A 57,137-nucleotide genomic window follows, 5' to 3' on the forward strand; every position below is an offset into this window, starting at 1 on the left:
TAACTGATCGGCATTAGCCTTTGGCTCCTTTTTTATTCTTAATCCGTTTGTTAGGGTCCAGCCAACTAGCTTCAGCCTATTTGCTGTGATAAATATTCTTCAGTACTTCATCTTTATCTCGCCAAATATCCCCCAGCCATTGCTGAAACTGCCTCTTATAAGGCTTGTCGTTAAAGTAGTCGCCTTTCACCTCTTCTGTCATCGGTATCAAACGAATACGCACCTCAATTCGCTTCATTTTTCCCATTAGCATGTCTTTAAACGGGGTATCTACATTGTCTGGGTACGCCAATGTGACATCAATAATATGATCAAATTGTTCGCCCATCGCCGCTAGGGTATAAGCAATCCCCCCCGATTTTGGGGACAATAAATGCTGATAAGGCGCGCTGGATTTTTTCTGCTTTTCAGAAGTATAACGCGTGCCTTCGACATAATTGACAACTGTGGTGGGCAGGTGTCTGAATTTTTCGCATGAGCGGCGCGTAGTCGCCAAGTCCTGTCCACGCTTTTCAGGGTGCCTAATTAAGTACTCCCTTGAATAACGACGCATAAATGGCATATCCAGCGCCCAACAAGCCATACCAACGAAAGGGACGTATAAAAGTTGCTGTTTTAGAAAAAATTTAGGCATGGGTATGCGGTCTTTAAAAACAGAACAAAGAACGACGATATCTGTCCAGCTGAGATGATTGCTAATCATCAAGTACCAACCCTCTTTTTTTAACCCTTCTCCGCCATCAATACGCCACTCTATTCGGTTAGAGATAACCAAAATGAGCCCATTAAGGGTGGCCCAAAGCCACATAAAAAAGTTAGCACCACGAGTAACCTGCGTTTTTAGTTTTTGTCCCGGAACGAGAAACTTGACCAATGCGAGTAAGACGATTGGAATGGAGCACAAAGCAGAAGTCAGGATGACGAGTGTGACGTTGAGAATAAGAAGAAAATAACCAAACATAGCGTTATAAGTATTGAAGATAAGCCCACGTTAAAAATGGTGCATTATTGTACTGCGCTGTCATCTTAATGTAATCCATTTATTTAATGGTCTGATTTGTCGAGTTTTTCGTACAACGCCATGGATTAGTGGATTAAGTACCACTTAATATGACATTCTGTACTCTCGCTCAAAATCAGTATTCGGATAAAGGGATTATCATGGAACGAAAATCGTTAAGTGTTTTACTGTCTGCTTTGGTTGCTTCCTATGGTGCTCAGGCAGAGCTCAGCGATAAGAATGGATTCAGTGGCGAAGTCGCTATCAATGTTGGCTATACCAGCCAAACATCAAATATGAATACAGAAGCCAGCGCTCAGCGTACAAAGGGCGAAACCCCAACTGAAAGTGACGTCTTAATTGCACCGTTAGGTAACCTGCAATACACGTTCGGCTCAAATAAACAGCATCAAATATTTTTTGGTACGTCTCGCGCCGATATTGCCATCGGTACCTTAGCGCTTGAGTTAGGCTACAAAAACGAGCTGTCTTCTGGTATGACATGGAGCCTCGCGGCACTGCCGAGTGTCCTTCAATCCGAGGTATGGCAAGACCCTTATCAGCTCAATGGTAACCGTGCAGAAACCAAAGAGTTTGGTACGGCTTACCGCCTTCAATTGGAAAAGACGCCTTTGTTCGGTCTCAACTTTGATCTCGCCTATGGGCAAATTAATATTGATAAAGAAACATCGGGATCAGAATTGGCGTCGGGTGCCGATAAACTGAATCGAAATGGCAAGGTACTCTATTCCAAAGTTGAGAAGTTTGTACCATTAAGCCGAACCACCTTTTTGCTGCCTTCTCTCAAATACATCCAACGCGACGCCGATGGTTCTGCTATGCAAAACACGGGAATCGGCGCAGACTTAACCGCGATCATGGTTCGCGGTCAGCATCAATTCGTCACCACTGTTTCTTATCTCAACCGCAGCTTTGACGACACGAACCCTGTCTTCGATAAAACCCGAGATGATAATCAGCTCAAGCTGTTCTTAGCTTATGAATACGTCAACTTCATGGGTTGGGAAAACACGTCTTTAGTTGCTTTTGGTGGTTACGACTCCGTTACTTCAAACATTGATTTCTACGACAGCAGTAACTGGATTGTTGCTACTGGCTTGAACTACAGTTTTTAAACAGCGTAAGCAACCCAATAACGTATCGCTCATCAATGCCAGCTCTTCGCTGGCATTTTTTATACCGCCTGCGCGATAAGCTGCTTCATGAGCCTATCCATGGCACGATATCCCAAGGCTTCGGCAATATGAGGGCGCTCTATATTCCGGCTCCCCGACAAATCGGCAATGGTACGAGCCACTTTGATAATCCGATGGTACGCTCGAATAGATAAACCAAGCTGGTGAAGCGCATTTTCAAGAAACTCTGCATCTTGTTTTTGCAATGGGCAATATTTATCGATTTCACGCGTCCCTAGCAATGCGTTTACTTTCCCATTGCGCGATTGCATCCTCTCACGCGCAAAATTCACTCTTTGTTTTACTACCTGAGTAGGTTCGCCACGATCACCACCTTCAGAAAGCGTACCTTTTGGCAGCGCAGGAATTTCTAAAGACATATCGAACCTATCGAGCAATGGACCAGATAGACGGCCTAAATACCGGAGTATGGCTTGAGGGTTCGCTCTCGCTTGATTCCCTTCGTAATACCCTGTTGGGCTCGGATTAAGCGCTCCAACTAGCTGGAAGCGAGCTGGAAAGCGCGTTTTACCCGCTGCACGCGAGATAATGATTTCTCCTGACTCTAGAGGTTCGCGTAATGAATCCAGCACCTTTCGTTCAAATTCTGGCATTTCATCAAGAAATAGGAGCCCATTATGCGCTAATGAGATCTCACCTGGTCTAGGAATCGAGCCTCCGCCAACCAGAGCCGCCATAGAACTGGAATGGTGAGGAGAACGAAAAGGTCGTTTCCTCCAGTTATATTGATTGATTTCCTGCTGAGTAAGTGAGGCAACTGACGCCGTTTCCATCGCTTCTTGCTCATCCATATCGGGTAACAAATCACGCAATCGAGACGCCAGCATGGTTTTTCCCGTTCCCGGAGGACCAAGGAACAAAAGGTTATGATTACCTGCAGCGGCGATCTCTAGCGCACGTTTACCTTGCTGTTGCCCAATAATGTCTTGCAAACAACGAGATGACTCTTGAGTAACCGTGAGTTCGGGGGTCTGGAATAAAGAAAGGGATTTTTGACCACATAAATCGGCGCATACGTCCAGCAAGTTGGCTGCCGATTTATGTGTATTTGCCCCAACCAATGCGGCTTGATCACCATTGGTATCGGGTACGACTAAACAACGGTTACTCTTATTAGCCGCTAGCGCAGCTGGTAACACGCCTTTGACTGCTCTCAATTCACCAGACAGAGCAAGTTCGCCAATAAACTCTATTTGCCCCAGCTTAGTGATGGCGATTTGTTCTGATGCTGCCAATATCCCGAGCGCAATAGGCAAGTCAAAGCGACCACCTTCTTTTGGCAAATCAGCTGGGGCCAAGTTTACCGTTATACGCTTTGCTGGAAATTCGAAGCCAGAGTTAATAATGGCGCTGCGCACTCTATCACGCGACTCTTTCACCGTTGTTTCAGGCAAGCCCACCAAAGTAAAACCAGGCATACCATTGCTGATGTGCACCTCAACCGTCACCTCTGGAGCTTCCACTCCTACACACGCGCGGCTGTGAATAATTGCTAAAGCCATGTTGCATCCTTGCCTATTATTTATACACAGTGATAAATTTATAACTATCTAATTTTTAAATAATTATTCACTTTATAGCTTTTTTCTGTACGCGATAAATGTGAAAAAAGTCTTACTTTTCCCTTGTCATGTAACCAAAGAGTGTGTTACCATTAGAAACGCAAACAATTTCACAACTTTTGAATAATTAGAATTAATGAATTTAACTACTCGCATTAACGCACTCGTTGCCCTGATTATCGTGGTCATTATTAGGACCGCGCGGGGGATTGTGGGTAGGAAATAACCACAGAATAGCAAAAACCCCCGCGCTGAGAAGCTCGGGGGTTTTTTTATAACTTAAGACATGATTAACCGAATACAATTAGGTTAATACAGGAAGAAATGGGAGCACACGATGTGCAATGGCAATAAAGGGATGAAGCCGTTTCATCCCTCGCAAATCGCAGGAGAACAACTATGACAGGTGCTGAATTAGTTGTTGCGGCTTTGCAGCAAGAAGGTATTAAGACAATATTTGGCTACCCTGGTGGGGCAATCATGCCAATATATGATGCGTTGTATGATGGTGGTGTGGAGCACATCCTATGCCGCCATGAACAAGGCGCAGCTATGGCAGCCATTGGTATGGCTCGTTCAACTCAAGATGTCGCTGTCTGTATGGCCACATCAGGACCAGGTGCAACCAACCTAGTCACAGGACTCGCAGATGCATTTCTAGATTCAGTTCCATTGGTTGCCATCACAGGTCAGGTTGCCAGCTCTCACATCGGCACTGATGCCTTCCAAGAAATGGACGTCATTGGTATGTCTTTAGCGTGTACTAAGCACAGCTACCTCGTTACTGACATCAACGATCTCGCTCCCACTCTTGCTGAGGCTTTTGAAGTTGCGAAAAGTGGCCGTCCAGGTCCAGTCATTGTCGACATAGCTAAAGATGTGCAGTTAGCTCAAGCACCAACTGAAATACTGCCTCATTTTGAACCACCAGCCATTCCAGTTGCCAGCACAGATGCCATATCACAATCTCAAGCATTGCTTTCACAGGCAACGCGCCCAGTTTTGTATGTGGGTGGTGGTGTTCAACTTGCCAATGCGACCGAGTCGGTACGTGAGTTTTTAAGAATTAACCCAATGCCTTCTGTAAGCACACTGAAAGGTTTGGGTACCATCGAGCGACATGACCCTCATTACCTAGGTATGCTAGGGATGCACGGTACGAAAGCGGCGAATTTAGTGGTTCAAGAATCTGACCTACTGATCGTTGTAGGTGCTCGCTTTGATGACCGTGTGACGGGAAAACTCGATACATTTGCCCCGCACGCCAAAGTTATTCACATTGACATCGATGCCGCTGAGTTCAATAAACTAAGAACGGCAAACGCCTCAATACGCGGCGACATCAACGTGATACTTCCTCAGTTAGAGCTTTCACAGGATATTTCCCCTTGGGTTCATCACAGCGAAAGCCTAAGAAGTGGCTTCAAGTGGCGTTACGATCATCCGGGTGACCCTATTTTTGCGCCGCTATTGCTAAAGCAACTGTCTGACATGATGCCGGATTCATCAATTGTTTCTACGGATGTCGGTCAGCACCAAATGTGGGCAGCGCAGCACATTCAACCTCGTGAACCTCAGAACTTCATCAGTTCTGCTGGTCTGGGCACCATGGGCTTTGGTTTACCTGCGGCAATGGGCGCAGCGGTTGCACGTCCTAACGACCAATCTATCCTTATATCAGGAGATGGTTCGTTCATGATGAATGTACAGGAACTGGGGACACTAAAGCGCCGCCAGATTCCAGTTAAAATGGTTCTGCTCGACAACCAGCGTTTGGGCATGGTTCGCCAATGGCAGTCTTTGTTCTTTGACGGCAGACACAGTGAAACCATTTTAGATGACAACCCAGATTTCATTATGCTGGCACAAGCGTTTGGTATTCCGGGTAAACAAATCACGCGCAAGGAAGAGGTTGAGCCTGCGCTGAAAGAAATGCTAGAGAGCAAAACGTCGTACCTGCTTCATGTATTGATTGATGAAGAGCAAAACGTGTGGCCATTAGTACCACCAGGTGCTTCGAACAATGACATGCTGGAGAACACCTAATGCAACGCTATTTATTAGATATCAAAGCCGACGATAAACCAGTGTTGCTGGAACGTGTTCTTCGCGTTGTACGCCATCGTGGTTTCATTATTCGCCAAGTCGCCGCCACTCAAAACCATGAGAGTAAAGTGGCCAGCGTTGAGATCATCGTTGACAGTGATCGCCCCATTTCTATGTTGGTCAGCCAGATAGAAAAACTGTGGGACATTCGCTCTGTTGATGTTAACGAGATCGAAACGAACGAACTCCCCAATAATAACTTACAACAAAAAGTGTGTGCATAAGGAAGGAACGCGAACATGACAGCAAGAACAGCCGATTACATCTGGTTTAATGGTGAAATGGTTCCATGGGGTGAAGCGAACGTTCACGTTTTGACCCACGCTATGCACTACGGTACGTCAGTATTTGAAGGGGTACGTTGCTACAACACCCCGAAAGGTCCTATCGTCTTCCGTCACTTAGAGCACGCTAAACGCTTAAAAGATTCTGCCAAAATCTATCGTTTCCCGATTCCATATACTGTCGAAGAAATCATGGAAGCCACCCGTGAGACATTACGTCAAAACAAATTGGACAACGCGTATATCCGCCCATTAGGTTTTGTTGGAAATGTCGGTTTAGGGGTATGTCCGCCTGAAGGGACAGAAATGGAAGTGATCATCGCGGCATTCCCTTGGGGTTCGTACTTAGGTGAAGAAGCGTTAGAAAGTGGCGTTGATGCAATGATTTCAAGCTGGAATCGTGCTGCACCAAACACAATTCCGACAGCGGCTAAAGCTGGGGGCAACTATTTATCTTCTCTCCTCGTTGGCGGAGAAGCTCGTCGCCACGGTTACGACGAAGGTATTGCTCTAAGCGTTGACGGGTATCTATCGGAAGGTGCTGGTGAAAATATCTTTGTCATTAAAGACGGTGTTCTAATGACTCCACCAGCCACTAGCGCCATTCTACCGGGTATCACTCGCGACTCTATCATGACTCTAGCCAGAGACAGAGGCTACGAAGTACGCGAAACCAATATTGCCCGTGAAGCCTTGTATCTAGCCGATGAAGTTTTCATGACAGGCACAGCAGCAGAAATCGTTCCTGTTGCAACCATTGATAAAATTGAAGTGGGCAACGGCAAACGCGGCCCTATCACAAAAGTACTGCAAGACGCCTATTTTGGCTTGTTTAATGGCACCACAGAGGACAAGTGGGGCTGGTTAGATTACGTGTATCCTCAAGATGCCGAATCAACACAAAGTGCACCAGCGAAGTAAGGAATAAAACAATGCCAATATATAGATCAGCAACAACAACACACGGTAGAAACATGGCTGGTGCTCGCGCTTTATGGCGTGCAACAGGTGTAAAAGAAGAAGATTTCGGTAAGCCAATCATTGCTGTAGTGAACTCATTCACACAGTTTGTACCTGGACACGTTCACCTAAAAGACATGGGTCAATTGGTGGCTGGAGAAATCGAAAAAGCAGGCGGAATCGCCAAGGAATTTAATACCATCGCTGTTGATGATGGTATCGCAATGGGTCACGGCGGCATGCTCTATTCACTGCCTTCCCGTGAACTGATTGCCGACTCTGTTGAGTACATGGTAAACGCGCACTGTGCAGATGCGATGGTATGTATCTCGAACTGTGACAAAATCACACCGGGAATGTTAATGGCGTCCATGCGTTTAAACATTCCAGTGATCTTTGTTTCTGGTGGACCAATGGAAGCAGGTAAAACCAAGCTTTCAGATCAGTTGATCAAACTCGACCTAGTTGATGCGATGATCCAAGGTGCCGATCCAACGGTATCCGATGAACAAAGCCAGCAAGTAGAGCGTTCTGCGTGCCCAACTTGCGGTTCATGTTCCGGTATGTTCACCGCGAACTCGATGAACTGTCTAACAGAAGCACTAGGTCTTTCTCAACCAGGTAATGGTTCCATGCTAGCTACTCACGCCGATCGTGAGGAACTGTTCATCAATGCCGGTAAGCGAGTGGTTGAGCTTACTCGTCGCTACTACGAAAAAGACGACGAGACGGCGCTTCCGAGAAACATCGCAAACCGCGCCGCGTTTGAAAATGCCATGGCACTGGATATTGCGATGGGTGGTTCAAGTAACACTGTATTGCACCTATTGGCCGCGGCTCAAGAAGGCGAAATTGATTTTGACATGAAAGACATTGATGAAATGTCTCGACGTGTCCCACATCTATGTAAAGTGGCACCATCCACGCCAAAATATCACATGGAAGATGTTCACCGCGCTGGTGGTGTAATGGCCATTCTTGGTGAACTCGATCGCGCAGGATTGCTAAACAGCGATACTCGTACCGTTCTGGGTTTATCTATGCAAGAACAGCTTGCAGAATACGACATCATCCAAACAGAAAATGAAGATGTTCTAAAATTCTTCCGTGCCGGACCTGCTGGTATTCGTACGACAAAAGCGTTTTCTCAAGATTGTCGTTGGGATCGCTTGGATGATGACCGTGAAAACGGCTGTATCCGCACCAAAGAAAATGCCTTTAGCCAAGAAGGTGGTTTAGCGGTACTTTCGGGCAATATCGCTGAAGATGGCTGTATAGTCAAAACAGCGGGCGTTGACGAAGATAACCTGAAATTCCAAGGACCAGCTATCGTATTTGAAAGCCAAGACACCGCTGTAGAAGGTATTTTGGGTGGAAAAGTAAAAGCAGGTGAAGTCGTGGTTATTCGTTATGAAGGACCAAAAGGCGGACCAGGTATGCAGGAAATGCTTTACCCAACGACCTACTTGAAGTCGATGGGCTTAGGCAAATCTTGTGCACTTTTAACGGATGGTCGCTTCTCTGGTGGTACGTCTGGTTTATCCATCGGCCACACATCACCAGAAGCAGCCAGTGGCGGCACCATTGGTTTGGTACAAAATGGCGACATCATTACCATTGATATCCCAAGCCGCTCTATCACCTTAGACGTATCTGAAGACGAGTTGGCTACTCGCCGTGCGAAACAAGATGAACTGGGTTGGAAGCCGGCGAATCGTCAACGTGAAGTATCTTTCGCTCTTAAAGCATACGGCAGCATGGCGACCAGTGCAGACAAAGGTGCAGTCCGTGACAAATCGTTGTTAGAGGACTAGCCGATGACACTGACCACTCAAACCGGCGCAGAGTATCTGCGCCAAATCTTGCGCGCTCCTGTTTATGAAGTGGCAATGGTGTCTCCCTTTCAAGAGATGCCTCGGCTCTCTGCGCGCATTGGTAATCAAATTCAAATAAAGCGAGAGGATCGCCAGCCTGTTCATTCATTTAAGCTACGTGGCGCTTACAACATGGTCGCGAGCCTGACTGATCAGCAAAAAGCATCAGGCGTCATTGCGGCTTCTGCCGGTAATCACGCTCAAGGCATGGCGCTGTCGGGTTCCAAATTAGGCATTCAAACTACCATTGTTATGCCCAAAACCACACCAGACATCAAAGTCGATGCGGTTCGAGGGTTTGGTGGAAATGTGGTACTTCACGGCAATAACTTTGATGAAGCCAAAGCCGAAGCGGAAAGATTGTCTGCTGAACATGGTTACACTTTTGTGCCCCCCTTTGATCACCCGATGGTGATTGCAGGTCAAGGCACAATTGGTATGGAGATGCTGCAGCAAAATGGCCACTTAGATTACATCTTTGTGCCTGTTGGCGGAGGCGGTTTAGCTGCGGGCGTAGCGGTATTGGTCAAACAATTGATGCCAGAAATCAAAGTCATCGCTGTCGAGCCTGAAGAATCTGCGTGCCTAAAAGCAGCATTGGATGCGGGTGAGCCTGTGGTTCTGGATCAAGTGAGTATGTTTGCAGATGGTGTTGCAGTGAAGCGTATCGGCGAGGAAACGTTCCGACTTTGCCAACAATACATCGACGGTCACATCAGTGTTTCCAGTGACGAAATCTGTTCTGCTGTGAAAGACATTTTTGAAGATACTCGTGCTATCGCCGAACCCTCAGGCGCTTTAGCTCTGGCGGGTTTGAAAAAGTTTGCCGAACAACATGAGTTGAAAGATAAACAGCTGGGTACAGTGTTATCTGGCGCAAACACCAACTTTCATGGTTTGCGTTATGTCTCTGAGCGTTGCGAACTTGGTGAAAAGCGCGAGGGTTTACTCGCGGTGACAATACCTGAGCGCCAAGGTGCTTTCTTCGAGTTTTGTAACTTGATTGGCGGCAGAGCCGTGACCGAATTTAATTACCGTTACAACGATGATCAGCTAGCCAATATCTTTGTCGGTTTGCGCTTACAAGATGGTCAGCAAGAGTTGGATAGCGTCATACAAGATTTACGCGACGGCGGATACCCTGTTGTCGATTTATCTGATGATGAAATGGCGAAATTGCACGTCCGCTATATGATTGGTGGCAAGCCGTCAAAGCCATTGAAAGAGCGATTGTACAGTTTTGAATTCCCAGAATATCCGGGTGCACTTGTGAAATTCTTAAGTACGCTTGGCACCCACTGGAACATCAGCCTATTCAATTACCGAAACCAAGGCGCGGATTACGGTCGCGTGCTTTGTGGGTTTGAATTGGAGGAATCTGATCTGACTCGTTTCTCTGCTCACCTTCGAGAATTGGGTTATCAGTGTAAGGATGAGTCGGATAATCCATCGTATCAGTTCTTTTTATCGTAATTCAAACGGGGCGAAAGCCCCGTTTCTTTAGCCGCTTGCAATCCAGTCTTGGTGCAGTTTTTCTGAAGCACCTAGATAATTAATCATCCAGTCACGTAATCGGTGATCTTCACCCTGACGCCAAACCATACAACAAGCACTCATTGGTCTGTGTTCTACTGTCAGTAGTTCTCTTGAGTAAAGCTCCCCGCGCTCCAAGTACCCTTGTGCGATGTGTTTAGGCATATACCCTACCCCAACACCATTTTTTAAACACTCTATGGCGCTGAACCAATTAGGCAGCAATATGCGCCGTTGCTCTTTGTAATGCCAGTTGTGCCGCTTAGGTAGCGTTATGGACGTATCATCGAGACAAATCGCAGGGTATGGACTTACGGTATCTTCATTTAGGACGGGTTCTAAAACGCAAGGGTGCGCTGGCGACATAACGAAGACCCACTCTAAATCCCCCATAGAACGAATACCAAAATCGCCTCCAACAGGCACCGCAGCCGTAGCACCAAGTACGATATCTGTCCGCTCTTGCGAAATCGCTTCCCAAGATCCGTTAAACACTTCCATGTTGATTTGTAATTCAGCAAAATCGAATGTCTGATAAAAGTCTTCAATCATCGGCTTTAATTTGTCGAGTTTGACCACGTTATCGAAGGTAACTTTCAATGTTTGATGCCACCCCAATGCCGCACGACGCGTTTGGGCTCGGACCTCTTCCATTTCTCGTAGCATCTGCCTTGCGTGCTGAATAAACGTTTCCCCTGCTGGGGTCAGTTCTACTTTTCTGGGCAATCGACGAAACAACAACACGCCCAAATCTTGCTCGATTTGCCTGACACCATAACTCACCGCAGACGGCACTTTATGTAGACGCGCTGCGGCGGCGGTAAAGCTGCCCATTCTTGCAACCGTATCCAACATTTCTAAAGATTGTTTCGAGAACATTTGCTTTCAAAATTTTTGATTGATAACTACAAAATATAGCGCTTATCGTTTCCTATATCCAAAAATAGAATGATTTCATCAAAGAAAGCGACCAGTGGATCGCTTTTAAACCATCAAAAATTTTAAACGGAAAATTGATGAATATATCTAAATACAAACTCTTTTATCTTGCGTGCTTATCGATGCTCGGTTTTATTGCTACCGATATGTACCTGCCCGCATTCAAGGCAATGGAGCAAGATCTAACAACAGGTCCCGAATCCATCGCTCTTTCTTTATCTATATTCCTAGGTGGTCTGGCTGTCGGTCAGCTAGTTTGGGGATTAGCCAGCGATAAATTTGGCCACAAGAAAACACTGGTTGTCGGGCTACTGATTTTTTCTGCCGCGTCGATGGGGCTCGTTTTTACTAAAGAAATTTGGCAATTGCTAAGCCTTAGATTTATTCAAGCGATTGGAGTTTGTGCGCCAGCGGTCATTTGGCAAGCCATGGTCATTAGTCAAAATTCAAAGAAAGTAAGCCAGCAAATTTTTTCAACCATTATGCCCTTAGTCGCGCTATCACCAGCTTTAGCACCACAGCTTGGTGTCTTGCTACTGAATAACATAGGATGGCGCAGTATCTTTATTGCACTAACGCTAATGGGTGCCGCATTAGCATTCATGACACTCGCACAAAAAGAGTCTAACGCCCCACATAAGTCCACCAGCGTAAAAGCCGACATTTCTGCTCTCATGCACTCTCGGGTTTACCTAGGTAATGTGATGATGTTTGCCACTGCTTCAGCGGCTTTTTTTGCCTACCTAACGGGCATGCCCGAAATAATGGCAAAACTTGGCTACGATGCGAAAGATATTGGCATGAGTTTCATCCCTCAAACCATCGCATTTATGTTGGGTGGGTATTTAGGGAAACGCTTTGTGAGTCTATATGGTGATGAGCGAGTGTTAAAACAGCTACTGGCTTTGTTCAGCGTATCCTCCATGCTGGTGTTTGCCGCAACACAATGGGCTCTGACGACCATCTACCCGCTACTGATTCCCTTTTGTTTTATCGCCGTAGCGAATGGCGCTCTTTACCCAATCGTTGTAAACCGAGCGTTATCAAGTGCGAAACAAAGCCCAGCAACCGCTGCGGGGTTACAAAATAGCTTACAAATTTGCATCAGTGGATTAGCCAGTGCCTTGGTTGCATGGCTTGCAAGCGATGCGTTAAAGGTTACGGGAATAGCCATCATCATTTGTTTGGCAGGACTTTGGTTGGGCTATTTTGTCTCGCATGAAAAAGCCGCTAGGCATTTCACACTGCCTGACAATTCGCGAGTTGCGAGAGAAGACTAAGGTAAAAAGAAAGGAGCATAGCGCTCCTTTCATTCCATTTTAATTATCGAGTTCGTCGATCAAAGGCTTTTCAGCCCCCATTTTTCAGCTGTTTGCTTAAAGAAGCCCTGAGTTTTCTTTAATTCTACCCAGTGATTCACATAGTTGATCCATACTTGGTCATCTTGCGGTAGCAACATAGAAATAGGGGTTGGACGGCGAGGTTTTTCAACGGGCACTATCGCAAGCTGCTTAAACTTCTCTACCAGGGTCGCCGCTTCTACATTTGACGTAACAGATACATCAGCACGGCGAGCCAGTAATTCTTGGAAATCACGAGCAGGCGCTTCGATGACAACATGCTTTGCATCAGGGAAGAAATCTTTCACCATCTTTTCCTGAACGGTACCTAGCGTCGCAGCAACTCGGATATCCGATTGATTGAAATCGCTCCAATCAGAAAATTTAGCTAAATCTTTTTTCTGAACCACAGGGACAAAAGCTAGATAAAAGTACGGTTGACTGTACCCAGCCACTTTAGCACGCGACATATTAAGTGACGCACTGCCTGTAATATCGTATTTATTCGCAGTTACACCATTAACCAATGTTTTCCAATCGGTTGCGACGTATTCCACTTTCACGCCCAGATCTTTCGCCAGTTCTGTAGTGACATCAATATCAAAGCCTCTGTAACTGTTATCTGCTGGATTTTTCATCGTCATGGGATTCCAATCTCCAGTCGTGCCCACACGAAGTACACCCGCATCCAATATTTCATGCAAGCGACTAGTCGCCTGAGCTTGCGCCAATCCCAACAGCAATACACTAAAACCAATTAACCACTTTTTCATTTTAATTCCTTTTTAATGTTCGAAAAAACAACGTTTTCTCACGACAACACTGATAACATAGCAATATCTTTAAACAAATTTTAGCGTTTGGTTATAAATATTGTGCGTTTGTCTTCGCTTTTTGTTGCTTTGTCTGTATTCCTCCTATCAGGGTGCAGTGATTATCAATGGGGTTGGTACGTATTAGATCCCACGACCGAACAGGGTCTTATCAATCTAAAATTCTTAATAGCTGGCTTTGAAGATACGATATACATATCTTTAATCAGCATGCTGCTCGCGATGTTATTGGGTTTAATCGTAGCGTTACCAGCTTTGAGTGAACGTAAATCGCTTCGAGCAGTGAATCGAATATACGTTGAAAGTATCCGTTCCATCCCAGTGTTAGTACTGTTGCTGTGGGTTTATTACGGCTTGCCGACACTTATGGATGTCTCGCTCGACTATTTTGCAGCAGGGGTGATAGCACTTACTATCGCTGAGAGTGCCTTTATGGCAGAGGTATTTCGAGGTGGTATTCAAGCCATTGCGCGAGGTCAGCATGAAGCAGCAGAATCACTGGGGCTAAATTACTGGCAGAAAATGAGATTGGTCATATTGCCACAAGCCTTGAGACAAATACTCCCTCCATTGGGTAACCAATTTGTCTATATTTTGAAAATGTCATCCTTGGTCAGTGTTATTGGTTTGAGTGATTTAACTCGTCGAGCCAACGAATTGGTCGTCAACGAATACTTACCACTCGAGATTTATACCTTTTTGGTACTCGAGTACTTAATACTGATCCTATTTGTTTCCCAATGCGTTAGGTGGCTAGAAAAACGTATTGCTATTCCAAGTAACTAGCTCTTTTAGGGCTGAATGCAGGTACAAAAAAGGCTGACATCACCGTCAGCCTTCTTAATGCTATCGAATTAAAACGCTATCACGCTTATTTGATTTTAACTGGTCGTTGCCAGTCAGCGATCTTGCGCTCTTTCGCGCGAGTGATCACTAACTCACCTTCATCGACATCTTTCGTTAATGTTGTTCCCGCACCAATCGTAGCACCATTCGCTACTGTTACAGGTGCGATAAGCTGGCTGTCTGACCCAACAAAAACGTCATCGCCAATGATGGTTTTGAATTTATTTGCACCGTCATAGTTACACGTAATCGCACCAGCACCAATATTGGTGCGTTGACCAATTTCAGCATCACCCAAATACGTAAGGTGATTTGCTTTAGAGCCTTCACCCAAGCGTGCATTTTTCACTTCAACAAAGTTGCCAACATGAGCGTCGTTACGAAGCTCAGCACCAGGTCGTAAGCGAGTAAATGGTCCGACAGTACACTCTTCACCCACAGTCGCACCCTCAATCACGCTGTAAGGGCGAACGGTGGTGTTGTCATCGATCTCGCAGTCTTTCAGCACACAACCTGTACCGATGACCACATTATCACCTAAGCTAACATTACCTTCGATGATGACGTTGGTATCAATCTCAACGTCCATTCCACACTGTAGCGTTCCACGAAGATCAAATCGCTCAGGGTCACGTAACATCACGCCTTGCTCAAGCAAAGTCTGCGCATTCATACGCTGGTATGCTCGTTCAAGCTTGGCTAATTGAGCGCGATCATTCACACCTTCAACTTCGATTGGATTCGCTGGATGAACCGCTTCTACTGCACGACCTTCGCTATGTGCTGCTGCAATAACGTCCGTCAGGTAATACTCGCCTTGCGCATTTTCGTTCTTAAGATTCGCTAACCAGCGCTTCAGATCACCGCCCGTCGCCACCATAACACCGGTATTGATTTCTTTGATCAGCTTTTGTTCTTCTGTCGCGTCCTTTTGCTCCACAATCGCCACAACAGGACCGTTTTTACGAACAATACGCCCGTAGCCCATCGGGTTGTCTAACACCACGGTTAACAAGGCAATACCACCGTGAGGCTGTGCTTCTAATAGGTTTTCAACCGTTTGAGAAGAAATAAGTGGAACGTCTCCGTACAGCACCAGTATTTTCTCATCATCAGCAAACTCAGATGATGCTTGATTGACCGCATGTCCTGTACCTAGTTGCTTGGCTTGTAGTACCCAATTGACAGGCTCTTGCGACAACGACGCTTTCATTTGATCACCACCATGCCCATAAACAAGGTGAATATTTTGAGCACCTAGTCCATTGCAGGTATCAATAACGTGTTTTGCCATTGGCTTGCCTGCAAGTGTATGTAGCACTTTAGGCTTATTAGAATACATGCGGGTGCCTTTACCCGCAGCGAGGATAACCGCGCTGAATTTCATAAATAGTGGTTCCTAAAAGACGTTGTCGTTTAAGTGATAGATTTTAGCTTGAATTAGCCGAAGAGTTAAAGATTGAGAGTGGTTTTCGTGCCAAATGATGACTTGGTTTAACAAAAGTAGGACAACAGGCTTAAGGTTGTATTGAAATAGGTTGGACTAATTAGGAATTAAAGCCTGAAAAAACAAAGGCGACCCTAAGGTCGCCTTAATCGCTGCGCTAATGATTAGCGTACTTTTTTGGTCAGTTCGATTACTCGAAGCTGAGCAATGGCTTTAGCCAGCTCACTGGCCGCTTGTGCAAAGTCCATGTCGCCATGCTGATTATGGATATTCTCCTCAGCCTTGCGTTTGGCTTCTTCTGCCTTAGCTGCGTCTAGATCTTCACCACGGATAGCTGTATCAGCCAATACAGTCGCTGTACCAGGCTGAACTTCCATCATGCCACCAGAGATGTAAATCACCTCTTCGTGACCGTGTTGCTTCACAATACGCACCATTCCAGGCGTAATAGCGGTCAGCAGCGGTGTATGCCCAGGATAAATTCCTAGCTCACCTTCGCTACCGGTCACCTGAAATGTTTCAACAAGTCCTGAGAAAAGTCTTTTCTCTGCACTTACAACATCCAAGTGAAAGGTCATTGCTGCCATATCGCCTCCTAAATAATAGCCTTATAGCTTCTTCGCATTCTCGATAGCATCATCGATAGTACCGCAGTACATGAACGATTGCTCTGGAATGTCATCGTATTCACCAGATAGCAGACCTTTGAAACCACGTAGGGTTTCTTTCAGAGGCACGTATACACCTGGGTCGCCTGTAAATACTTCAGCTACGTGGTAAGGCTGAGTTAGGAAACGCTCAATCTTACGCGCACGAGATACGATTTGCTTATCTTGTTCAGAAAGCTCATCCATACCTAGGATAGCGATGATGTCTTTCAGCTCTTTATAGCGCTGAAGTGTCGACTGAACGCCACGAGCAATGTCGTAGTGCTCTTGACCAACAACCAATGGATCAAGCTGACGTGATGTCGAATCCAATGGGTCGATCGCAGGGTATAGACCCATAGCTGCGATGTTACGGTTAAGTACAACCGTTGCATCCAAGTGAGCAAACGTTGTTGCTGGAGATGGGTCAGTCAAGTCATCCGCTGGTACGTATACCGCCTGAACAGAGGTGATAGAACCTGCTTTCGTTGACGTGATACGCTCCTGTAGAACACCCATTTCTTCTGCAAGTGTTGGCTGGTAACCTACCGCAGATGGCATACGACCTAGAAGTGCTGATACTTCAGTACCTGCTAGTGTATAACGGTAGATGTTATCAACGAACAACAGTACGTCACGACCTTCGTCACGGAAACGCTCTGCCATTGTCAGACCAGTCAGTGCAACACGTAGACGGTTACCTGGTGGCTCGTTCATCTGACCGTAAACCATTGCTACCTTAGATTCTTCAGGATTCTCAACGTTTACAACGCCCGCTTCCTGCATCTCGTGGTAGAAGTCGTTACCTTCACGAGTACGCTCACCTACACCAGCAAATACTGATAGACCAGAGTGTTGAAGTGCGATGTTGTTGATAAGTTCCATCATGTTAACGGTCTTACCTACACCTGCACCACCAAACAGACCGATTTTACCACCCTTAGCGAATGGACAAACCAAGTCGATTACTTTAACACCTGTCTCTAGTAGAGCAGTTTCGTTAGATTGCTCTTCGTAACTTGGTGCTTGGCGGTGAATTGCATAGTGCTCTTCTGCACCGATTTCACCACACTCATCAATCGCGTCACCTAGAACGTTCATGATACGACCAAGAGTCTTAGTACCTACTGGTACTGAGATTGGAGCGCCAGTGTTTTCCACTGTCAGTCCACGACGTAAACCATCAGAGCTACCCATAACGATTGCGCGAATTACGCCACCGCCTAGCTGCTGTTGAACTTCAAGAACGAGACGCTCTTTTGCTTCAACAACGTTCAGAGCGTCATATACACTTGGTACTTCGCTCTGTGGGAACTCTACGTCGACTACCGCACCGATGATCTGTACGATCTTACCTGTAGCCATCGTTAATCCTCTAACTTATTAGTTTTACCTATGCTTAAACCGCGGCAGCACCACCAACGATTTCCGACAGTTCTTGTGTGATAGCCGCTTGACGCGCCTTGTTGTACACAAGCTCTAGGTCTTCAATCAGGTTGGTTGCGTTGTCAGTTGCAGCTTTCATTGCGATCATTCGAGCCGCTTGCTCACAAGCAAGGTTCTCGACCACACCTTGGTACACTTGTGATTCAACGTAGCGAATCAATAGAGTATCTAGAAGTGGTTTTGGCTCAGGCTCATAAATGTAGTCCCAAGCATGTTCGCGCTGCATCTCTTCGCTGTCCGATTTTGGCAGAGGCAGTAATTGATCGATCGTTGGTTCTTGTACCATAGTGTTTACAAAGTGGTTGTACACTACATACAGACGATCCAACTCGCCTTCATCATACTTCTTCAACATCACGCTTACTGAACCGATCAAGTCTTCAAGACTTGGGCTATCGCCCAGACCAGAAACTTGAGCCGCTACTTTTGCGCCGCTGTTGTTAAAGAACGCAGTCGCTTTAGAACCAACAATCGCCAGTTCAACGTCTGCGCCTTTATCCGACCATTCTTTCATGTCTAATGTCGCTTTCTTGAACAAGTTAATGTTCAAACCACCACACAGACCACGGTCGGTAGAAACGATGATGTAACCAACACGTTTGGCTTCACGTTCCTCAAGATAAGGATGCTTATACTCAAGGCTACCGTTCGCCACATGACCGATCACTTTACGCATTGTTTCAGCATATGGACGAGAAGCTTGACGCGCGTCTTGTGAACGTCGCATCTTAGAAGCCGCTACCATTTCCATCGCTTTCGTAATTTTCTGCGTGCTTTTAACACTACCGATTTTATTACGTATCTCTTTTGCGCCGGCCATCGTATTACTCTCCGTTTATGGTAATAGGTGACCTTACGGTCACCGACCAATTACCAAGTCTGGGTTGCCTTGAAATCATCCGCTAACTTCTTAAGCTGCGCTTCGATGTCATTGTTGTAAGCACCCGTTGCATCGATCTCTTTTACAAGATCAGCGTATTGACTGCGAGCATACGACAGTAGAGCTGATTCGAAATCAGCCAGCTTATCAAGAGCGATATCTTCAAGATAACCGCGCTCTGCCGCGAAGATAACTAGTGCTTGGTCAAATACAGACATAGGAGCGTATTGCTTCTGCTTCATCAGTTCTGTTACTTTTTGACCGTGGTCTAGCTGCTTCTTAGTCGCATCATCAAGGTCAGACGAGAACTGAGCAAACGCTGCAAGTTCACGGTACTGTGCAAGAGCGGTACGAATACCACCAGACAGCTTCTTGATGATTTTAGTCTGCGCTGAACCACCTACACGAGATACTGAAATACCTGGGTCAACAGCTGGACGTACGCCCGCGTTGAACAGTTCAGTTTGTAGGAAGATCTGACCATCAGTAATCGAGATTACGTTCGTCGGTACGAAGGCAGATACGTCACCTGCTTGCGTTTCGATGATAGGTAGAGCAGTCAAAGAACCAGTCTTGCCTTTCACTTCACCGTTAGTGAACTTCTCTACGTACTCTTCGCTTACACGAGCTGCACGCTCTAGTAGACGTGAGTGAAGGTAGAAAACATCACCAGGGAACGCTTCACGACCAGGTGGACGCTTAAGCAATAGAGAGATTTGACGGTAAGCGACAGCTTGCTTAGATAGATCATCATAAACAATCAGTGCGTCTTCACCGCGATCGCGGAAGTATTCGCCCATCGCACAACCAGCGTATGGTGCTAGGTATTGTAGCGCCGCTGATTCAGAAGCTGATGCAACAACAACGATAGTGTTAGCTAGCGCGCCGTGCTCTTCCAGTTTGCGAACTACGTTAGCGATAGTCGATGCTTTCTGACCGATAGCTACGTAGATAGAGAAAATACCTGAATCTTTCTGGTTAATGATCGAGTCAATCGCCATCGCTGTTTTACCAGTCTGACGGTCGCCGATAACAAGCTCACGCTGACCACGACCGATTGGGATCATTGAGTCAACAGATTTGTAACCAGTTTGTACAGGTTGATCAACCGATTTACGATCGATTACGCCTGGTGCGATAACTTCTACAGGAGAAGATAGTTTCGCTTCAATTGGACCTTTGCCATCAATTGGCTCACCAAGTGTGTTTACAACACGACCTAGTAGTTCAGGACCAACTGGTACTTCAAGAATACGACCAGTACCTGTTACTTTCATGCCTTCCTTAAGGTCGGCATATGGGCCCATTACAACTGCACCAACCGAGTCACGCTCAAGGTTAAGTGCGAGTGCATAACGACCACCCGGTAATTCAATCATTTCACCTTGCATCACGTCCGCTAGGCCGTGAATGCGAATGATACCGTCGCTTACCGATACGATAGTACCTTCATTACGAGCTTCACTTACAACGTTGAAAGATTCAATACGCTGTTTGATCAGTTCGCTTATTTCCGTGGAATTAAGTTGCATGCTCCAATCCCCATCAAGACTGCAATGCATCGCTCAGGCGGTTCAAACGTCCACGCGCTGAGTTATCAATGACTAGGTCTCCGGCTCGAATTATAACCCCACCAAGTAGGGTCTCATCTATGCTGCAATTCAGCTTTACTTTGCGCTCTAGGCGTTTTTCAAGTTTGCTGCTGATATCTGCTTGTTGTTCTTCAGAAAGATCGGTTGCTGAAATAACATCAACTTCGATTTCTTTCTCATGCTCTCGTTTAAGAGCGAAGTAACCACTACAGACTTCAGGAAGGGCCTTTAAGCGACCATTCTGAGCCAATACCTTAATTAGGTTTTGGCCGTATTCATCAAACTGTTCGCCGCAAATCGCGATAAAAAGCTCAGAAAGCTTTTCAGCTGTCATTGACCCGTCTAGCAAGTCAGCAACATCATCATTTTTTGCGACTTCCGCTGCGAAAGTCAGCATCTGTCCCCATTGGTCCAGAGCGTCTTTCTCAACAGCAAAGTCAAAAGCTGCTTTAGCATAGGGGCGTGCGATTGTAGTCAAATCAGACATATGCTGCCCCTTGCATTAAAGTTTTGCAGTAATGTTGTCAAGAATATCTTTGTGCGCTGCATCATCGATAGAGCGCTCTAGGATTTTCTCAGCACCAGCTACAGCCAGAGTAGCAACTTGTTTGCGCAGGTCATCGCGCGCGCGGTTGCGTTCTGCTTCAACTTCTGCTTCTGCTTGAGTCAAGATTTTATGGCGTTCAGCCAAAGCATCTTCTCGAGCTTCATCCAGAATTTGAGACTTACGCTTGTTCGCTTGGTCGATGATCTCAGTTGCTGTGCGCTTAGCTTCTTTAAGTTGATCAGAAGCATTGGCTTGTGCTAGATCCAAGTCTTTAGCAGCACGTTCAGCCGCTTGTAGACCGTCAGCAATTTTCTTCTGACGCTCTTCAATCGCTTGCATAATTGGCGGCCATACATACTTCATGCAGAACCACACAAATAGTGCGAACGAGATTGCTTGACCTAGCAGAGTTGCGTTCATATTCACAACAGCTACCCCTCTTAATTAGACTTAGTGTTAATCAGTGACAAGCTAGTGCTTGCCGCTCAAAACCAATGATTAACCAGCTAATTGACCAACGAATGGGTTTGCGAAAGTGAATAGCAGCGCGATTACGATACCGATCATTGGAACCGCATCCAATAGACCAGCGATGATGAACATCTTAACTTGAAGCATTGGCGCCATTTCAGGTTGACGTGCTGCACCTTCAAGGAATTTACCACCCAGAATTGCGAAGCCAATTGCAGTACCAACTGCACATAGACCTACGATGATTGCTACTGCGATTGCTGAGAAGCTTAATACAGTTTCCATTACTATCTCCAATATATAGCGATTAACTAAAACTACTTAGAATAAAAAATTTTAATGATCATTGTCTTCGTGTGCCATGGACATGTAGACGATAGTCAACATCATGAACACGAATGCTTGAATCGTGATTACCAGAATATGGAAAATTGCCCACGGCAGTGAACCCATCCATTGAAGGAACCATGGTAGCATTGCTGCACAAAGAATGAATACAACCTCACCTGCAAACATGTTACCAAACAAACGCATACCAAGAGATAGAGGCTTCGCCAATAGCGATACCACTTCAATCAGTAGGTTAAATGGAATCATGCTCCAGTGATTAAATGGATGTAATGCCAATTCTTTAGCAAACCCACCTAGACCTTTCACTTTGATGCTGTAAAAAATCATCAAAGCAAATACGCCTATAGCCATCCCCATGGTGATGTTCGCATCAGCAGACGGTACTATCTTAAGGTAAGGAATACCTAGCCAATGCTCTGCTGGATATGGTAAGAAATCGATTGGAACTAAGTCCATCAAGTTCATTAAAAATACCCAACAAAAGATAGTCAGTGCGAGAGGGGCTATCAACGGGTTGCGTCCATGGAACGTATCTTTGACGTTTTCCGCGACAAATTCTACGATCATTTCAACAAAACATTGAAGCTTACCCGGCACACCTACTGTCGACTTCTTAGCTACTTTGTAAAATACTCCTAAGAATATCAAACCAGTGATCCAAGAAAACAACAGGCTATCGATGTGTATGTTCCAGAAACTCGTCTCTTCCGCCACTAACCCCAACTTGTAAGTTGAAAGGTGAGTAAGGTGGTGAGTGATGTAACCGGAAGCTGTTAGCGCTTCACCTGGCGCAGCCATAACTCATCCTATTTTTTGTTGTTAATGAATAGCGCTGGCGCAAAGATGTTAATCCCTAATACCAGCAAATAGGTTAGTTTCAGGGGAACGAGTTCCACCTGCATATACATGTAAGCAACAGAGAACAACACGACTGTAATGAGGATTTTCAGAGCTTCACCCGTGTAGAAGGAAGCGGCGACAAATTTAGCTGCTCGCGCTCCAACAAACAAGAATGCACACATTGCGAAAACGGCATTGGCAACAACAAAGATGCTACCACCTATCAGCGCTGATATTCCCCATTCAACATCTACAGCAATCGTTGTTCCTGCTGCGACAAACATAACCGCGCCAACCTGGATCAATAACAATTGCTTGGCAAGCTCTCGTCCTGGTCTAGCTAACGCCGCTATCATGTATTCGTACCTCTAAATAAACGCTCGCATCACTCTATACTGCGAGCGAAGAGAAATTGCCGAAAATTATACGGTGAGACGCTGTTAATGCAATTAAAACGCAGCAAAAACTTACATTTTTGTTTACAAACCGACAACTTTCGCTCAAAAAAACATTTTTTTATAATTGACCTAAATCAATTATCTCACTTAACCTTCCAATATTGCAACGAGTTGCTCCAATTTGTGAGGTTCATCAACACTTATGGTCAGTTTTGCCTTGCCATTCGAAGAACGAACAATTGACACTTGAGAGCCTAATTTTTCACTCAATCTTTCCGATAAAGCTTGCGCTTCAGGGTCATTTTTAGCTTTTTTGCTGTCAACTTGTGGTGAAAGGTGTTTTTTCACTAACTGCTCGGTTTGGCGAACATTAAGTTTCTTCGCAATAACCGTTTCAGCGATATCAAATTGGTCGTCTTGTTCAACCGAAAGCAGAGCACGTGCATGCCCCATTTCAAGCTTTCCAGTTTGAACAAATCGCTTCACATCCCCATTTAACTGGTTCAGCCTTAATAGGTTAGAAACGGTGGTGCGAGATTTACCAATAACCTCTGCGACCTGCTGGTGTGTGAGTTCAAATTCGTCTTGTAATCGCTCTAGAGCTTGAGCTTCTTCAATCGCATTCAAATCTTCACGTTGGATATTTTCAATCAGTGCCATGGCTACAGCTGCGCGATCTTGTACCTTTTTCACTAGGCAAGGTACTTGTTTCAGACCGGCTTGTTTCGCTGCTCGCCAGCGACGCTCACCCGCGATAATTTCGTATTGTTGCTCACCCACTTGTCTGACAACGATTGGTTGGATGATGCCTTGAGATTGGATGGATGCCGCCAGTTCGCTCAATGCTTCTGGTTCCATCTCTTTACGTGGCTGATATACGCCTGCCTGCAATTGTGCCACTGACAAATCTTTCAATTCCCCTTCGGAGGACAAAGACTGACTGTGGTTGATTGTCTGTTGCTTTTCTCTCGCCATTGAGCTGGTCGCAAGCAACGCATCGAGGCCTTTTCCTAAGCCGCGTTTGGACATGACACTTTCCTTCTAAATTGGATTATGCAGGCATTTCTTCACGACGAAGCATTTCGCCAGCCAAAGCAAGATAAGCTTTAGCTCCAGCGGAATATTTGTCGTAATACATTGCAGGTTTACCATGGCTTGGGGCTTCTGCCAATCGAACATTTCTAGGGATGACGGTTCTATATACTTTGTCACCAAAATGCTTTTTCAGTTGATCTGATACTTCATTTGACAAACGATTGCGTGGGTCGTACATCGTTCGGAGCAAACCTTCTATTTTCAAATCTTCGTTAACGACAGCTGCTAGCTTGCTAATGGTATCCATCAATGCTGTTAAGCCTTCCAATGCAAAATACTCACATTGCATCGGTACTAATACAGAATCAGAAGCCGCCATCGCATTGATTGTAAGGAGGTTTAATGAAGGTGGGCAATCGATAAAGATGAAATCATAGTTGTCACAGACCGTGGCCAACGCATTCTTTAAACGCATTTCACGAGCAAACACTTCCATCAGTTTAATTTCCGCGGCGGTAACATCACCGTTCGCAGCAATGAGATCAAAGCCACCAGACGTTTTACTGACCACCACGTCGTCAAAATGCGTATCTTCGACCAACAAATCATACGCGGAGGCGTCAACAGAGTATTTGTCTACACCGCTCGCCATGGTCGCATTGCCTTGTGGATCAAGATCAATTACCAGTACTTTTCGTTTTGTCGCTGCCATAGAAGCAGCCAAATTGACACACGTTGTGGTTTTGCCCACACCACCTTTCTGGTTGGCAATTGAAATGATTCTTCCCACGGATGACCTCGCTATTATCCCTTGCGCGATAAGATTACAAGATGTCGCTCACCTTCAAGCTCTGGAACATTCAAAGCTTTGATGTCGATCACAGAACACCAGTCCGGAAGCTGAGCAAGCTCTGATTCAGGTTTTACCCCTTTCAGTGCTAAAAATACGCCGGATTCTGGTTTTGGTAAATGTTGACACCACTCTACCATGTCTAAAACCGAAGCAAACGCACGACTTAGTACTCCATCGAAGCCAATTTCAGGCTGGAATTCTTCCACTCGACTTTGCACAGGGGTGACATTTTCGATTTTCAGCTCATGAAGAACCTGTTTTATAAACCTAATGCGCTTACCTAGGCTATCAAGCAGCGTAAAAGATTTTTCAGGATTCATGATGGCCAATGGAATGCCCGGTAAACCCGGTCCCGTGCCAACATCGATAAAACGCTCACCTTCAAGATGAGTGCTGACAACGATACTATCCATGATGTGTTTCACGATCATTTCTAGTGGATCTCGAACGGACGTCAAATTGTACGCTTTATTCCATTTGTCGAGCAGTGTGACATAACCAACCAACTGTGCTTTTTGTGTATCTGAAACGACCAATGAGGTTTCTTCTAACAACGCATCCAGTTTGATTCTTAACGCTTCCACTAGGCTGCTCCTTTCTTCAGTTGCCCACTTTTCTTTAGGTAAACCAGTAAGATCGAAATAGCGGCAGGGGTGATCCCTGAAATACGAGACGCGATCCCAATGGTCAATGGTTTAGCATCAGACAGTTTTGCGACCACTTCGTTAGAGAGACCTTTCACCGTTGAGTAATCAAAATCAGATGGGATCTCAGTATTTTCATGACGAAGTGATTTTTCAATCTCGTCTTTCTGGCGTTGAATATAGCCTTCGTATTTGACCTGAATTTCAACTTGTTCCGCAGCTTGAGAATCTTCTAACGCAGGAGAAAACGCATCCAACTGTGTTAATTGCTCGTAATTCAATTCCGGACGGCGAAGCAAATCTTCACCGCTGGCTTCACGCGACATAGGTGTTTTTAGCAGAGCATTAAGAGCATCAATTCCTGTGGACTTAGGATTCATCCACGTATCTTTTAAACGTTGACGCTCACGTTCCATGTTATCCACTTTCTCGTTGAAACGCGCCCAACGAGCATCGCAAACCAACCCTAACTCACGGCCTTTTTCGGTTAATCGAAGATCAGCATTGTCTTCACGAAGTAACAGTCGATATTCCGCGCGAGAGGTAAACATGCGGTAAGGTTCTTTAGTCCCCATAGTAGAAAGATCGTCGATCAACACGCCAACATACGCCTGATCACGACGAGGGTTCCAACCCTCTTTTCCTTGGGTTTGTAAGCTGGCATTCAATCCGGCCATTAGCCCTTGAGCTGCCGCTTCTTCGTAGCCTGTTGTGCCGTTAATTTGTCCGGCAAAGAACAAGCCATTAATAAATTTGGTTTCGTAGTTTGGCTTTAAGTCCCTTGGGTCAAAGAAATCGTACTCAATGGCATAACCAGGGCGGACAATATGTGCGTTCTCAAACCCTTTCATTGAATGAACAATCTCAACCTGAACGTCAAATGGCAAACTTGTAGAGATCCCATTAGGGTATAACTCGTGCGTGGTAAGACCTTCTGGCTCGATAAAGATCTGGTGGCTATTTTTGTCAGCAAACCGCATCACTTTATCTTCGATCGATGGACAGTATCGAGGACCGATCCCCTCAATAACACCAGCATACATTGGGCTGCGATCGAGATTCTGTCGGATCACGTCATGCGTTTTCTCATTGGTATGGGTGATAAAGCATGGAATCTGTGTTGGATGCTGCGATCGATTGCCCATGAATGAAAATACGGGGGTTGGATCATCACCATGCTGAACATCAAGCTCACTAAAATCGACCGTGCGAGCATCGATACGAGGAGGCGTTCCCGTTTTTAAGCGATCAACCCGGAAAGGCATTTCTCTCAAACGATCAGCCAATGCTATCGAAGGAGGATCGCCTGCACGACCTCCAGAGAAGTTTTCCATCCCAATATGTATCTTGCCCCCTAAAAACGTTCCTACGGTCAATACAACAGCATTAGCTTTGAATTTCAGCCCCATTTGAGTCACTACGCCAGTCACTCGATCATTTTCAACAATAATGTCATCCACCGATTGTTGAAAGAGCGTTAGGTTGGGTTGATTTTCAAGTGCGTGACGAACAAATGCTTTATACAGAGCACGATCCGCTTGCGCTCGAGTTGCCCGAACAGCAGGACCTTTTGACGCGTTTAGAGTACGAAATTGAATACCTGCATGATCAATGGCTTGTGCCATTAATCCACCCAGAGCATCCACTTCTTTTACCAAATGTCCTTTGCCTATTCCACCAATAGCGGGGTTGCAAGACATTTGCCCTAGGGTATCAATGTTGTGAGTGAGTAACAGGGTACGCTGACCCGTACGAGCTGATGCGAGTGCGGCTTCCGTTCCTGCATGTCCGCCACCAACAACAATGACGTCAAAAGTTTCGTGATAAAGCATGAACCGACCTCAGGTATTCAATGAGTTTAGAGAGCTTAGTAAAAAGGAGCGATATTCTACCCTCTTTAGGGCAAGGAGAGAAACGATTTTGGATCGAAGCAGAGGCTTTAATATATATAAGATCTTTATATAGATCTTTTATTAGATCTACTATTAAAGAAGCTCGATCTTGTGGATAAGTCAAAAATGATCAACAAGATCATGCTTTTTTATACGATCGTTTCTTGTGATCTACCTTTGATCTGATCGAGGATTAGCTGGGATCAAAATCGGTAGTTATACACAGGGGTATAAAAGGTATGATCTTATTCTTTGGATAACTATAGGTTAATAACGGGATAGATCACTATTTATCCACAGATGATTTGTTCAAAAAAGCATCACTTGAATCTAATAAAAGGTCTAAATGTTATTCACAGGGCGTAAATTTTTACGGAGAAGAAGGGAAAAAGGCGGGAATCCCGCCTTTTGACTAGAACTTTGTGATGTGTTCTTGCAGCCATTCTTCGGCTGCGTCTTCGGGAACAGGGTTTTCTAGAATATTGATCGTAAAGCAATCCGTTATCGGAGTGCCCCCGATGTCTTCGAGAAGTGCATAGGCATGTTTCCCTGCTGCACAGAAGGTATCGTAGCTAGAGTCTCCAATTGCAACCACCGCAAACTTAACCTCTGCCATTTTAGGTGGGGTGTTTTGAAGAGCTTCGATGAACGGTTGAATGTTATCTGGGTATTCACCAGCACCGTGAGTGGATGTAATCAGAAGCCAAGTCCCGTTAGCGGGGATCTCTTCGAGCTTAGGTTCATTATAAATGGTCGTTTCGTGACCTTTCTCTCTAAGTAGATCACTAAGGTGGTCACCAACATATTCAGCTCCACCGAGAGTACTGCCGGTCATAATGTGGATCATGGACGCATCCTTTTTCTTGTGAGGCACTCTGTGCCTCTTATTGGTTATTTGAAAGAAGCTAACGTGTAATTTCTGCTAATAAACAGAGGTATGGTATCGGATTCGATTGTGGATAAACAGATGACATAATGTGTGGTTAAACGAAATTGAGCGGTGCCTAGACCTTTTAAACCCTGGATCCACCCCCTTTATTACGTATTTATTGTTTTGTTCATTACATGTGTATGGATCGTATTGATAGTAGGATCCGACTAGAAAGAAAAATTGATCGGGACCGTTAAAGAGAGTTTAAGACCTGAAACCGAACTGGGTGGTTTGATCAACGGTTGGGCTCGAAATACAAGATCGATGGCTTCTTGATCCAGTGATTGGGTTCCTGAGCTTCTTATAAGGATGACATCTAACACGTTTCCTTCTCGATCCATTGTGAATCGGATCACTGGCATACCTTGTTTGCGTAAACGCTTGGCTTTCCTTGGGTATCGCTTTTCTCTTTCTAAGTGAGCGTGAAGCAACTGTTGCCACTGAAGCTTTGCAGCTTTCTCATGCTGGCTGGTTTTGCCTTGTTTTGGGGCGGAAGCATTTGCCGCTTTTATTGGCGCTTCGATGCTTGGTGTTGACGCCATTTGCGAAGGAGACGAAGTCTGTGGTTTCTCACTTTCTTCTTTATCTTTTTTTGGTATTGGTTTTGGTTGCTCAGCTTTTAGTGGCACTGGTTCTAAAGGCACTGTTTTGTCAGGCAACGCTGATTTTTGTGTTTCTAGTATCTTCTTGGGGTCTTTGGTTTCTTTGTATTCTGGTAAATCCGAAGGAGCAGGTGCTTTTTCTGCAATTAGAGGTGGCTTCGGTGCTATGGGCTTTGGAGCTTGCTGATTTGTTGTCGATTTTAAAGATTGCTCCGTTTTCTGGGCGCTGGCTTGCTGCGCATCATTATTTTGTTCTGCAGGGGCGGCGAGGGGCGCGACCAGAGAGACTGAAATGGGGGATGCAGCAGGTGGTGGAGTGAAGTCAAAACTCGGTGTCCATAAATAGGCTGTAGCGGCACTAAGATGAAGTGCGATACTTGCTATCACGCCACATACTAACCAAGAAGAACTGTGGCTGTTTGTCGTTTTGTCACCGGCTAGTAGGTTCACGGGTCGTCCCGTTTCGGTTGTTCTAGCCCCACTAAAGCAATTTGCGTATAGCCAGCCGCTGCCAGTTTGTTCATTACCTTAAGAAGATCTTGATACACAAGCGCTTTATCTGCTCTGAGATAAATCCTCTGCTCGTTGTCTGGCAGGCTTGTCTTTAAGGCCGTGGTTAGGTTCGCTAAATCCACGGTATTACTTTCACCGATCACGATCGTTAAATCTTTTTGAATCGTCAGGTAGACAGGATCGTCCTTCATTGGGGTTGGGCTGGCGGAAGAAGTGGGTAAGTCTACGGGAACATTCACGGTTGCCAGCGGCGCGGCAACCATCACAATGATGAGAAGCACCAACATCACATCAACAAAAGGCGTGACATTAATTTCGTGGTTTTCTGCCATGTCCTCGCCGGATTGACTGGTTTTAAATGCCATGACTTACACCGCCTCTTTGAGCGGTATTTTGGCGTCGGGTTGTTCAGTTTGTATTGTCCGGCGGTCAAGGTCGCGGCTGACTAATATCATTATGGCGACGGAAAGGTCAGCCAATTGATTCTTGTAGCATCCTATCTGCCGCGCGAAGTGATTGTAGAATATCACCGCAGGAATGGCGGCAACTAAGCCGATCGCTGTTGCCATTAACGCTTCTGCAATACCCGGTGCAACCACGGCTAGCGTGGTACTTTGTGATTTGGCAATACCAATGAAAGCATTCATTATTCCCCATACGGTTCCAAACAATCCAACAAAGGGACCGACTGATCCAACCGTGGCGAGAATTCCTGTGCCTTTTGTCATGTTCGAACTCATTGAGACCCCAACTCTTTCTAGGCGAAGTTGAACTCGTTCTTTTATACCGTCTTCGCTGGCCGATCCTTGGGCTGATAATTTCAGCTCATGCTGGGTGGCAGAAAGTAGTAATTGAGCCGGACCTTGTAAGTCTTCACACAATGTTTCTGCCTCAATTAGGTCATCGGATTGGGTTAAGGCATGAAGTTGGCGATGGGCTTTTTTGGAAGCCAATGAAAGTTGCCACTGCTTTGCAAACAATACGCCCCAAGTTAATACAGAAGCGATGACTAAACTGATCATCACCGCTTTTACAACCCAATCAGCAGCATGATACATACCCATAGGTGAGAGATCGTGCGCATTGAGTGGGTTCGTCGGTGGGGTTAACTGAGTATCTGATACTAGGGGGCTTGCCAGATCTTGAGCTGGCGCTTTTTCAGCAAAGGCGAGGGAAGGCATGAACAGAAAAAGGGTGATGATCATGCTCAGATAAAGTGATTTACTCATTCGATTGCTCTTAGTTGGGCGTTCTTGCGCGCTTTTATTGTCGAGTGTTTTTTCTTAATTCCTTATATGAATACCGAATGAGAGAGAAAAACCCGTAATAAAAACTGAATAAAAAACTGGATTTATATTTTTATTTATAATAATCAGTATCTTGTGATTTTATTTTTCTAAAATCTTTTTTCCAACTTGATACTGTATTCATTTTGACTGTAGCTGTATATCGCATCCAATGTGCTGTCGACTTTTTGGTATTGCCAAGTAAATGTTGGGGTGAGCCCCCAAAATTCTAGTGGTTTTGCGGTGATCAGTAAGGTGTGGTTTTGCTCTTTATCTTCTCTTTTTCCGTTGAGAATTTTGTTGAATCCGTCGTGCTTACGTTTTTTAACCGACGAAAATACGCTGATGTCCCAGCCGTCAAAGAAAGCTCGGTTTACACCCAATCGCCCACCTAGGGACTCATAGGCAAAGAGTTCTATTTCACTCTGTTTCTTGTTCCAGTCGATACCGCCAAACACGAGCCACCTTTCGGGTAACTGATACCAGTAAGTGCCAGAAGCCGTCCATAACCAGTTGCTGTTGTGGTCAAGATCCGGATCTTTGTAATCCTGATACTCGGCTTTCAGTTCTACTTTTGCGGCGCTTTTATTGTTGATGCTGTAAAAGCCATCCAGTTTTAGTCCAGGAGCGATGTAAAGCGTGCGATCGCCAGAGTTGTTGTATTCAGCTTGCGGACCAATAGAAAATTGAACTTTGGCACTTTGATAGCTGTAGCTAAGACCCGTAATGAGGGTATGTTTGTTGTACTTTCTTTTACCGTCATTCAGCATCCCATACGCTAACGTATTGAATTTCACTCCATGGTGGCCTGACAGCGAGAACCGTTTGTTCAGGCTAGCGTCGTAATCCATCCCAAAGCCAGATTCTTTGTCTGGTGTTGTCTGACTTATCCAGCATTGCCCATTAGGCAGTGTCGCTAGGCAGACCGTGCTTTCGGATGAGCTGTTCAGATTGTCATTGTATGAAGGACCAAAGCTAAAAGCCCCTTGCCAACTGTCACGAACTTTGAGTGCTTCGCTGAACGTATCAATCGTTCTGATAACCCCCGATGCTCGTGGATTGTCTTGTGGAATACTGTGTTTGATTTTTTTGAACAGATCCAGAGAGTCTCGGTTTTTTTGATTTTCGAACTGCACCCGAGCCAGCTCTAGCTTGGCTGGCATGAATTCCGGAGCTAGGGTAAGAAGAGACTGATATTCCGCTTCTGATTCTGCAAGCTTTCCTTCTACTCTGAAAAGTGCACCCTGAGCGTAGTGCACCAGCAAAGGATCGTATCCTTCCAGTGCTTTATAGCGGGTCAGAAAACCCTGAGCTTGTTCCCATTGCCTTGTTTTCACTGCGATATGCAGGGCAGGGGCGAGGTCATCTAATGTATCGCTCACTTCATAGGTGACGCCATCCACGGTTAACGATTGCTCTCTTTCCCGTTCTTCTTTCAACAGTTCCTGTTCCTTTTCTAGCGCAGAAAGGGCGTCCCGCTGCTGTAGACGCTGGTTTTTGTCTTGATCGGCTAACGTATGCGCACTGAATAGAAATGCGAGTGCTAAAGGAGAAAGAGTTAAAAGGGATTTAAGCAAGGGAATAACCAAATGGTAAAGAAAGAAAAACAGAAGCAGCGTAGGCTGCTTCTGTATGAGGGAGGTTCAACAATTAGTTTTTGCTGCCACCAAATGCCGTGTCTAGGTCTTTGTTAGTGAAGGTCGCAATACCTGCAAGAGCAGATGCGTTTGCCCCAAAGAAGTGACCTTGAGATGTACCGTTAGTGCTTGTACCACCAGCAATTGCAGTTGCGTTACCAGTAAACGCTGCAGTTGTTGCATTGATATTTGCGTCAACTGTAACAGTCAATGCTGAGTTGTTGATCGTACCTTCTAGTTTCTGACTACCAAAGTTAGCTGTAAAAGTGCCGCTAAGTTTGTTGGTACCATTGAACTTGTTTACGCCAGCTACGCTGTACGTTGCTGTACCTGTTGTCGGTACAGTTGTACCTGTGTTATCACCTACGTAAAATACCGCGCGGTTTGCGTAACCTGAGTCGCGGTTGCCTTCGTACCACTCACCAAACCAAACGTCCTGGTTTGCAACGCTGGCAAAGTTGTATTGAGAAGTTGTAGAGTGGCGACTTCCGCGAGAATGTACACCATCACGTGTTTCACCAAACGGCCATGAAGAGCGCTTCGCTAGATTTTTAAAATCAACACGTTCTTTACCTGTGGCGCCGATACCCGCGTAACCACTTTCATGGATGATCACTGTGCCAAAGAATAGTGACGCATCGACCTGAGATTCACCAACATGACGGTGAGTGTTGTCGCTGATTGCGCCGTTAAAACCTGCGTGAGCCATAGAGCTTAAGCCAAGTAGTGCAGCAGAAATAAGAGTCAGTTTTACTGGTTTCATGAATTATTCCTTTAAAGATTGAATTTATACTATTGAGAGAACCATTCAAGGCATTGGTGCGCACGACAACACCTTGATGTGGTTCTTATATGTATTACCGAATGAACTTTAAATACCCGTAAAATTAAAATTTAAATGATGATTTTTTATTTTATTTTCACTTCTTAATTACTGGTGAAAGTATATTTAGCGTCAAAGTGATAGGCATTGTGATATTCCGTGGCGCGTCCCATTATCCAGTTAAAGCTAAATATAGGCTGGCTTGCTTTTCCGCCAGTGGCAGGGGCGACCAAATTAAAAGATATGCTCTCACCTTTTTTTAAGGTGAATAATTGAGTTTGCTCTAATCCATCAAAATAAGGGGTGATGATATTGGCTCTGTCACTGGCAACCACGTCTCTTATGTATACATCGGCCTCTACGGCTTCAATACGGTAGCGATCAAGAACATAACTGGCTCGGTTATTCTGCGTTTCGTCTCTGATTTGGTCGGGTTGATGTGGCATATCGAGTGGAGCAGAACTATTGTCGCGGTAGATCCTCAATCCAGGAGTATCTGACCCAAGAAATTCAATTACATATTCATTAGGGTCACTGGATAATTCGCCATCATCAACTACCAGTTCATAGAAGTATAAACCGGGTACATCACCTAAAATGGTTGGTGTAGGTGAGTGTGGGTCATCAAAGGTCGCGTTAGAACCATTTGGTGGTGTCATTGTCCAGTGGAAGTTTAGCGGTTCGCCGTTCAAGTCGGAGCTCTTGGTGCCATCTAAAGTGATCGCTCTTCCAACATGACTGATCATTACATCGTGATTGAGGTTGGCGACTGGTTTGACGTTCTCATAGCGTATCTGCACTTTTGTAGTCGCAGATACGTGGTGAATACCATCAAATACGGTTACCTTTACGGTATAAAGTCCTTCAGTATCTGTCTTTAAGGAATTCCAACTGAATGAATTATATGACAAAGTTGGTGAGCTTCCTGCTGGGCTTTCGACTATTCCCCAAGTGTAAAATAATTCATCATTATCTATATTATCGTAGTCAGGGAATATGTTAGCGCCAAAGTGTAAAGTGCCATTAATGTTTTCCTCTAATTTGATAACCGGAGGGCTGTTCTCTCCTTTGATTACTGCAGTAATTTTAACGGTGTTAATACGACTATTTTCAATGCCATCATTGACCGTCAGGTCTACGTAGAACTCTCCCGCTTCATGGGCGGTGAACGACGGTTTAATTGAGTGTGGCTGAAAGAGTTCGGCGTTACGATCCAACTTTGTGTATTGATCAGGTCTCACTTTCCATTCAAATGTCAGCGGCTGAAGGTCTTTGTCGAAGCTTTTTTCCCCATTCAGTTGAGCGGGCTCGCCCACATAAACCAATTGATTGGTGCCCGCGATGGCAATAGGGGGGGTATTCGACTTGGTTGGTGCCAGATCGAGTGTCAGACTTTCATTACATCCGGCAATAATGACGACTGTAAAGACTAAGCTCAAGAATTGAGTCAACTTAATCATAAAATGAGTGTAATCATATTAGTTAATAATAAAGGGTGCACATGATGTGCACCCTAATTTCATTTACTCTGTAAACGCATAAATTTTGGAGAAGGAATGGGTATGTCTTCCAGAAAAATCGATGCCTATTTCTGTGAACTTATTTAATGGAACTGAAGCATCCATATAAACATCAAGAACTACCGATTCTCCCACTGAAATTAATTGATTCTTTTTGACTCCATCGAATTTAATTCCTGATACGGGTGGTGGAGTATTCACGGTTATAAAGTCAAAGACAAACACATCGGCTACAGTCGGTGTAATAGTAATGGTATCTACTTTAATATAATCAGTTGAAGCTCCGTTCTTGGAAACAGCAATGACTTTGAAACTTCCATACATTGGGTCTTCTACATTCTTAAATCTCGGGTCGCCTTCTGGAACATAACCATAAGATTTAAAATCATAAGTTGCTCCTGTAGAGTTTACCGCACTGATAAGAGCAGTCGCTGATGTTACAGCTTCCACTGCAGTGATACCCACGTGTTCAATTGAACGTTGCATATTGCCTTCACTCACCGTAACAGAAAAGACATAATCACCAGTTACATCTGGGGTAAATTCAGCAACTTGCGCCGAATCTAGTGTGATTATGCCTGAGCTTGCAGTAGGTTTAGAAATAACCGTCCATTGGTATTGGAAATTCGTACCGTCTTTATCTGTGTTTGAGCTGGCATCCAGTCTTACCTTCTTATTTAGCTCAAGCGTCGCAAAGTTCAGTTTATTGATTGGTTTTACATTTTCTTGGGTAAAGGCGTTGGTTCTTTCTAAATAAACCGATGTCTCAGACGTGTAAGGCACGACATTTTCATCAATCTTTACAGTAACTGCACGATTTACTGTCTCTTTTGAATCTGAAACCGCAATGCTTAACTCATACTCACCCGCAGCGTTGGCAGAGAATGAAGCATTTTCTGTCGTTTCATCGGTTAGCGTTACCGTTGCATTACTAGGCTTGTTTGCCACAGTCCACTGGTAAGTCAGATCGTTATTGTCTGGATCCACAGCGTTTGCTGACAGAGTGATATTCGTATCGATTCCCGTCATTACTGACTCGGTTGGGAAGACATTTGGTGCAGCGTTATCAGCGGCATCTGTCACTTGATAGTGTTTTTCTATCGTCGCTGCAGGATTCGTTGCGGTAAGCTGAATGGTGTATTCACCCGCCAGGTCTGGTTGGAACGACGTCACTAATGCATTGGCGTTTTTAATTGCACTGTTGCTGCCTGCAGGCTTTTTGCTAATTACCCAAGTGAATGGCTGAGCGTTTGCTGTATCAGCTACTGCCGAGCTCAGTGCTTTTTTCTGAGCTGTTTGAGCGGCACTTTTTGCGAAGATATCCAAACCATTTAAACGAACTGTGTCGTTCATCTTGGCGTTGATCTGTGGTTTTTTAGCTGGTGCAGGCGTAACGACAGGTGGTTTTACTGTGTTGTCGTTAGAGCTGTTTGAGCTAGAGCCGCCACCGCACGCGACCAGTGCTGGTAGGCTTAAAGCCAGAAGCGTCCATGTATATTTGTTGTTCATGATTCGTCCTAAATGGTGCTGTCAGCCAATATGAAGCCGACGAAATCTAAAAGGTCATCCTCTACACCGAGTAAAGAGTGAAAACCCGTAACGCTCTTGAAAATTTTTTGCGGAAAATTAGAACTTTCCTTTTAATTTGATGCTGAAGGTTCGCCCTGGTGCGGGGATGCCCGAAATCGAGCCCAATTCCAGATAGTACAAATCCAATAGATTTGTACCGACCAGCTCAAGATCGACCGATTCATTGATTTGATATTTGGCAAAGGCATCAAAAGTTAATGAGTGAGTACGTTCGATCAAATCCTCGTGATGGCTGCCAGATAAGTAGTTGCTACGAACTCCGGTTTCTAGGGTTTGATTTAGAAAACGAGAACCGACCAAAAGGTTTGCGGAATACTCTGGGTTGGCGTAGCTGCCAAGGTAGCTGATGTTAGAAAAGCCTCCACGAGTACAAAGATCGATGACTTCTTTGTTTTCATCTGCAATGCCACTAATGAACTTCTGGGATGCAGAGTTATCGTCACACACTTCGTTGTGATAGTTGTATGCTGCAGAAAATTCGCCAAAGTAAATTTCATCGTCATAGGAAGCTTGCAATTCAAGCCCTTTAGTATTTTGAAATTCGAGGTTACCAAAGGCGCGTGTGCGTATGTCTCTGTCTATGATGTCGGTGATTGTCTGATCGAAATGCACCAGTTTAATATTGGCATTGTCAAAATAGTGAACGTAACCTAACTCCCACAATGTGGCGCGTTCAGGTTGCAAAGGTGATGATGTTAAATGACTTGCCGAGAAACCACTGGTGCTTTCAAATAAGCTTGGAAAACGGAGTGTTTCTGCATAACGAACATAAGCTCGTTTGTTGTCTGAAATAAGCCAAGTCGCGGTGAGTGAAGGCATCCATCCACTGCCGCTATTTGCGTATTTAGACTTATAGCGCTGAATGTCTGGCAGCCGTGTGAACTTACAACTGTTCTTAACGTAATTTGGTCGGCTCATGGCAATGACACAAGCATTTCTTTTCATGCTTAACTTATTGTTACTGTCATTTCTCCATTCCCGTGTGTGAGTACGCAAGTAGTTTTTCTCATTCTCTACTTTGGCGACAGCCAATTTGATTTTTTGCTTAAGCAATGAATCGAAATTCGCCAAGCTGGCTTGTGCTGAGGCGAGTCTGGATTGATATTCTGCTATATGAGAGGGGTCCGTAGCTGTAGCGATCAAACCAGTCATGGTGGTGATTTCTTTGTCTAGGGCGTCACGTGTAAAGGTAATCCGAATATCGTGCTCGGCGTTTGCGACTCTCTGAGCAATTTCTTCAGGTTCGTACACTTCACGAGTTTGGTAACTAAGGAGATAGCCTTCCGTTATGTACTCGCCCAGTTTGCGTTTATCGTTTTTGTTTTCGATGCGGTATTTCAGGTAATGATCTTCGGATTCATATTTTCCGTATCTCAGCCCAGCATTAAAAATTAAGCTGTCGCTGGCTCGCCATTCAACCTTGGCTGCACCGTTAAACTCGGTTCTCTCTCCCGCTCGAACCGTTGCATTGTACTTATCGACCAGGAATTTCATGCCTTGCTTAGGTTCAACGGTATGGTGCTGGTAATGACCAGATACCGTCATATCCCAGTTGTCAGATAGCAGCATAGTGTTTTTGAAATTCGCACCGATACGACGTTCTTTATTATATGCAGTGGCGGTGTTGAAGATGATCCCGTTCCCTTCCGGCTCGGTCACAACGGTATTTGGAAAACCGCCCGCAGTGTTGGTAACGGTATCTGACAATGTTGTCCAGAGATCCGTACTCAAGTTAAGAAAACGAGACTTAGGGTTTACCCGGTATTTGACACTGTAAGCTTGAAGTTTGGCGCTGCCCAATGGCCATTGAGCCATGCCATAGTTGTTACGGTAGTCTGAGCGACTCGCCATAATTTCACCGTGCTTGCTGTCGGTGAAGCGGGCATTAAATTGCACTTTTTCAAAATCTGAAAACTTGTAGGTGGTTTTTAGAAGGTAGGAGTGCATTTCCGAAGAAGTATTAAACACTTCATGACCCGGCAGGTGGTTGAGCGCTGCATGTCTGGGTTGTAAGAACTCAATGCCAAGGGTATCTGGGTTGTAAGGCTGTTTATAGAAATCGGCTTTTTTAGTACCTGAATAATAATTGCCGCGTTTGCGATAAGCGATGGCACCTAACCACTCGAACTTATCACTAATCCCAGAAGCCGCAAATCGAAAAGCGACGTCTTCTCCGCCAAATGGGTTATCACTTTTGTTGTCTCGGGTTTCAAAACGAAGTTCTGGATCGTTATACCAATCTATTCCACCTTGTTCGTTATAGATCGGAACGTCTTGCCAGTGTTTGCCAGTGTGCATTCTTGCTTGGTTAGGTGCGATGGAATTACTGCTCCCTTCAACAACGACTTCCATGCCAAAGGTTTCACCTTCTGCGATGATGTCCTGAGGCTGAAGTGTGGTGACTTCTACCGCTCCACCCACTGACGTATTGATGTCTGAATTGAGCTGTGCGCCCTTGTGAACTTGTAAGCCACTGATCAAATTTGAGTCGATGTAGTTTCGGTTGGAAGCACCACGATATCCATTCCAAATGGTGATGCCTTGCTCTGTGCCATCAATCACGACGGGGACTCTTCCCTGACCTTGGACACCTCGGATATTGGCGTCGATGCTGCTGCCACCGTTACGTGCTTCACCGCTGAACGTATTGGCCATGCCAGTGAACAAGTCGGCACCACTGGCACCTTTGAAGCGTTCTATCTCTTCTTTACTGATATAGGCGGTGGATGTGTCGGCGTCGTAAACATCCAATTCACCAGTTTCATCCCGAGCAATTTCATCATCGAAATGGGTACGAACCTGAATGGCATCCAATGTCATGGCACTGTTGAGTGGCGTAAGAATAAAACTGCCATCTTCCTGTGGTTCGGCGACAAGCCCTGTGTTTTCTAGCAGTAAAGTCAACGCTTGCGCTGGGTCGAAATCCCCTTGTATTCCTTGGCTGTAAATATCTTCAGAAAGCGACGCATTCAGATAAAATTCGATATCTGCTTCCAAAGCGAATTGATTCAAAACCTGATCCAGCCTGCCTGCGGGGATTTGAAAGCTTTGTGCAGACCAAGCTATTGCTGGAACAAGAAGAGCGGTAAGACCCAGTTTGACACGTATTAATACGGCTTGACGTGTAAGCCTTGGCAGGAACGACACCTTGCTATCCTTTTCGTTGATTTACTCACTGGTAATTACACCGAGTGAGACGTCAAAATCCGTAAACATTCCTCAATGATTTTGTTTGGGGGTGATACTCACCCAAAGTGGGGTGCGGTAGCGGATCTCGATGGGGAGGACTTGGCTGACGTTGTACAAGGTTTTGTCTGTGTCTCTGGTGGAGAAAACACCAGTAAGTTTTAGATGATGAAGACTAGGGTCGACTTTGATCACTCCACGACGATATCGGGCGAGATCGTTAATGAAATCCGGCAGTGGTGTTGCTTGAGCTAGGATTTTTTGCTTTAGCCATAATGCATCAGTCGCTCGATTGGTGTATTTTTTATTGGTGCGATTAGCATTAAATACAATGCTCTCACCAGAAAGAATGTGGGTAGACTCAAAGCTCTGCTCTGGATAAACCGCCACTTCGCCTTCGTACACACTGACTTGAGTTTGCTCTGCTTGCTGGTGGACAGTATAACGAGTGCCAATCGGAACGATTCTCCCTTGACCTGTCATCACTTTGAACGGGGTTAAGTGATGACCGCTGGTGATCATTATTTCCCCTTGAACAAGGTGCAAGATTCTTTCTGATTGATTGAAGTCGACAAAAACGCGGGTGGCGGTGTTCATGATCAATTCTGTGCCATCAGACAGTGATAGTGAGCGCACTTCGCCTGTTGCTGTGGCGTATTCAGCGCCGGTTGGTTGGGTCTCTTGTGTAGACATCATCAGGGCCAACGTACTAACAGAGATACCTCCCCAAAGGAGAACTTGCCTGCGAGTGGCTCCACGACGATTGCGACCTAGTACTTTTCCACTGAGCTGTGGGTTTGGAACGGAGGCAAACTTTTTTTGCAGATTTTCCAATTGCTGCCAAGCAAATTCATTGTCTGGGTGAGCGGTACGCCAGGTGTTGAATGCTTTTTTATCTTGCTCTGTGACGTCGTCTGCCCATAAGCGAGCCATCCATAGAGATGCTTGCTCTATGGATTCTCGAGAAATTCTATCCATCGACAAATCAGACCTCGAGCATTGCCATCATGCAGCCTTGCAAGGCTTTGGCGACGTATTTTTCAACTGACGAGACCGATACATCCAATTCTTGGGCGATTTGTTTGTAGCTTTTGCCTTCAAGTTGGCGCATCAACAAGGCTTGTCTCGCTTTGTGTGGAAGTTTATTCAATAGGGTGTCAATTTCGACCAGTGCTTCCACCACCAAAGTATGGGATTCGGGTGAGGAGGACACATCAGCCGGCTCACTTTCTAATAGCTCAAGGTAGGCGGTTTCAATCCGACGTCTTCGGTAAAGATCGATAACCAAACCCTTGGCAATGGTTGTCAGATAGCGGCGCGAATCTTTTTGTTCGGGAAGTTTGCCTTTGGTTAACAACCTTAGGTACGTGTCCTGAACCAAATCAGCAGTAACTTCAGGGCAACCAAGGCGTCGTTGAACGAATACCGAGAGCCAGCTGCGGTGCTCTTGATACATGTTATCAATGCGTTGCATGTTAGCTGGGTCAATTGCCACCATCGCTTGTTACTCCTATCACCTAGATTCGGCTTGTTTAAATGATAATGGTTATCATTTATATTAATAACAGGCAACGAAATATAGCAGAATCTGGCGGTAGATCTAGATCAATAAATACTGAGAAAAGAAATAAATTGTGTAAATGAGAGATGTGGCAATTAAAAGTCGATTCTTTTTAATTGAAGATGAAAGGATCGGAAACTTAGCAACTTTTCGCGCCACTATACGGTATTTTGAAGGGTATTTACCCTCATTTCGTCCAAATTAAATGAGGGTAGTTGAATATGAAAAGTGTTATTTTCCTATACAAAATGAAGAAAAAATTCGACCGAGTAAGTCGTCAGAACTGAATTCACCTGTAATTTCATTGAGGTGTTGCTGAGAAATTCGAAGTTCTTCCGCCAGAATTTCGCCTGCCATGTAACCTTCGAGTTGCTGTTGACCTATATCCAAATGCTCTGCCGCACGTTCAAGCGCATCCAAATGACGGCGACGCGCCATAAATCCGCCCTCTTGATTGCCAGAAAACCCCATGATTTCTTTCAAATGATTACGCAATGCATCTACACCTTCCCCTGTTTTTGCTGATAGGCGGATAAGTGTTGGCGTGTTGACGTGGCAGATCCCAAGATCTTCACTGGTTTGATCGGCTTTGTTGCGGATCACTGTGATGCCGATTTTCTCAGGCAATCGATCCACAAAATCGGGCCAGATTTCACGGGGGTCAGTGGCATCAGTCGTGGTTCCGTCCACCATAAATAAAACTCGGTCGGCCTGCTCTATTTCTTCCCAAGCGCGCTCAATACCGATTTTTTCCACTTCATCAGACGCTTCACGTAAACCCGCGGTATCAATAATATGCAGCGGCATACCGTCAATATGAATGTGTTCACGCAGGACATCTCGTGTGGTACCTGCTATATCGGTAACAATGGCAGATTCTTTTCCTGAAAGTGCATTAAGTAAGCTGGACTTCCCTGCATTTGGCCGACCAGCAATGACCACCTTCATGCCTTCACGCATAATGGCACCTTGATTGGCTTCTTGGCGAACCGCGGCGAGATTATCGATGATGGTTTGCAGATCGGTGGCGACTTTGCCATCGGCAAGAAAATCGATTTCTTCTTCTGGGAAATCAATGGCGGCTTCAACATAAATGCGCAAGTGAATTAGAGACTCCACCAGCGTATGAATGCGTTTAGAAAATTCACCTTGTAGAGATTGCAGGGCGGATTTTGCTGCTTCTTCTGAGCTTGCATCGATTAAGTCAGCAATGGCTTCTGCTTGAGTTAAATCCATTTTGTCGTTTAGGAATGCACGCTCCGAAAACTCTCCAGGGCGCGCAGGGCGGACACCAGAGATGCTCAAAATACGTTTGATCAACATATCCATGACAACAGGGCCACCGTGCCCTTGAAGCTCTAACACATCCTCACCCGTGAATGAATGTGGGTTAGGGAAGTAAAGTGCTATGCCTTGATCCAGTTCTAAGCCCTCTTGGTTTTTGAACGGCAGGTATTCAGCATATCGAGGCTTCAATACTTTGCCTGTCACTTCTAAAGCAACTTGCGCTGCGAGTAGACCTGATACCCGAATTATACCTACACCGCCTCGTCCCGGAGCGGTAGCCTGAGCGACTATAGTGTCAGTTGTCATAGCATTTACCTGAAGGGGCATTTCGCCCATTACTGTGTTGAGTTCTTTGTGCGCAATTGTAATCAGCACTATTAAAAAAGGCGACCATTTGGTCGCCTTTCTTTCTATTATTTTGGCTGTCTTAGTCTTTATTTGGCTGTCTTAGTATGTAAGCCTTTCTTTTCCAACGCTCGGTAAATCAGAGTTTGCTGAATTACTGTCACGACGTTGGAAACCAACCAGTATAGAACCAAACCGGAAGGGAACCACAGGAAGAAGAACGTGAACATCAATGGCATGAAATTCATGATTTTCTGCTGCATCGGATCCGTAATGGTTGATGGGCTCATTCTCTGGATTAGGAACATACTTGCACCCATCAGAACTGGAAGGATGTAGTACGGGTCTTGTGCAGACAAGTCAGTAATCCAACCAAAGAACGGCGAGTGACGAAGTTCTACCGATTCCATCAGCGCCCAGTATAGTGCGATGAAGATAGGCATCTGAAGAAGGATAGGTAAACAACCGCCTAACGGGTTTACTTTCTCTTTCTTGTACAGTTCCATCATTTCTTGGCTCATGCGTTGGCGATCGTCGCCAATACGCTCACGCATCGCTTGCAGCTTAGGCTGTAGCATGCGCATTTTTGCCATGGAAGTGTATTGCGCTTTTGTTAGCGGGTACATCGCACCACGAACAATAAACGTCAGAACCATGATAGCTACACCCCAGTTAACTACAATGCCTTGAATGGCAGAGAGCAACCAGTGAAGAGGCTTCGCGATGAACCATAGCCATCCGTAATCCACTACCAAATCTAGGTGTGGCGCTACCGCAGCCATGTCTTCTTGAAGTTTTGGACCAACCCAAAGCGTAGATTCAACGGAGCCCGTTGCGCCATTAGCAATCGTGATGTCTGGAATACGAACACCGATGTCACCTTTGTTGCCGATAACACGCGTATACAGTCGAGTACCAGGTTGTTGCTCTGGAATCCACGCAGCTGCGAAGTAATGCTGGATCATAGCCGCCCAACCTTGACCTGTTGTCAGCTCAATAGCCAAGCTGCGGTCTTGCATATCGTCGAAGCTGTATTTTTTGTAGTTAACGTCTTGTGATGAGTATGCACCACCACGGTACGTTGGCATCGTAATGCTGCCGCCGTCGTCCATTAGGTCTTGGCGAAGGTGCGCGTACATACCGAAAGTTGCGTTGGTACCAGAGTTGTTCACAACATCGTATTTCACTTTAAGGTCGTAATGACCGCGCTTAAGTACAAACGTTTTCACGTACTGTAAGCCGTTCGCTTCAAACGTCATTGGAATGCTCAGTTCATCTTCACCATCAGCCAGCTCGAAGCTGTTTGATGCCACATGATAAACAGGGCGGCTCTTGCTGCTTAAGTCGACACCCTGAGGACCGACAAGACCACTTTGAGCGATAAATGTTTGACCTTGGCTATTTTTCAGCAGTTCAAATGGGTCTGCTGAGTCGAATTCTTTCGCGTATTGATTTAAATCTGCTTCAACCACATCACCACCGAACGTATCGATAGAGAGCGTCAAGACATCTGTTTTTACGGTTACGATTTGCGCTGAAGGCGCTGCTGCTTGAGGTGCAGGGTCGGCTAGAGGGTCCGCAAAGTCTGGGGCTGGAAGAGTACCGCTGTTTTGTGCCTGCTCAATCTGTTGCTGTGGCGCGGGATTCTTTTCTACTTGCCACTTTTGGTACAGCAAGAAAGAAACCAGTGCCAAAGCGAACAGTAGGATAGTACGTTGAGAATCCATCGTTATTTATCTCTGTCTTGTTTTTGGTGTGGTGGAACGGGGTCATATCCCCCATCGCTCAAAGGATGGCATTTTAATAGACGTTTGCCTGATAACCAACACCCTTTTACAAAACCGTGAGCTTTCAACGCTTCAATCGCATATTGAGAACAGGTTGGTGTAAAACGACAACGTGGTCCGATTAACGGACTAATCACCCATTGGTAGATTTTTATCAGACCAATGGCTAACCACGAGAGGGGCGAGAAAGGCGATGCCATAACTTATCGAAGAGCTTGAATATTTCCTCATTGCTTAAATCTTGAGCGCTTTTCTTCGCAATCACAACAAAATCTTTGCTTGGTAGCTGATGTTGTGACAGGCGGAAGCTTTCTCTAGCCAGACGTTTGAAACGATTACGACCGACGGCAGTTTTAATCTGCTTTTTAGGGACAGCTAAGCCTAAGCGAGGATGTGAAAGAGAATTCTTTCGGGCAATGATGGTGAAATGAGGTGAGCCTGCTCGATGAGCTTGCTGGAAGACATTTTGATAATGCTCGGGAGTTAACAAACGTAACTCCCGATTAAACGCGTACTTGCTCAAAATAATTAAATATTATTTTGAAAGGCGCGCACGGCCTTTTGCACGACGTGCATTAATTACTTTACGACCGTTCTTAGTTGCCATGCGAGCACGGAAACCGTGAGAACGCTTGCGCTTCAGAACTGAAGGTTGAAAAGTGCGTTTAGACATTGTTATTACCTTTACTGATCAGTAGTTTTTAGGTTTATGTTAAACCCGGCGTGGGACTTAACTTCACTCTGGCTCTTTATTAGAAAGCCTGAGCAAAATCCGACGCCTCTCAACAAAGAGGCGGAATTGTAATCACTGACTCATTAAGAGTCAATCATTGGTCTAACGAAAATTCCGGTCGACGAATTATACGGATTGTCAGTTAAATCTCAAGGATCCTTATTCGATCCCCACCTGGCGAAGAAATTTTTGCAGTTTTGGATCCTGTGGATTACCAAAAATATCTTGTGGAGAACCTTGTTCCACAATGTGTCCATCTGCCATGAAGATCACGCGGTCTGCGACTTCTCTGGCAAATTGCATCTCGTGTGTCACGACAAGCATGGTCTGTTTTTTCGCGGCGAGCGATTTCATTAAACTGAGCACTTCACCAACCCATTCAGGATCCAGTGCTGAGGTTGGCTCATCAAACAACAGGAGTTCTGGCTGAAATGCCATTGCGCGACCAATGCCCACTCGTTGCTGCTGACCGCCTGAAAGCGCGGCAGGGTAGCTATCCCCTCTATCACCCAAGCCAATGTCGTCTAGAATCGCTTGAGCGCGCTCTAATGCCTGATCTTTCTTCCAACCACGGACAGTGATCAAGCCTTCAGCAATATTTTGCCGTGCTGTCATATGAGCAAAGAGTGCATAGCTTTGAAAAACAAAACCGGTTTTGCGACGCAGCGCCAGAACATCCGATTTGGTGTGCTTTTCTGCATCGACAGTAATGTCATCAATGGAGATCACACCCTTGTTGGCTTGCTCTAGAAAATTTACGCAACGCAGCAGTGTGGATTTTCCGGTGCCACTTGAACCAATGATAACGATGATTTCGCCTTGCTGGATCTCGATATCAATGCCTTTCAATACTTCAGTGTCGCCGAAGCTTTTATGAATATTGTCGAGTTTTATCATCGTACGTATGCCTTATTGAGCTTCGCTTCTGCCCAAATTTGAACACGGGTCAGAATTAAGACCACACCCCAGTAAATCAGTGCAACCGCTAAAAACGCTTCAAAGAATCGGAAACTGGATGACGCTTCCATTTGCGCTTTCGCCATGATTTCGGCGACACCTAACGTAAAGGCCAGCGACGTCGATTTGATCATATCGATGAAATAATTCATCAAAGACGGAAGAGCTACGCGGGTTGCCTGAGGCAAAATAATGCGTCTCATGGCTTGGCTGGTGGTCATACCCACAGACAAACTGGCTTCCATTTGGCTTCTGTCGATGCCAATAATCGCTGCGCGAATGCTTTCCGCCATATAAGCGGCAAAATGCAGGGTTAAGCCGATAACTGCCGCACTAAACGCGTCCAACCCCACCATAAACGGAAAGATCTGAGGTAATCCGTAATACAGTAAGAAAAGTTGAACGAGCAGCGGTGTTCCTCGGAAAAAGCTGATGTATAACTGGCTAAGCTGATCCAGCACTGGCACTTTAAACACACGGATATTGGCGAGAATAACCGACAGTATCAAAGAAAACATCAGTCCCCAGGTGGCCATAGACATGGTGGTACCGAGATACTTCAGCAGTATCGGCATCAATTCCATCATGTAGTTAAAGTCGAAACCCATATGATTACCTGTACTTAAAATTCGGATGTAGCAGAGACAAGAAAAGGCGGAACCATGATTCCACCTTTATCCTTGTGTATTGTGCTTTTTGATTATTGAGTGATGTCGTCGCCGAACCACTTAGTCGAAATTTCTTTCAATGTGCCATCTTCACGCATCGATTTCAGTGCCGCATTCACTTCTTTCTGAAGCTTACGACCCGCTTCGTTATCAACAAACGGCCATGCATTTTGAATGGTTTCGAATGGCTGACCTGCAAGCTCAAGAGGAAGACCTGTCTTCTTGATAAGCTCTAGTGCAGATAAACGGTCCATGATGAACGCGTCAGCGCGGCCAAGTGCAACATCGTGCTCGATACCTGTGTCGTAGGTCTTGATGTTGATTTTGTTGTCTTTATCGTAATCGCGTAGCAGTTGCTCAAAGTTCGAGCCTAGGTTTACTGCAACCGTTTTACCTGCAAGATCAGCGATGCCTTTTATCTCATCGTTGCCTTTGCGAACCGTAATTTGTGCACCGTCAACGACGTATGGGTCTGCAAAAAGGTATTTTGCTTTGCGCACATCCGTCATGGTGATTTGGTTAGAAATGGTGTCAATACGCCCCGTTTCTAAAAGACCAAACAAACCCGAGAAATTTGCCGTTACGTATTCAACGTTGTAATCGTTACGTTTGCCTATTTCATCCCAAAGATCGACTTCAAAACCTTGAAGCACATCTTTTTCCACAAATGTGAATGGGAAGTAGCGACCAGACATTCCAACTTTCACGTCTGTTGCAGCATGAACAGTTTGTGCGAAAGAAGCAGTTAGGGCGAGAGCAGCAAGAGCGGACTTAATCCAGTATTTCATTCGTTATATCCTCATTATTATGGAGGGGAATATTACTGTTAATTGTAATATTAGTGAAAATAACGAGTTGTTATTACAAATAACCAACTATCTTAAAAGAAACGACTTGTTAACATTTGATCTTGGGGATAAACCGCTATTGATCCACAAATTGTGGGTGATCATGTGGGTAATATTGGGGAAAAGTGTGCGGATCACTCGAATTGAGGATGAAAAATTGTGAATAACTTAGATCTTATTCACTGGATCTGCGATCATTTACTAGCGATCTGGGCAACAGAGCGCTAGAATTACCAACCTTTTCCAAATAACGACTACAAGAGTGAGGGCAACGTGTCATCTTCGCTTTGGTTGCAGTGTCTGCAACAGCTACAAGAAGAGCTACCAGCGACTGAATTTAGCATGTGGGTCAGACCGCTTCAGGCGGAGCTCAATGACAATACCCTGACTTTGTTCGCCCCTAACCGTTTTGTGCTTGATTGGGTACGTGACAAGTACTTCGACAACATCAATCGCCTGCTTCTGCAATTTTGTGGGAATGATATTCCTAGCCTTCGTTTTGAAGTCGGCAGTCGCCCTGTTTCTGCACCTGCACCTGCCGCTCGCTCAAAAGCCGATGTCGCAGCTGAATCGTCTGCACCAGCGCAGCTTCACGCGCGCAGACCCGTGCACAAAACTTGGGAAAATGAAAATGAAGTGGTGGACATCAATCACCGCTCTAATGTGAATATCAAGCATAAATTCAATAACTTCGTTGAAGGTAAGTCGAACCAGTTAGGTTTGGCAGCAGCGCGTCAGGTGGCGGATAACCCTGGTGCAGCGTATAACCCACTGTTTCTATACGGCGGCACGGGCTTAGGTAAAACTCACTTGCTCCATGCTGTGGGTAACGCCATTGTGGATAACAAGCCCAATGCGAAAGTGGTGTACATGCACTCTGAGCGTTTCGTTCAAGATATGGTAAAAGCGCTGCAAAACAATGCGATTGAAGAATTTAAACGTTACTACCGCAGCGTTGATGCATTATTGATAGATGACATTCAGTTTTTTGCTAACAAAGAACGTTCTCAAGAAGAATTCTTTCATACGTTCAACGCATTGTTAGAAGGCAACCAGCAAATCATCCTAACTTCTGACCGTTACCCTAAAGAAATTAATGGGGTAGAAGACCGATTGAAATCTCGCTTCGGCTGGGGATTGACCGTTGCCATTGAGCCGCCGGAGTTAGAAACCCGTGTTGCTATTTTAATGAAGAAAGCGGAAGACCATCAAATTCACCTCGCCGATGAAGTCGCGTTCTTCATTGCGAAACGCTTACGTTCTAATGTTCGTGAGCTGGAAGGTGCGCTAAACCGTGTTATTGCCAATGCGAACTTTACGGGTCGCCCGATCACTATCGATTTTGTTCGTGAAGCGTTGCGTGATTTATTAGCATTGCAAGAAAAGCTGGTTACGATCGACAACATCCAAAAAACTGTCGCCGAATACTACAAGATTAAAGTAGCGGATTTGCTGTCTAAGCGCCGCTCACGCTCCGTTGCTCGTCCTCGTCAATTAGCAATGGCGCTTTCCAAAGAGCTCACCAACCATAGTTTGCCTGAAATTGGTGATGCCTTTGGTGGTCGTGACCATACCACGGTGCTGCACGCTTGCCGCAAGATAGAGCAGCTTCGTGAAGAGAGTCATGATATAAAAGAGGACTATTCGAACCTAATTAGAACCTTATCGTCATAAGGCAAAGAGATACCAATGAAATTTACCATCGAACGCAGCCACCTGATCAAACCGTTACAACAAGTTTCTGGCGCTCTGGGTGGACGCCCCACGTTACCTATTCTGGGTAATTTGCTTCTGAAAGTCGAAAACAACGTGCTTTCATTGACTGCGACCGACCTTGAAGTCGAGCTGGTGGCAAATGTGGCGTTGGAAGGCGATTTTGAAGCGGGCAGCACAACTGTTCCTTCTCGTAAATTTCTGGATATTTGTCGAGGATTACCAGATGACGCGATCATCACTGTAGTGATGGAAGCGGATCGCGTTCAAGTGCGCTCCGGTCGAAGCCGTTTTTCTCTTTCGACTCTGCCTGCGAGTGACTTCCCAAACATTGAAGACTGGCAAAGCGAAGCGGACATTACGCTTTCTCAGCAAGAGCTGCGCAGCTTGATTGAAAAAACGCAGTTTTCAATGGCGAACCAAGATGTTCGTTATTATCTGAATGGTATGCTGTTTGAAATCGAAGGAGCGACGCTTCGCTCTGTGGCAACAGACGGTCACCGTATGGCGGTTTCACAAACTCAGCTTGTATCAGAATTACCGAATCAACAAATTATCTTGCCTCGTAAAGGCGTTCAAGAGCTCGTTAAGCTATTGGATGCACCAGAAGCCGAGGTGACTTTGCAAATAGGCAACGCCAACTTACGTGCGGCTGTGAATAACTTTACTTTCACCTCTAAATTGGTGGATGGTCGATTCCCAGACTACCGTCGAGTCATGCCGCAAAGCAGTAATAAAACGCTAGAAGCGCCATGTGATGAGTTAAAACACGCGTTTTCTCGCGCGGCAATTCTATCGAACGAAAAGTTCCGTGGTGTACGCGTGAACTTCATTGGCAATGAAATGCGCATTACTGCCAACAACCCAGAACAAGAAGAAGCGGAAGAAGTGCTTGATGTTTCTTTTGATGGCGACGACTTGGAAATCGGGTTTAATGTCAGCTATGTTTTGGATGTATTGAATACCCTTCGCTGCGATAAAGTGCGAATCTCAATGTCTGATGCGAATGCCAGCGCACTGATTGAGAATGCCGATGATGACAGCGCCATGTATGTGGTGATGCCAATTCGCTTATAGTGGATTGGGTTTATGCCACTCACCAGACTGATTGTTCAGACATTTCGTAATATTGAAGCCTGTGACGTTGAACTGTCACCAGGCTTTAATTTTCTTATTGGCCCTAATGGCAGTGGGAAAACCAGCATCATCGAAGCCATTTATTTGCTTGGTCATGGGCGTTCATTTAAAAGCTCTTTGACGGGAAGAGTTATCCAAAACGACTGTGATGAACTCTTCGTACATGGTCGTTTTTTGAACCAGGATCAATTTGAGCTGCCAATTGGCATTAATAAGCAGCGCGACGGCTCAACAGAGGTTAAAATAGGCGGTCAGTCTGGACAAAAATTAGCGCAGTTAGCTCAGGTTTTGCCTTTGCAATTGATCCATCCAGAAGGGTTTGAGTTACTGACGGATGGTCCAAAATTTCGTCGAGCATTTATCGACTGGGGGGTTTTCCATACTGAATCACATTTTTATGATGCATGGGGAAGATTTAAACGGCTCAATAAGCAGCGAAATGCGTTACTGAAAACTGCCACCCATTATAAAGAACTCAGCTATTGGGATCAGCAAATGGCAACGCTGGCTGAAAACATCAGTCAATGGCGACAAGAATACGTTGAAAACATGAAGAAAGTGGCAGAAGAAATCTGTCGCACATTTTTGCCAGAATTTGATATCCAATTGAAGTATTATCGAGGGTGGGACAAAGATACACCTTATCAGGATATCCTCGAAAACAACTTCGAACGTGATCAGTCACTTGGCTACACATTCAGTGGACCCAACAAAGCTGATTTGAAAATCAAAGTGAATGGAACGCCCGTTGAAGACGTTTTATCACGCGGTCAATTGAAACTCATGGTCTGTGCGCTGAGAGTCGCGCAGGGGCAGCATTTGACTCAAATGACAGGAAAGCAGTGTATCTACCTGATAGATGATTTTGCTTCTGAATTAGATAGCCAACGTCGACAGCGTCTTGCAGACTGCTTGAAATCGACGGGGGCACAAGTATTTGTAAGCTCTATTACTGAGAGCCAAGTCGTTGATATGCTCGACGATAATGGCAAAATGTTTCATGTGGAACATGGCAAAATAGAGCAAGGATAAAAAGAGAGTAACTCATGTCAGAAAATTACGATTCATCGAGTATTAAAGTACTGAAGGGTCTGGATGCGGTTCGTAAGCGTCCGGGTATGTACATCGGCGACACTGACGATGGCACCGGTTTACACCACATGGTCTTTGAGGTGGTGGATAACTCTATTGATGAAGCGTTAGCAGGTCACTGTAATGACATCATTGTGACTATTCATGAGGACAGCTCAGTCTCGGTACGTGATGACGGCCGTGGTATCCCAACAGAAATGCACCCTGAAGAGAACGTATCAGCAGCCGAAGTTATCATGACGGTACTTCATGCTGGTGGTAAATTCGATGACAACTCATATAAAGTATCGGGTGGTCTACACGGGGTAGGTGTTTCGGTAGTAAATGCGCTATCTAAACAGGTAACGCTTACCATTCAACGTGGGGGTGAAATCCATACCCAAACTTACCACCATGGTGAGCCTCAAGCGCCACTCAGCGTGATTGGTAAGACAGAGAATACGGGTACTGAGATCCGTTTTTGGCCAAGTGAAGAGACCTTCACGAATATTGAGTTTCATTACGATATTTTGGCAAAACGTCTACGTGAACTTTCGTTCCTAAACTCTGGTGTGTCCATCAAATTGATTGATGAGCGCGAAGAAGAAAAAATGGATCACTTCATGTTTGAAGGTGGTATCCAAGCGTTTGTTGAGCACCTGAACACCAATAAAACACCGATTATTCAAAAGATATTCCATTTCGATTTTGAGCGCGAAGACGGCATTACGGTCGAAGTCGCCATGCAGTGGAATGATGGTTACCAAGAAAACATTTACTGTTTCACCAACAACATCCCTCAGCGTGATGGTGGTACTCACTTAGCCGGCTTCCGTGCTGCTCTAACACGTACGCTAAATAGCTTCATGGACAAAGAAGGCTTCTCGAAGAAGGCGAAAACCTCAACTTCTGGAGATGATGCTCGTGAAGGTCTAACGGCTATCGTTTCAGTGAAAGTACCCGATCCGAAGTTCTCAAGCCAAACCAAAGATAAACTGGTTTCTTCCGAGGTGAAGTCTGCAGTTGAATCTGCAATGGGTGAGAAACTGTCTGAGTTCCTTGTTGAGAACCCAGGTGAAGCGAAGATTGTATGTACCAAGATTATTGATGCAGCGCGAGCTCGTGATGCAGCGCGTAAAGCGCGTGAAATGACTCGTCGTAAAGGTGCATTGGATTTAGCCGGTCTGCCCGGTAAATTAGCGGATTGTCAGGAAAAAGACCCTGCACTCTCAGAACTATACATAGTGGAGGGTGACTCTGCGGGCGGTAGTGCCAAGCAGGGACGTAACCGTAAGAATCAAGCAATTTTGCCGCTTAAAGGTAAAATCCTTAACGTTGAAAAAGCACGCTTCGACAAAATGCTGTCTTCTCAAGAAGTAGCAACGCTTATTACTGCTCTCGGCTGTGGTATTGGTCGTGACGAATACAACCCAGATAAGTTGCGTTACCACAATATCATCATCATGACCGATGCCGATGTCGATGGTTCTCACATCCGTACGCTTCTACTTACGTTCTTCTACCGTCAAATGCCAGAGCTGATTGAGCGCGGCTACGTGTACATTGCTCAGCCACCACTTTACAAAGTGAAGAAAGGTAAGCAAGAACAGTACATTAAAGATGAAGATGCGATGAGCCAGTATCAAGTCTCTTTGGCTCTAGATAATGCGTCACTTCACGTGAATGCAGAAGCACCAGCGCTAGCAGGCGAAGCATTGGAGAAACTGGTTCAACAGTACAATGCGGGTATCAAATTAGTGGATCGCATGAGCCGTCGCTACCCACACGCATTGGTGCATGAATTTATTTATGTACCTCGTTTAAGTGCAGAGCAATGCCACGACACCGCGGTGGTAGAAGCTTGGGGTAAACGCCTCGTAGAGCAGCTTAACGAGAAAGAAGTAGGCGCAAGTCAATACAGCTTGGAAATCGAAAAACACGAAGAGTTAGGCATTAGTCTACCAAAGATCGTGGTGCGTACTCATGGTGTTACTCACGAGCATGTGCTCAGTGTCGATTTGTTTAATTCGAAAGAATACGGCAAGTTAGCGGAGCTTTCTGAAGCGCTAGATGGGCTTATCGAAGACAGTGCTTACATTAAGCGTGGCGAACGTACTCAACCAGTAGTGAGCTTCGTTGAAGCACTGAATTGGTTAATCAAAGAGTCTCGTCGTGGTCTAAGCCTACAGCGATACAAAGGTCTAGGTGAGATGAACCCAGATCAGCTTTGGGAAACCACGATGGACCCAGAAACACGTCGCATGATGCAAGTGACTATCGAAGATGCAGTTGGTGCAGACCAGCTATTTACCACATTGATGGGTGATCAGGTTGAGCCGCGTCGTAACTTCATTGAAGAGAATGCATTAAAAGTCGCCAACCTAGACGTTTAGATTTATTTCTCTTCGCTAGATGAACTTATTTCTATGTCGAAGGTGCTCATTTATGTTTATAAACTCCGCGCCTTCTCCTCGAACTAAGCTCATCCAGCTTTGATAAATACACGATACTACTTTAAAGACCGCCTTATCGGGTGGTCTTTTTTCTTTCTTAACTCTATGAAAAATAATATCTTTAAAATTATTTTTGTTTTTTCTCTTGAAAGATTAGACGACTATCCACATATCTAGTTTTGAGAGAACGCCGTAAGGGTCTCTTAAAACGCTTGTCCAGTTTGCGTCTCGCCAAGATGGCTAAAGAGAGCAAACAAATACGGAAAGCACACAATTTAACTTTTGTTAGTGACCATGTCCCTGTGCAACCATTGCCAGTGGAATGGTAAGACTGACTCCTTGGCACCAAATTAAAACTGCCAAGGCTATTGCTTATCATAAGGATAGTATTATGCGTAATGTAGATTTCACTCCCCTATACCGTAACGCCATTGGTTTTGACCGTTTGTTAAATCTGATGGAAACCAACAATGCCAAGAACTCGTCTGGCGGCTACCCTCCATATAACATTGAGCAAAAAGATGAAAACAACTACCGTATTACTATGGCGGTGGCAGGTTTTGCTGATGAGCATTTAGACATCACTCAGAAAGAAAACATGCTGATTGTGCGTGGTGAGCGTCAAGCCGAAGAAGGGAAAAATTACGTTTATCAAGGCATTGCTGAGCGCGACTTTGAACGTAAATTCCAGTTAGCTGATTACGTGAAAGTGGTTGGCGCAACCATGGAAAATGGTTTACTGCACGTCGACTTAGAGCGCGAAATCCCTGAAGCGATGAAGCCTCGTAAGATTGCCATCAACGGCAAAAACATCATCGAAAGCTAAGATATTGGTATTAGCCTTTAAATAGTAAAACGCCCGCATCTGCGGGCGTTTTCGTTTTGTATTGAAACTGTATTATTTGCTGTCGTAGGCTTTTTTTATCTCTTCAGCAATCACTGCAATACCTTTTTGCATTACTTCATCATCTTGCACGTAGTTCATGCGCAAACATTGATGAGCATGATCCCATTCGTCTTTCTGACCGATAAAGAAATATTCACCAGGAACAATCAGAACACCTCGGTCTTTCAGGCGTTGATACAGTTCCATTGTGGTAATAGGTAATTCATCAAACCACAGCCATAAGAAGATCGCGCCTTCTGGTTTGTGAATACGAAAACGTGGGTCATCGATAGCATCTTGAAGAAGCTGGACGGCGCGCTGAGATTTCTGTTGATAGAAAGGTTTGATGGTGTTTTGGCTTAGGTCAAGTAAATCACCGGATTCAATCATGTGCTTACCTAGCGCTGGACCTAAACTTCCTGGCGCCAAGCTGATGATGCCATTCATGTTGGCAAGCGCTTGAGTAACCTCTTCATTTGCAATCACAATGCCACAGCGAAGCCCCGGCAATCCGAGCTTAGACATACTCATGCAAAGGATGGTGTTGTCATTCCAAAATGGCGTCACATCTTCAAAAATGATGTTTGGGAAAGGGGTGCCATAAGCGTTATCGATAATCAGTGGAATATTGTTGTCACGTGCTAGTTTATCCAGCTTGCGCACTTCTTCATCGGTTAACACGTTGCCTGTTGGATTTGTTGGTCTTGATGCACAAATCGCTGCGATAGATTCATCCACTTTTAACTGTTCAAAATCCACATGATATTTGAACATCCGGTTATCCAACATTTCGATCTCGGGGTGATAAGACACGAAAATATCATCGTCAATGCCCGCATCACCGTAACCTATGTACTCAGGTGCAAGAGGAAGTAATATCTTTTTGTGCGAGCCGTCGGCATGTTGACCAGCAAATAGGTTAAAAAGATAGAAAAAGCCACTTTGGCTACCATTGGTTAGGCTTATGTTTTTTTCTGAAACGTCCCACCCATAAGTCTCTTTAAGCATAGAAGCTAATGCTGAAATGAACGCATTTTTACCTTGGGGACCGTCATAGTTAGCCATTGAGGCAACCAGTTCTCCATTTTCCAGCATGCTGGCACTGGCTTGGTGAAAATATTCGAGCATCGCAGGAATGGCGGCAGGGTTACCACCTCCGAGCATGATGGCGCCTGGCGTACGGAGGCCATCGTTTAAGTCATCCATTAGCTGGGTAATACCTGAATATCGATTAAATTTTTCACCAAATGTAGAGAACTGCATTACTTCTTTTCCTAAATATTTTTTGTATTTTCTGTCATATGCCGTGTGTAGCGACTGAATTGCTATTACTTGCCATTCAGCGCTGATACTTATGTTGATAATTTGTTGTGCAAGACTGCTCAACATACATTATCGAAACAGGAAGTAAAAGAGGGGAAGAAGCTTTGTTTTTCAAGGAGGAAATGTGAGGCTAAATAGTACAGATATGTTAGTGCTATAAGGTATCGATTCACGCTCGATTAATCGTGATTTTTGATGGAGAGTAAGTTCGAAGCAAATAATGGGCATGTGTAATTCAAGGGTTTTATTTAATGGTTCTGCAAGAGTGTTGATGTGTACTGAAATATAATTTTCAACATACTAATCAACAGTTTGGATTGTCATGAAACACAAATTTTTACTCACATCACTTGCTGCTCTCGCATTGTCTGCTTGTAACGTAACCAATTACCAAGCGGCCGAACCAACCGCAGCACCTCATGATATTAAAGAAGCCAAAGTTAAGCTGAGTGGCATAGACAATATAAAGGTCACGGATGACGGTTATATTACGTATTTTGAATCCGTACCTCATGGCTACATGTGGGACACGCAGGTTATTAAACAGATGAGCCAAGAAGGAGCATGCGAAAATCTGTATGACTTCTTAGAGCTTGGATTTGTGGTGAAAATTGGCTTTAAAGGTGAGGGGGGGCGAGAAGAGCATTTTGATTTAGCTCGTTGCAATGCGGAAGAAACAAACTGATTTCCTCCTGTTAATAAATTAAAAAAGGAAGCCAGATGGCTAATGCCGATCAGTTAAG

52 protein-coding genes are annotated in these 57,137 nt (G+C 45.2%); 14 read left to right on the top strand and 38 right to left on the bottom strand.

Annotated features, from left to right (window positions below):
* Positions 1–76 precede the first annotated feature (76 nt).
* Positions 77–961, bottom strand: coding sequence for an acyltransferase (locus CW749_RS23365; RefSeq protein WP_101114822.1), 885 nt, complete (start codon positions 959–961; stop codon positions 77–79).
* Positions 962–1,161: 200 nt separating this feature from the next.
* Here CW749_RS23365 and CW749_RS23370 point away from each other — a divergent pair, with 200 nt between their 5' ends.
* Positions 1,162–2,136, top strand: coding sequence for a DUF2860 family protein (locus CW749_RS23370; protein WP_180958477.1), 975 nt, complete (start codon positions 1,162–1,164; stop codon positions 2,134–2,136).
* A gap of 59 nt (positions 2,137–2,195) precedes the next feature.
* Here CW749_RS23370 and CW749_RS23375 read toward each other — a convergent pair whose 3' ends face one another.
* Positions 2,196–3,719, bottom strand: coding sequence for a YifB family Mg chelatase-like AAA ATPase (locus CW749_RS23375; RefSeq protein ID WP_101114825.1), 1,524 nt, complete (start codon positions 3,717–3,719; stop codon positions 2,196–2,198).
* Positions 3,720–4,178: 459 nt separating this feature from the next.
* On the opposite strand from CW749_RS23375, the gene ilvG reads away from it, so the two are divergent.
* The 5 genes from ilvG to ilvA are packed head-to-tail and all read left to right on the top strand — an operon-like array spanning position 4,179 to position 10,476.
* On the top strand, positions 4,179–5,825 hold the full coding sequence (gene ilvG, locus CW749_RS23380) for an acetolactate synthase 2 catalytic subunit (RefSeq protein WP_101114827.1): 1,647 nt from the start codon (positions 4,179–4,181) through the stop codon (positions 5,823–5,825).
* On the top strand, positions 5,825–6,109 hold the full coding sequence (ilvM, locus tag CW749_RS23385) for an acetolactate synthase 2 small subunit (protein WP_101114828.1): 285 nt from the start codon (positions 5,825–5,827) through the stop codon (positions 6,107–6,109). The genes ilvG and ilvM overlap by 1 nt, the downstream gene beginning before the upstream one ends.
* Before the next feature lie 15 nt (positions 6,110–6,124).
* On the top strand, positions 6,125–7,090 hold the full coding sequence (ilvE, locus tag CW749_RS23390) for a branched-chain-amino-acid transaminase (protein ID WP_101114830.1): 966 nt from the start codon (positions 6,125–6,127) through the stop codon (positions 7,088–7,090).
* Between the two features lie 11 nt (positions 7,091–7,101).
* On the top strand, positions 7,102–8,943 hold the full coding sequence (gene ilvD, locus CW749_RS23395; protein WP_101114832.1) for a dihydroxy-acid dehydratase: 1,842 nt from the start codon (positions 7,102–7,104) through the stop codon (positions 8,941–8,943).
* A 3-nt stretch (positions 8,944–8,946) separates the two neighbouring features.
* A complete protein-coding gene (gene ilvA / locus CW749_RS23400; protein ID WP_101114834.1) occupies positions 8,947–10,476 on the top strand; it encodes a threonine ammonia-lyase, biosynthetic in 1,530 nt (509 codons plus the stop codon).
* A gap of 27 nt (positions 10,477–10,503) precedes the next feature.
* Here ilvA and punR read toward each other — a convergent pair whose 3' ends face one another.
* Entirely contained in the window at positions 10,504–11,415 is a 912-nt protein-coding gene (gene punR, locus CW749_RS23405; RefSeq protein WP_101114836.1) for a DNA-binding transcriptional activator PunR, read from the bottom strand.
* A 137-nt stretch (positions 11,416–11,552) separates the two neighbouring features.
* On the opposite strand from punR, the gene punC reads away from it, so the two are divergent.
* Positions 11,553–12,755, top strand: a complete 1,203-nt coding sequence (punC, locus tag CW749_RS23410; protein ID WP_101114837.1) for a purine nucleoside transporter PunC — start codon at positions 11,553–11,555, stop codon at positions 12,753–12,755.
* 59 nt (positions 12,756–12,814) lie between these two features.
* On the opposite strand, the gene CW749_RS23415 is transcribed toward punC, so the two are convergent.
* Positions 12,815–13,588: a transporter substrate-binding domain-containing protein gene (locus CW749_RS23415; protein ID WP_101114838.1), complete on the bottom strand. Its 774-nt coding sequence runs from the start codon at positions 13,586–13,588 to the stop codon at positions 12,815–12,817.
* Positions 13,589–13,690: 102 nt separating this feature from the next.
* Between CW749_RS23415 and CW749_RS23420 the strand changes: the two genes are divergently transcribed.
* On the top strand, positions 13,691–14,434 hold the full coding sequence (locus tag CW749_RS23420) for an amino acid ABC transporter permease (protein ID WP_101114839.1): 744 nt from the start codon (positions 13,691–13,693) through the stop codon (positions 14,432–14,434).
* A gap of 85 nt (positions 14,435–14,519) precedes the next feature.
* On the opposite strand, the gene glmU is transcribed toward CW749_RS23420, so the two are convergent.
* The 33 genes from glmU to CW749_RS23585 form a co-directional block, all read right to left on the bottom strand.
* Complete coding sequence (gene glmU, locus CW749_RS23425; protein ID WP_101114841.1) at positions 14,520–15,881, bottom strand: bifunctional UDP-N-acetylglucosamine diphosphorylase/glucosamine-1-phosphate N-acetyltransferase GlmU; 1,362 nt, start codon at positions 15,879–15,881, stop codon at positions 14,520–14,522.
* A gap of 224 nt (positions 15,882–16,105) precedes the next feature.
* Complete coding sequence (locus CW749_RS23430; protein ID WP_101114842.1) at positions 16,106–16,528, bottom strand: F0F1 ATP synthase subunit epsilon; 423 nt, start codon at positions 16,526–16,528, stop codon at positions 16,106–16,108.
* A 21-nt stretch (positions 16,529–16,549) separates the two neighbouring features.
* Complete coding sequence (gene atpD / locus CW749_RS23435) at positions 16,550–17,953, bottom strand: F0F1 ATP synthase subunit beta (protein WP_101114844.1); 1,404 nt, start codon at positions 17,951–17,953, stop codon at positions 16,550–16,552.
* 34 nt (positions 17,954–17,987) lie between these two features.
* Positions 17,988–18,854 (bottom strand): F0F1 ATP synthase subunit gamma, encoded by an 867-nt coding sequence (atpG, locus tag CW749_RS23440; RefSeq protein WP_101114846.1) that lies wholly within the window; start codon positions 18,852–18,854, stop codon positions 17,988–17,990.
* Between the two features lie 50 nt (positions 18,855–18,904).
* Positions 18,905–20,446, bottom strand: a complete 1,542-nt coding sequence (gene atpA / locus CW749_RS23445; RefSeq protein ID WP_101114848.1) for a F0F1 ATP synthase subunit alpha — start codon at positions 20,444–20,446, stop codon at positions 18,905–18,907.
* 13 nt (positions 20,447–20,459) lie between these two features.
* Entirely contained in the window at positions 20,460–20,993 is a 534-nt protein-coding gene (atpH, locus tag CW749_RS23450) for a F0F1 ATP synthase subunit delta (protein WP_101114850.1), read from the bottom strand.
* A gap of 15 nt (positions 20,994–21,008) precedes the next feature.
* The gene (gene atpF, locus CW749_RS23455) at positions 21,009–21,479 is read right to left on the bottom strand and encodes a F0F1 ATP synthase subunit B (RefSeq protein ID WP_101114852.1); all 471 of its coding nucleotides are present in this window, start codon (positions 21,477–21,479) and stop codon (positions 21,009–21,011) included.
* 72 nt (positions 21,480–21,551) lie between these two features.
* A complete protein-coding gene (gene atpE / locus CW749_RS23460) occupies positions 21,552–21,809 on the bottom strand; it encodes a F0F1 ATP synthase subunit C (RefSeq protein WP_004411110.1) in 258 nt (85 codons plus the stop codon).
* A 51-nt stretch (positions 21,810–21,860) separates the two neighbouring features.
* Complete coding sequence (gene atpB / locus CW749_RS23465) at positions 21,861–22,673, bottom strand: F0F1 ATP synthase subunit A (RefSeq protein ID WP_101114853.1); 813 nt, start codon at positions 22,671–22,673, stop codon at positions 21,861–21,863.
* An 8-nt stretch (positions 22,674–22,681) separates the two neighbouring features.
* On the bottom strand, positions 22,682–23,071 hold the full coding sequence (locus tag CW749_RS23470) for a F0F1 ATP synthase subunit I (protein WP_101114855.1): 390 nt from the start codon (positions 23,069–23,071) through the stop codon (positions 22,682–22,684).
* Positions 23,072–23,260: 189 nt separating this feature from the next.
* Positions 23,261–24,142 (bottom strand): ParB/RepB/Spo0J family partition protein, encoded by an 882-nt coding sequence (locus tag CW749_RS23475; RefSeq protein ID WP_101114857.1) that lies wholly within the window; start codon positions 24,140–24,142, stop codon positions 23,261–23,263.
* Between the two features lie 22 nt (positions 24,143–24,164).
* Entirely contained in the window at positions 24,165–24,938 is a 774-nt protein-coding gene (locus tag CW749_RS23480; RefSeq protein ID WP_101114858.1) for a ParA family protein, read from the bottom strand.
* A gap of 14 nt (positions 24,939–24,952) precedes the next feature.
* Positions 24,953–25,585, bottom strand: a complete 633-nt coding sequence (rsmG, locus tag CW749_RS23485; protein WP_101114860.1) for a 16S rRNA (guanine(527)-N(7))-methyltransferase RsmG — start codon at positions 25,583–25,585, stop codon at positions 24,953–24,955.
* Positions 25,585–27,477, bottom strand: a complete 1,893-nt coding sequence (mnmG, locus tag CW749_RS23490; RefSeq protein WP_101114862.1) for a tRNA uridine-5-carboxymethylaminomethyl(34) synthesis enzyme MnmG — start codon at positions 27,475–27,477, stop codon at positions 25,585–25,587. Before mnmG ends, rsmG begins: the two co-directional genes overlap by 1 nt.
* A gap of 472 nt (positions 27,478–27,949) precedes the next feature.
* A complete protein-coding gene (mioC, locus tag CW749_RS23495; RefSeq protein ID WP_101114863.1) occupies positions 27,950–28,384 on the bottom strand; it encodes an FMN-binding protein MioC in 435 nt (144 codons plus the stop codon).
* Between the two features lie 251 nt (positions 28,385–28,635).
* The gene (locus tag CW749_RS23500) at positions 28,636–29,520 is read right to left on the bottom strand and encodes an energy transducer TonB (protein WP_101114865.1); all 885 of its coding nucleotides are present in this window, start codon (positions 29,518–29,520) and stop codon (positions 28,636–28,638) included.
* Complete coding sequence (locus CW749_RS23505) at positions 29,517–29,948, bottom strand: biopolymer transporter ExbD (protein ID WP_101114867.1); 432 nt, start codon at positions 29,946–29,948, stop codon at positions 29,517–29,519. Before CW749_RS23505 ends, CW749_RS23500 begins: the two co-directional genes overlap by 4 nt.
* 3 nt (positions 29,949–29,951) lie before the next feature.
* On the bottom strand, positions 29,952–30,764 hold the full coding sequence (exbB, locus tag CW749_RS23510; RefSeq protein WP_237322558.1) for a tonB-system energizer ExbB: 813 nt from the start codon (positions 30,762–30,764) through the stop codon (positions 29,952–29,954).
* A 215-nt stretch (positions 30,765–30,979) separates the two neighbouring features.
* A complete protein-coding gene (locus tag CW749_RS23515) occupies positions 30,980–32,446 on the bottom strand; it encodes a surface lipoprotein assembly modifier (RefSeq protein WP_101114871.1) in 1,467 nt (488 codons plus the stop codon).
* A gap of 73 nt (positions 32,447–32,519) precedes the next feature.
* The gene (locus tag CW749_RS23520; protein WP_101114873.1) at positions 32,520–33,269 is read right to left on the bottom strand and encodes a Slam-dependent surface lipoprotein; all 750 of its coding nucleotides are present in this window, start codon (positions 33,267–33,269) and stop codon (positions 32,520–32,522) included.
* Between the two features lie 164 nt (positions 33,270–33,433).
* Positions 33,434–34,789 (bottom strand): hypothetical protein, encoded by a 1,356-nt coding sequence (locus tag CW749_RS23525; protein ID WP_101114874.1) that lies wholly within the window; start codon positions 34,787–34,789, stop codon positions 33,434–33,436.
* Positions 34,790–34,852: 63 nt separating this feature from the next.
* Positions 34,853–36,358 carry an Ig-like domain-containing protein gene (locus CW749_RS23530; protein ID WP_101114876.1) on the bottom strand — a complete coding sequence of 502 codons (1,506 nt, stop codon included), beginning with the start codon at positions 36,356–36,358 and terminating at the stop codon, positions 34,853–34,855.
* A 117-nt stretch (positions 36,359–36,475) separates the two neighbouring features.
* Positions 36,476–39,586: a TonB-dependent receptor gene (locus tag CW749_RS23535; RefSeq protein WP_101114878.1), complete on the bottom strand. Its 3,111-nt coding sequence runs from the start codon at positions 39,584–39,586 to the stop codon at positions 36,476–36,478.
* Between the two features lie 72 nt (positions 39,587–39,658).
* The gene (locus CW749_RS23540; RefSeq protein ID WP_101114879.1) at positions 39,659–40,603 is read right to left on the bottom strand and encodes a FecR family protein; all 945 of its coding nucleotides are present in this window, start codon (positions 40,601–40,603) and stop codon (positions 39,659–39,661) included.
* Between the two features lie 7 nt (positions 40,604–40,610).
* The gene (locus CW749_RS23545; protein WP_101114881.1) at positions 40,611–41,123 is read right to left on the bottom strand and encodes a sigma-70 family RNA polymerase sigma factor; all 513 of its coding nucleotides are present in this window, start codon (positions 41,121–41,123) and stop codon (positions 40,611–40,613) included.
* Between the two features lie 294 nt (positions 41,124–41,417).
* A complete protein-coding gene (mnmE, locus tag CW749_RS23550) occupies positions 41,418–42,779 on the bottom strand; it encodes a tRNA uridine-5-carboxymethylaminomethyl(34) synthesis GTPase MnmE (protein ID WP_101114904.1) in 1,362 nt (453 codons plus the stop codon).
* 128 nt (positions 42,780–42,907) lie between these two features.
* Positions 42,908–44,545, bottom strand: a complete 1,638-nt coding sequence (gene yidC, locus CW749_RS23555; RefSeq protein ID WP_101114882.1) for a membrane protein insertase YidC — start codon at positions 44,543–44,545, stop codon at positions 42,908–42,910.
* Between the two features lie 2 nt (positions 44,546–44,547).
* The gene (gene yidD, locus CW749_RS23560; protein WP_004400212.1) at positions 44,548–44,805 is read right to left on the bottom strand and encodes a membrane protein insertion efficiency factor YidD; all 258 of its coding nucleotides are present in this window, start codon (positions 44,803–44,805) and stop codon (positions 44,548–44,550) included.
* The gene (gene rnpA / locus CW749_RS23565) at positions 44,772–45,095 is read right to left on the bottom strand and encodes a ribonuclease P protein component (RefSeq protein WP_233448346.1); all 324 of its coding nucleotides are present in this window, start codon (positions 45,093–45,095) and stop codon (positions 44,772–44,774) included. Before rnpA ends, yidD begins: the two co-directional genes overlap by 34 nt.
* Positions 45,096–45,140: 45 nt before the next feature.
* The gene (rpmH, locus tag CW749_RS23570) at positions 45,141–45,278 is read right to left on the bottom strand and encodes a 50S ribosomal protein L34 (RefSeq protein WP_101114886.1); all 138 of its coding nucleotides are present in this window, start codon (positions 45,276–45,278) and stop codon (positions 45,141–45,143) included.
* A gap of 219 nt (positions 45,279–45,497) precedes the next feature.
* Positions 45,498–46,235, bottom strand: a complete 738-nt coding sequence (locus CW749_RS23575) for an amino acid ABC transporter ATP-binding protein (protein WP_101114888.1) — start codon at positions 46,233–46,235, stop codon at positions 45,498–45,500.
* Positions 46,232–46,903, bottom strand: a complete 672-nt coding sequence (locus tag CW749_RS23580) for an amino acid ABC transporter permease (protein ID WP_101114890.1) — start codon at positions 46,901–46,903, stop codon at positions 46,232–46,234. The genes CW749_RS23575 and CW749_RS23580 overlap by 4 nt, the downstream gene beginning before the upstream one ends.
* A gap of 92 nt (positions 46,904–46,995) precedes the next feature.
* A complete protein-coding gene (locus tag CW749_RS23585; RefSeq protein WP_101114892.1) occupies positions 46,996–47,751 on the bottom strand; it encodes an amino acid ABC transporter substrate-binding protein in 756 nt (251 codons plus the stop codon).
* A 333-nt stretch (positions 47,752–48,084) separates the two neighbouring features.
* Between CW749_RS23585 and dnaA the strand changes: the two genes are divergently transcribed.
* The 5 genes from dnaA (at position 48,085) to CW749_RS23610 (ending at position 55,011) form a co-directional block, all read left to right on the top strand.
* The gene (dnaA, locus tag CW749_RS23590) at positions 48,085–49,485 is read left to right on the top strand and encodes a chromosomal replication initiator protein DnaA (protein ID WP_101114893.1); all 1,401 of its coding nucleotides are present in this window, start codon (positions 48,085–48,087) and stop codon (positions 49,483–49,485) included.
* Positions 49,486–49,500: 15 nt separating this feature from the next.
* Positions 49,501–50,601: a DNA polymerase III subunit beta gene (gene dnaN / locus CW749_RS23595; protein ID WP_101114895.1), complete on the top strand. Its 1,101-nt coding sequence runs from the start codon at positions 49,501–49,503 to the stop codon at positions 50,599–50,601.
* A gap of 12 nt (positions 50,602–50,613) precedes the next feature.
* Positions 50,614–51,693, top strand: coding sequence for a DNA replication/repair protein RecF (gene recF, locus CW749_RS23600; RefSeq protein ID WP_101114897.1), 1,080 nt, complete (start codon positions 50,614–50,616; stop codon positions 51,691–51,693).
* 14 nt (positions 51,694–51,707) lie between these two features.
* Entirely contained in the window at positions 51,708–54,125 is a 2,418-nt protein-coding gene (gene gyrB, locus CW749_RS23605; protein WP_101114899.1) for a DNA topoisomerase (ATP-hydrolyzing) subunit B, read from the top strand.
* A gap of 451 nt (positions 54,126–54,576) precedes the next feature.
* Complete coding sequence (locus tag CW749_RS23610) at positions 54,577–55,011, top strand: Hsp20 family protein (RefSeq protein WP_101114901.1); 435 nt, start codon at positions 54,577–54,579, stop codon at positions 55,009–55,011.
* Between the two features lie 72 nt (positions 55,012–55,083).
* Here CW749_RS23610 and CW749_RS23615 read toward each other — a convergent pair whose 3' ends face one another.
* Positions 55,084–56,334 (bottom strand): valine--pyruvate transaminase, encoded by a 1,251-nt coding sequence (locus tag CW749_RS23615; protein WP_101114906.1) that lies wholly within the window; start codon positions 56,332–56,334, stop codon positions 55,084–55,086.
* Between the two features lie 382 nt (positions 56,335–56,716).
* On the opposite strand from CW749_RS23615, the gene CW749_RS23620 reads away from it, so the two are divergent.
* Positions 56,717–57,079: a hypothetical protein gene (locus CW749_RS23620; protein WP_101114902.1), complete on the top strand. Its 363-nt coding sequence runs from the start codon at positions 56,717–56,719 to the stop codon at positions 57,077–57,079.
* The last annotated feature ends 58 nt before the right edge of the window (positions 57,080–57,137 follow it).

This window comes from Vibrio sp. vnigr-6D03 (genome assembly GCF_002835515.1).
Taxonomy (GTDB): Bacteria; Pseudomonadota; Gammaproteobacteria; order Enterobacterales; family Vibrionaceae; genus Vibrio; species Vibrio penaeicida.

Excerpts from the sequence above, each read along its gene's own strand:
- CW749_RS23365 (WP_101114822.1), bottom strand. The coding sequence starts at position 961 with ATGTTTGGTTATTTTCTTCTTATTCTCAACGTCACACTCGTCATCCTG.
- CW749_RS23370 (WP_180958477.1), top strand. The coding sequence starts at position 1,162 with ATGGAACGAAAATCGTTAAGTGTTTTACTGTCTGCTTTGGTTGCTTCC.
- CW749_RS23375 (WP_101114825.1), bottom strand. The coding sequence starts at position 3,719 with ATGGCTTTAGCAATTATTCACAGCCGCGCGTGTGTAGGAGTGGAAGCT.
- ilvG (WP_101114827.1), top strand. The coding sequence starts at position 4,179 with ATGACAGGTGCTGAATTAGTTGTTGCGGCTTTGCAGCAAGAAGGTATT.
- ilvM (WP_101114828.1), top strand. The coding sequence starts at position 5,825 with ATGCAACGCTATTTATTAGATATCAAAGCCGACGATAAACCAGTGTTG.
- ilvE (WP_101114830.1), top strand. The coding sequence starts at position 6,125 with ATGACAGCAAGAACAGCCGATTACATCTGGTTTAATGGTGAAATGGTT.
- ilvD (WP_101114832.1), top strand. The coding sequence starts at position 7,102 with ATGCCAATATATAGATCAGCAACAACAACACACGGTAGAAACATGGCT.
- ilvA (WP_101114834.1), top strand. The coding sequence starts at position 8,947 with ATGACACTGACCACTCAAACCGGCGCAGAGTATCTGCGCCAAATCTTG.
- punR (WP_101114836.1), bottom strand. The coding sequence starts at position 11,415 with ATGTTCTCGAAACAATCTTTAGAAATGTTGGATACGGTTGCAAGAATG.
- punC (WP_101114837.1), top strand. The coding sequence starts at position 11,553 with ATGAATATATCTAAATACAAACTCTTTTATCTTGCGTGCTTATCGATG.
- CW749_RS23415 (WP_101114838.1), bottom strand. The coding sequence starts at position 13,588 with ATGAAAAAGTGGTTAATTGGTTTTAGTGTATTGCTGTTGGGATTGGCG.
- glmU (WP_101114841.1), bottom strand. The coding sequence starts at position 15,881 with ATGAAATTCAGCGCGGTTATCCTCGCTGCGGGTAAAGGCACCCGCATG.
- CW749_RS23430 (WP_101114842.1), bottom strand. The coding sequence starts at position 16,528 with ATGGCAGCAATGACCTTTCACTTGGATGTTGTAAGTGCAGAGAAAAGA.
- atpD (WP_101114844.1), bottom strand. The coding sequence starts at position 17,953 with ATGGCTACAGGTAAGATCGTACAGATCATCGGTGCGGTAGTCGACGTA.
- atpG (WP_101114846.1), bottom strand. The coding sequence starts at position 18,854 with ATGGCCGGCGCAAAAGAGATACGTAATAAAATCGGTAGTGTTAAAAGC.
- atpA (WP_101114848.1), bottom strand. The coding sequence starts at position 20,446 with ATGCAACTTAATTCCACGGAAATAAGCGAACTGATCAAACAGCGTATT.
- atpH (WP_101114850.1), bottom strand. The coding sequence starts at position 20,993 with ATGTCTGATTTGACTACAATCGCACGCCCCTATGCTAAAGCAGCTTTT.
- atpE (WP_004411110.1), bottom strand. The coding sequence starts at position 21,809 with ATGGAAACTGTATTAAGCTTCTCAGCAATCGCAGTAGCAATCATCGTA.
- atpB (WP_101114853.1), bottom strand. The coding sequence starts at position 22,673 with ATGGCTGCGCCAGGTGAAGCGCTAACAGCTTCCGGTTACATCACTCAC.
- CW749_RS23470 (WP_101114855.1), bottom strand. The coding sequence starts at position 23,071 with ATGATAGCGGCGTTAGCTAGACCAGGACGAGAGCTTGCCAAGCAATTG.
- CW749_RS23475 (WP_101114857.1), bottom strand. The coding sequence starts at position 24,142 with ATGTCCAAACGCGGCTTAGGAAAAGGCCTCGATGCGTTGCTTGCGACC.
- mnmG (WP_101114862.1), bottom strand. The coding sequence starts at position 27,477 with ATGCTTTATCACGAAACTTTTGACGTCATTGTTGTTGGTGGCGGACAT.
- mioC (WP_101114863.1), bottom strand. The coding sequence starts at position 28,384 with ATGATCCACATTATGACCGGCAGTACTCTCGGTGGAGCTGAATATGTT.
- CW749_RS23505 (WP_101114867.1), bottom strand. The coding sequence starts at position 29,948 with ATGGCATTTAAAACCAGTCAATCCGGCGAGGACATGGCAGAAAACCAC.
- exbB (WP_237322558.1), bottom strand. The coding sequence starts at position 30,764 with ATGCCTTCCCTCGCCTTTGCTGAAAAAGCGCCAGCTCAAGATCTGGCA.
- CW749_RS23520 (WP_101114873.1), bottom strand. The coding sequence starts at position 33,269 with ATGAAACCAGTAAAACTGACTCTTATTTCTGCTGCACTACTTGGCTTA.
- CW749_RS23525 (WP_101114874.1), bottom strand. The coding sequence starts at position 34,789 with ATGATTAAGTTGACTCAATTCTTGAGCTTAGTCTTTACAGTCGTCATT.
- CW749_RS23530 (WP_101114876.1), bottom strand. The coding sequence starts at position 36,358 with ATGAACAACAAATATACATGGACGCTTCTGGCTTTAAGCCTACCAGCA.
- CW749_RS23540 (WP_101114879.1), bottom strand. The coding sequence starts at position 40,603 with ATGGATAGAATTTCTCGAGAATCCATAGAGCAAGCATCTCTATGGATG.
- CW749_RS23545 (WP_101114881.1), bottom strand. The coding sequence starts at position 41,123 with ATGGTGGCAATTGACCCAGCTAACATGCAACGCATTGATAACATGTAT.
- mnmE (WP_101114904.1), bottom strand. The coding sequence starts at position 42,779 with ATGACAACTGACACTATAGTCGCTCAGGCTACCGCTCCGGGACGAGGC.
- yidC (WP_101114882.1), bottom strand. The coding sequence starts at position 44,545 with ATGGATTCTCAACGTACTATCCTACTGTTCGCTTTGGCACTGGTTTCT.
- yidD (WP_004400212.1), bottom strand. The coding sequence starts at position 44,805 with ATGGCATCGCCTTTCTCGCCCCTCTCGTGGTTAGCCATTGGTCTGATA.
- rpmH (WP_101114886.1), bottom strand. The coding sequence starts at position 45,278 with ATGTCTAAACGCACTTTTCAACCTTCAGTTCTGAAGCGCAAGCGTTCT.
- CW749_RS23575 (WP_101114888.1), bottom strand. The coding sequence starts at position 46,235 with ATGATAAAACTCGACAATATTCATAAAAGCTTCGGCGACACTGAAGTA.
- CW749_RS23580 (WP_101114890.1), bottom strand. The coding sequence starts at position 46,903 with ATGGGTTTCGACTTTAACTACATGATGGAATTGATGCCGATACTGCTG.
- CW749_RS23585 (WP_101114892.1), bottom strand. The coding sequence starts at position 47,751 with ATGAAATACTGGATTAAGTCCGCTCTTGCTGCTCTCGCCCTAACTGCT.
- dnaN (WP_101114895.1), top strand. The coding sequence starts at position 49,501 with ATGAAATTTACCATCGAACGCAGCCACCTGATCAAACCGTTACAACAA.
- recF (WP_101114897.1), top strand. The coding sequence starts at position 50,614 with ATGCCACTCACCAGACTGATTGTTCAGACATTTCGTAATATTGAAGCC.
- gyrB (WP_101114899.1), top strand. The coding sequence starts at position 51,708 with ATGTCAGAAAATTACGATTCATCGAGTATTAAAGTACTGAAGGGTCTG.
- CW749_RS23610 (WP_101114901.1), top strand. The coding sequence starts at position 54,577 with ATGCGTAATGTAGATTTCACTCCCCTATACCGTAACGCCATTGGTTTT.
- CW749_RS23615 (WP_101114906.1), bottom strand. The coding sequence starts at position 56,334 with ATGCAGTTCTCTACATTTGGTGAAAAATTTAATCGATATTCAGGTATT.
- CW749_RS23620 (WP_101114902.1), top strand. The coding sequence starts at position 56,717 with ATGAAACACAAATTTTTACTCACATCACTTGCTGCTCTCGCATTGTCT.